This window comes from Aquimarina aquimarini (genome assembly GCF_900299535.1).
Lineage (GTDB): Bacteria > Bacteroidota > Bacteroidia > Flavobacteriales > Flavobacteriaceae > Aquimarina > Aquimarina aquimarini.
Genome location: NZ_OMKE01000039.1, coordinates 1 through 57,671, shown reverse-complemented (window position 1 = coordinate 57,671; position 57,671 = coordinate 1). Strand labels below are relative to the sequence as shown.

The window sequence follows — 57,671 nt, the reverse complement described above, 5'->3', positions numbered from 1 at the left end:
TGAACAAGTACACTATTCTGATACTGGTGAAATTGAGAACATATCTATGGCAGAACAGGTAACCTTAAAAAATGACTACTACCACCCTACTTATAAATTAAAAGGTATAGATGTATGGCCAGGAGAACCTCTTTATGATCAAATTGATGATCAACAAGCAATTGCACTTAGAAAAGGTAAATATGATCTTGAAGAATCTTGGTGTGGTTGGAAAAATGTAAAACAGATTTCGTTAGAGAAAGGTAAGGATTTTGATTATGTTGTCTTAGGTATTCCTATTGATGTTTTAGGAGGTAAAGAAGGTATTTGCAAGGAAATTATTGATAAAAATGAAACATGGCGCAATATGTATCACCATGTTAAAAGTATTCCTACAATGTCTATGCAATTATGGATCAAACCTACACTAAAAGAATTAGGGATGAATCTACCGGATTGGGGATTCCCAGAAGGATCATTGCCCAATTTGGTGACCTATGCAGAGCCACAATACTCTTTTATAGATATGTCACAAGTGATGCCATATGAGGATTGGAAAGAGGATAAACCAGGCGTATTAATTTACTATACAGGATCATTTTTGGATCCAGAAGTCATACCTCCATTCTCAGATCATACGTATCCACATGAACAACTAGAGCGTATTATACGTGTTTCAGAACAATGGCTTAAAGATAAAATGGGGTGGTTTTTTCCCAATGCTACGACCTTTGAATATCCTGAAGGAATGAGATTAGATGTAATTCATGATTTTTCAAAAACTGCCAAAACTGATTATGATAGATTAAAAACACAATTTTTTAGAGCTAATGTAAACCCCACAGACAGATATACATTGTCACTTCCTGGATCAAACAAATACCGTCTTCAAGCAAATGAATCTGGTTTTGACAATCTTATCCTTACAGGAGATTGGATTAATTTTGGTGTTAATGTAGGGTATTATGAAGGTGCTATCGTTTCTGGTCTTCAGGCTGGTCAAGTAGTACGAGATAAACTTGGATTACCAAATGAAACTAAAATTTTTAGTGGAGTACAATTAAAGTAATAATATAGTTTTCTATATAAAGTTATAGATCTTTCTAAATAAGCTAAGGTCAAATTTATATAAATTTCTATATTCTTTATGTTTTCAAATATGGAAAAGCTAGCTTTTCCATATTTGATTATTTGATATCTAAAAATCAATCTAGCAACAAGACCATTCTCCTGTAGATGGATTATACATTGCTACTAATGGATAAGGACAAATAGGAGCCTTACCTCCATTAATTGCTGTTTGTTCATTTTTATTTAAAGCCGTACCTAAATTTGAAATGTTTGTTAACATAATAATTAAAGTTTTAAGATTTATTCTAAAATAATCAAATTAAACTGGAAAACAGGGAAATAATAGACAAATAATTTTAGTTATCATGAATTAAACACACTATTTAGAGTTTATATATAAACCTAATTTTAAGGTGTTTACAAAGTATAAAATCATCCAAACCTTCCTTTTTATCATGGTACATAAAATAATTGAATAGACATATTTTTTTTATTAACCACATTTCAATAGAATTTAATTTACCTACTACATATCTTATTTATTATACTACTATAGAAAACAGGATTACATCCATTTATTTCATTTCTAGATGGTATCTTTGCCTTAGTTATTACGAATTTTACATTAAACAGTCATCAGTTTCTATGCCATTTAAAAAATTACATTCCGATATACAAGAGAAGTTAGAGTTTTTAAAAATAATGACACCTACTCCTTTTCAAAGCAAGAGTATTCCTGTAATAAAAAGTGGTGCTAATGTTTTTTGTACAGCCCCAAAAAATAGCGGAAAAACAACCACACTTATACTTACAACCTTGCAAAAATTAAAATGTGAGGCAGTTGGAAATGCTCCAAGAGCTGTAGTTCTCGTAGAAAATAAAGAAAGAGCATTAGAGTTATATGATGCTTTTTTAGAATATACTAAACATAATTCGTTACGAGTATATGTAGGGTATGAACAACTACATATTGATGTACAAAAATCTGAAATATTTATGGGTATAGATATTCTTATTTCTACACCCAAAACAATGAACAAGCTATTTTTATTAAATGGTGTGAGTATTTCACAATTGAAGATATTTAGTATAGACGATGCAGAATTTCTAATTCAAAAACTAACGTATACTGCGCTTATTTCGATTACACAAAGTATAAAAAAATGCCAGTTTGTAATATACTCAGAAAAAATGCATCCAAAACTAAAGCGTTTTGAGTCCTATTTTATGGAACACTCCAAAATAATCTCTATATAAAAGCATCAATGATTTAATCTTGATTAGGTTTTATATCATTTTTTAGAGTTATAATCTTCTAATAATAGCCTACCATTTACTGAATTTTAAAATTCAAGCATAAGTATACTTGATAAACTTGTATAATAACAAAAAATAAAACTTATGATTATACCTAAACTACATTATATCTCTCAAGGAAACTCTACAAAAGAACATCTGGAGAATATACAAAAAGCATGTACATCTGGGGCAGAATTGGTACAACTACGTTTAAAAAGTGTTTCAGAAAAAAAACTTTTAAAGTTTGCCAAAGAAGCTAGAGAAATCACATCTCATTTTCAAACCAGATTAATTATTAATGAGCACTATAAAATAGCAAAAGAAGTTAAAGCAGATGGTGTACATCTAGAAGAAATAGCCTCATGCCCTACCAAAACCAGACAACATTTATATACTTGGCAAATTATTGGCGGAACAGCAAATACTTTACAAGATTGCAAAACATTGATTGATAAAGAAGTTGATTATATAAGTTTAGGTCCTTATACATCAACAACAACCGCAGACAGTTTGTACCCAGTTTTAGGTTTAAATGGGTATACTGAAATTACAAAAACCTTAAAAACAAAAACACCAATTATAGGCATTGGCAACATAAAAGTTGATGATGTTACAGATATATTAGAAACAGGTATTTCCGGGGTTGCTGTGTCCCAAGAAATTACCAGAAATTTTAATATTATCAGAACATTTAACCAATTACTAAATGCTTCCTCAACAGAAGAGCAACGTTATACATTTAAATAAAACTGGAATAATTTTAAAAGCATTATATATAAGTCTATAGAATAGTTATCCTTACTTTTTTCTTTTTTAATCGAGAGTTATTTAATTTCTCCACCAATTCTTTAGCAATAGTAAGAGGAACAGCCACAAATGCACAATCTGATTTTAGCTCAATAGTTCCTAATTGATCTTTATTAACACCACCTTGCTTAAAAAACAAACCAGCTATATCGCCTTTAGAAATTTTATCTTTTCGCCCACCAGAAATAAATAAAGTTTCCCAAAACTGTGGTTTAAAAAGGGCCTTCTTAGAAATATTTATGCCTTCAACATTTTTAATAAATTCAGGTAATAATTCATTTTCCCATTTTAATACATAAGCAGTTCCTTTGGCATTAACTCTGGCTGTTCTACCATTTCTATGAATAAATTCTTCTTCATGTAGCGGTAATTCATAATGAATAATATATTTCATTTCTGGAATATCTATGCCTCTGGCAGCTAAATCTGTAGCAATTAGTACTTGACATGTTCCGTTTCTAAATTTAATTAAAGCACGTTCTCTATCTTTTTGCTCCATACCACCAGAAAAACAAGTATGCCCAATGTTATTCTGCGCTAAAAAAGTACTTACTTGGTTGATACTATTTCTTAAATTACAGAAAACAATTCCTGGTTCATTGCCTATATATTGTATCAAATCCAACAAAGTTTTCAATTTGTTTTTATCTTGAGAAACTACTGTTTTAATAGCTAGTTTTGATACTTTATTTTCTTTTAAAAAATTAATGGTATGAGGTGTGTCTAATCTAACAAAGCTAGGAATAGCAACACTCTGAGTAGCAGAAGTTAGAATACGCTTGTTTATGTTTGGTAACTGACTTATGATACCTTTCATCTCATACTCAAAACCGATTTCTAAAGACTTATCAAATTCATCTAATATGAGTGTTTTAATACTAGCTTTAGAAAAACGATCATTATCAAAATGATCTAATATTCTACCAGGTGTTCCTATTAAAATAGCAGGCGTGTGTTTAAGTTCAATTTTGTCTTTAGACATGGGCCTACCACCATAAACTGCATTTATCTTATAACCAGACCCCATAGAACGAAAAACTTGTTCTATTTGAATTGCAAGCTCTCTTGATGGCACTAGTATTAATGCTTGGATATCTTTGGATTCAGAGTTTAAAACTTTTAATAGGGGTAATAAAAAAGCTAATGTTTTTCCTGTTCCTGTTGGTGATAATATGATGGTGTTTGTTGATCTCTCAATCACTGAAACAGCTTCTTCTTGCATAGGATTCAAGGCGTCAATATTTAATTTCATCAAAATATCCAGTTGATTCTTACTACTATTTGCCATAATGATTATTTCTTTTTATACTCTTTAGATAGCTTAGATTTTAAATAACTGGAATGAATTGTACAAACTATATAGACTCCGAAAACCTTACTAGATATGAATTCCTACGATTTTTATTATAAAATCTTTGCAGCAAAGATAACTACACTTTGTTTACAAAAACGGATAAAATATTAATTATGGTTTAGATTTTTAAAAAACAAGAAATGATTAATAAAAAAGAGAGATCACCTGTATAAGACGATCTCTCTTTTTCCAGAAAAAGCATGATTTTATACTATTTCATGATAGGTATTATTTCTTTTTTAAAAGACCTGCTATAAACAGAATTACAGAAGCCCCAATAACGCCTCTTAAAAGATCTCCTAAGATACCTCCCAACAAATGAATTCCTAAAGTTCTAAATAACCATCCTCCTAGCAACCCACCAATGATTCCTAAAATTATATTAATCAAAAGGCCAAACCCTCCACCTTTCATTAATTTTCCTGCTAGCCATCCTGCAACAGCTCCAATTAAAATAGAATACAATAATCCACCCATAATATATGTTTTTTAGTTTACCATCTAAAGGTAATAAATAATCTATTCACCAAAATACAATCACTTATTGCTTACTGTATTTTAAATATCCCTCCAGTGTACCATATACTTTATTGATATAAAACTAGACTTTTATCTTGATTTTTCTTCAACAAAAAAGAGTACCAATGGATGCATTGGAGCGTTTAGTAGCGTTTCTTCTATTATGTTTGTATTAATATTTAATCAAAAAAAATGGATACGATAAAAAGTCAAAAATTATGGAAACCTCTTTTAATTTTTATAATTCTACTAATTACTATTTTATTAACACGAGAATATTTCTCTCATAAATTGATAGAGAACGGAATAACTCTTTATCAAACACATATCTATTTAGGTATTATTGCCAATGTGGTATTAATTATAATATCTTATTTTTTTATGCGTAAAAATAAACTTTTATCAATTGCAGGGGTAAAAGGTAAAAAACTAAGAAAATTCACTCTTTTAATATTCCCTTTAATCTATCTAGTATTATTAAATATACTTCTTTTGGAAGAGATTAATACAAGTCATCTTCCTTTACTTCTTATATATTGCATATCTATAGGTTTTGCAGAAGAATTTAGTATTAGAGGGAGTATTCAATCATATTTAATTAAGTATTTAGGGACTAGTAATAAAAGTGTAATCTGGTCTATATTTGCTTCGTCAATTTTCTTTGGGTTATTACACCTATTCAAATTTGATAAAGGTTTGTATGGTGAATTATCTCAGGTTTTTTTCGCCGCATTTATAGGAATAATGTTTGGTGTTTTATTGGTTATTACTAAAAGTATTTACCCTTTAATTATTATCCATACTCTTATAGATTTTACGGGAAAACTTGATACAGCAGGATACGCAGTTAAAAAACATATCAGTGAACCAACATCATTAGAGAATAGTATACTTATAATTTTATTAGTATTACCATGTTTGATCTACGCATTATTTATAATAAGAAAAAGAAATCTCACTAAGGTATAATAGCATAATTGTTATACAGAATGATAGTCTAAAAATACTTTTTCATCAGTAAAAAAGGATATTTTTATTAATGTAATACATCAGTTATTTTGTACACACTTTTTTAGAGCAATAAAAAATCCGAAGTCTTTTTAAAGAACTCCGGATTTTATGTTACTAATATATTTTGACTATAACTTTCTTCTCTTTTTTTCTTGAGAAAGTAAATTAAGTTCTCTGCTAGTTTGTCCTGCTACCGATGTATTTTCTTCGGCTCTACGAATCAAATATGGCATTACATCACGTACAGGTCCAAAGGGTAAATATTTTGCTACATTATATCCTGCTTCTGCAACATTAAAACTAATATGATCACTCATACCGTATAATTGACCAAACCAAACTCTAAAATCATTTTTGTCAATAGTAAGCTCGTTCATTAATTTCATTGCCAAGTAGCTACTATGCTCATTATGAGTCCCTATAAAGACAGAGATATCATCTATATTATTCAAAATATAGTGCATTGTAGTATCAAAATTTTGATCAGTATGTTCTTTATCTTTGCAAATAGGAGTTGGATATCCTTTTTCTTTTGCTCGATCATTTTCTTTTTCCATATAAGCGCCACGAACGATCTTTACACCTATTTTAAAGTCATATACTTTAGCTTCTTCATGTAGTTTCTTTAAATAATCAAGGCGATCATGTCTGTATAGTTGTAATGTGTTATATACAATAGCTTTTTCTTTATTGTATTTACGCATCATCCTAGCGACTAAATCATCTGCAGCATCTTGCATCCAACTTTCTTCACCATCAATCAATAAAGCTACATCGCAATCATAGGCTTTTTTGCATACCATATCAAATCGCTCCTCAATACGTTGCCATTCTGCCTCCTCTTCTGCTGTCATTGGAGTACCTTCTGTTTTCTTTTGCCAGATCAAAAAACGACCAAACCCTGTAGGTTTAAAAACACCAAATGGCATAGCATCTTTTTGATCTGCAAATTCCAAAAGTTTCATGGTTTTATCCAATACAGCATCAAACTGTGCTTCTTCTTCTTTGCCTTCTACAGAATAATCTAATACAGACGCTACTCGTTTTGTATACATCTTATCAACAACAGACAAGCAGTCTTCTTCACTAACTCCTCCGCAAAAATGATCAAAAACAGTGGCTCTAATTAGTCCTTGAACAGGCAAATGTGCTTTTATTGCAAAATTAGTAACCGCAGTTCCTATTCGAACCAAAGGTTCATTAGAAATCATTTTAAACAGAAAGTAAGCCCTCTCTAACTCAGAGTCACTTTTCAAAGCGAACGCTGTTTCTGTATTATCAAACAAGTCGTTTTGTTTCATCAAGAATTAATTTTAAGAATCTTTAATTTAAAAGATGTATTCATACTAATAAAATCAATTTATATGAATACAATTACACTTATTTTAAGATTTGTGCAAATATAGAACTTGCTAGTTTATTTTATTATAAATTCTGCTTAATTTCGCCTCTTATAATTTTATACCATATGAAGCCCATAGTTTCAAAAGATTCAATCGTATATTTTGGACAAGAATGTTATACTGCTTTAAATACATATTTAGCAGAAGCTAATCATTCAAAAATATGTATTCTCGTTGATAATAATACCCATGAATACTGTTTATCATTATTGATGAGTAAAATTGAAAAAGAATATGATATAGAGGTTATAGAAATTGAAAGTGGAGAAATTCATAAAAATATTGAAACCTGTAGCGGAGTATGGAATGTGCTATCAGAATTGGGAATGGACAGAAAGAGTCTAATAATCAATCTAGGAGGAGGTGTAGTCACAGATTTAGGAGGTTTTATAGCATGTACCTATAAAAGAGGGATTAGTTATATCAATATTCCTACATCATTACTGGCTATGGTAGATGCTTCTGTAGGCGGAAAAACAGGTGTAGATTTAGGAAACCTAAAAAATATGGTAGGTGTTATCAGTGAATCTGAAATGGTTCTGGTTGATACAGAATATCTTTCTACACTCCCTACAAATCAAATGTGTAGTGGTTTTGCAGAAATGTTGAAACATGGATTAATTCAAGATAAATCATATTGGGATAAAATAAGTGATCTTTCTCAATTAACCTTAGAAGATTTGGACCTAATGATTTATGACTCTGTAGTAATCAAAAATAAAATTGTTACAGAAGACCCTACCGAACAAAATATTAGAAAATATTTGAATTTTGGACATACATTAGGGCATGCAATAGAATCATTCTATCTCACGCATCCTGAAAAACCTACATTATTGCATGGAGAAGCTATTGCAATAGGAATGATTATGGAAGCATATATTTCTGCAGAACTATTATCACTTACCAAAAATGAATTACAAAATATTAGTGAGGTTATTCTCGCTACATTTCCTAAAATAGATATAAACCCTGCAGATTATCATAGTATTGTATCTTTGCTTATACACGATAAAAAGAACGAAAAAGGAAACATTTATTTTGTGTTACTTTCTACGATTGGAGAAGCTAAATACAATTGTATTGTTTCTGATGAATTAATACTTCAATCTTTTGGGTATTATGCCTCATTATAAACAAATGGCGTGCGTAAAAAATGTTTTTTATTCTTTATAATCTAAGGAAAAAACTTCTTCTTTAAATAAATATTTAATTTATAGTAACTTAGCTGAAGTAAAAAATATAAATATCTCTCTTGAAAAGAAAATTCTTAAAGCTTCTAAAAATACTTATAATAAGCGTATGTACAATTATTAGTATCACTGGAGCTACCTTATACTTCTCACTACATGAAAAGCTTCCTGAAGGAAAAACAGGCATAGAAGCAGATAATTTTGCTTTAAAAATTCAAAAGGCAGTAAAACACAATCAATATGTAAAGACGGAGTATTTACAGTGGACTTTTAGAAAGAAGAATCATTATTTATGGGATAAAAAAAACAATACCGTAATTGTTGAATTTGATGCTCATAAAATATATTTAGATCTTAAGAATCCTAAAAACAATAAAATTATAAGCGCTAAAAAATCTTCTAGAAAAATTATAAAAAAAGCAATCAACAGTTTTTATAATGATTCTTTTTGGATAGTAGCTCCACACAAGCTTTTTGACCAAGGAACAATTCGTAAATTAGTCACATTAGAAAATAACAATAAAGCTTTACTAGTTACATATTCTTCTGGTGGGAAAACACCAGGAGATTCATATCTATGGAAGGTAGATAGCAATTATCTACCTATAAGCTATAAAATGTGGGTTTCAATTATTCCAATAGGAGGTCTTGAGGCAACTTGGGAAAATTGGAGTAGTACAGAAAGTGGTGCATATTTGGCGCAACAGCATAGATTATTAGGCTTTGGGATTCCTATTACTAATCTAAAAGCATGGAGTAATCCCATAAATAAAAAGGGTGAAGCTTACACTCCACCCTCATTATAGCCCAATAACATTTATTATTTTATAGATATCTTTTTGGTAGTTGTTCTCTTGGCATTTGATACCTGAACAAAATACATTCCTCGAGATAAGACACTTACATCTATTGTATGCTGTGCTTTTCCTCCTGGCGAAGTATGTAATTCTATTTCTTTAAGTGTTCTACCATTTACATCCTTAATCGATAACTTAGAAGCACCATAGAATAAATTCTTTATTTCTACCGTAAGAATATCATGTACAGGATTAGGATATGCAGATACATCAAGTTCTTTTGTACTTTGACCATTCATTGGAGGAGGAATATTTTGAGAACGTGCTGCTCCACAAGCGCCCAAATTATTCCATCTAGTACCAGTCCATTCATATAAATTACCTTCAAAAGTTACTCGATCACCAGCAGAATATGTTACAGAAGCAGACCACGCAGCTATTCCTGTACATGGATCAGAAGGAGCACTAGGGCATGGTCCAAGATTATTCCATCTAGTACCAGTCCATTCATATAAGCTACCACGATACGTAACTCTATCTCCAGGAGAGTATGTTACAGAAGCAGACCAAGGTCTCACACCCTCACATGAAGTTCCGCCACCACCAGAGCAATTGCCTGTAGATGTATACTCATTTTGGTTACACTGAATAGCAAAACTATCAACAGAGCTGTTTGTAGTATTTTTTGCTTCCCAGTTAGTTCCTACGGTAGTAGATACTTGTCTGGTTTGACCAGAGTTGATAGAGAATTGCGAAGCATTATTTCTAAAATACTGCAATGTACAATTTGTATTGTTTCTAAAAGTTACTGTAACAGCATCACCATTAGAACAGCCACCGCCTCCACAAGTACCAACACAACTAGAGGAACTAATAAAATTACGCATTACATTTGCTGGTTGAGAACCAAAGCCTTTGGTAAAATTAATTCCAACATTTGTAAGGTGACAATAACTCATTATAGTACCTCCACCAGAAGGTATTGCAGGTTTAGCGCAACCTCCTTCTGTTGTATAACAACCATCTATAGCCGTATTATTACCATTCCACCTACAAGCATGCGTATGATGAGAACCAAAATTATGCCCCAATTCATGAGCAACTACCCCTACAGTCCATGAATAGGTAGGAACATTACTATAGTTTTTATTAATACCAGATACCCCATATTTACGTGACCCACATAATGCACTTAACCAAGCTACTCCACCAGAAAAATTATAGGTTACAAAATGACCAAGATCTCCATTAAAGCTATTTTGGTTTCTATATGCTCTATAACTATCTAGTGTATTACTAAATGGTTTCGAGGAAGTCCAAGTTTTCATTCCTGAAAGCTTGATCGTTATATTTTCATTAGAATACAATGTAGCCACCTGATTAAATACTGATTGAATAAAATTTGAAGCTCCTTGACTCCCTCCCTTATCTTGAACAATATCTGTATCGATATCAAAGAATATTTCAGGACATTTTGCAGCCGCTTTATTACTTGTATTACCAAATAATTGCTCTTCTGTATATTCCTTCATACCCTCTTCTCCTTCTAACCTACATGCAAATTCATTGAGATAGCTAATGTCTTCATCTTGATATGCAATATGTGCTTTACTATGATCCAATTGACCTATAACAAGGTTACCATGTCCTCCTTCTACACTAACAACACCAGATACTTCATTGCCTGATAAACTTATTGCAGCAATAGAATTAGGGTTTCCTTTTACCACACCTCTATAATGAGAAATCGTTTTATCAGGAACTACTTTTTTTCCAGAAGGCATTTCTATAACCTCAAAATTCTCTGTGGTAATATCTACTTTAACCAACTCAAGAACAATAGTTGATTTTTGTCCTGGAATTTCTAAATTCATCGCTTCAGGAACATTTGATTTGAATGAGGCAAACTTTTGTGTATTCAAAGAGAATATAGTATACTCTTTTACTTCTTTAGGAATTTGAACATTTGCTTTTTGCTTAGTAGTTAGGTTAAACAAGTTAATGTCTTGAAAAGTAATTCCTTGAGATTTTTTTTGAGCCACAATCTGACTTGGTTTATGCGGCTGTTGAGCATGCATAAAATTAATTACCAAAAAAAAGGTAATTGCAATTTTGAATATGTTATTCATCGTAATTAGTTTTTGTTTTGAAGAATTTCTATATCGATTAGTTTGGGCTATTTAAGTTTCTAATCAGAAAAACTTCAAAGAGTTTGTGAATTACTAATTTACTAATTTTAAGAACTCCTTAATAAAAGCTTCCAAAAACATAATTAAATTAAATTATATGCATTATTTTTGTTAATTTATTGAAAAATAAATATTATAAAAATGGTTTTCCGTAAAAAAAATGATAAAAATGATCATTATTAATTTTACTCTATTTAGTTGATTAGCTATTTTACAATCATAAGCATCTGTATTATAGTCTTTTGTTTTATTTATTAATGCATTTAATAAATAAACTTCCTATCAAAACTTAATGCTTTTTTATGAAAGAAAAATAGTACACGTTTTAACACAACAAACTATCATAACTACCTGTTTTAAAGCAACTTAGTTGCAAAAACAAGTTTTTTATATTGTAGTTCACATTCTTCATTTGTACTATAAAATAGTGAATGGATAAAACCCAACCGAAACTCATTTTACAAACCGCGCACAAATACCTACATTTGCAATCTTGGTTAAAATTTTATGGTCACATCAGAAGAAAATATTGAAGTTTTAGGAGCACGTGTTCATAATTTGAAAAATATTGATGTCACAATACCTCGCGAAAAACTAGTGGTTATCACAGGGTTATCTGGATCTGGTAAATCATCTTTGGCATTTGACACAATATATGCAGAAGGTCAACGACGATACATAGAAACTTTTTCTGCGTATGCAAGACAATTTCTAGGAGGATTAGAAAGACCTGATGTAGATAAGATAGACGGGCTTTCTCCTGTAATTGCAATAGAACAAAAAACTACCAGCAAGAGTCCTCGTAGTACAGTAGGAACGATTACAGAAATTTATGACTTTCTCAGGTTATTATTCTCTAGAGGAAGTGATGCCTATAGCTATAATACAGGAGAAAAAATGGTCAGCTATAGTGATGAGCAGATTAAAAACCTGATTTTAAAAGACTTTTTAGGTAAGAGAATAAATATACTAGCTCCTGTAGTAAGATCAAGAAAAGGACACTACAGAGAACTTTTTGAGCAAATTGCAAAACAAGGTTTTGTAAAAGTTCGTGCTGACGGAGAAATCAAAGATATTACTAAAGGAATGAAGCTTGATCGATACAAAACTCATGATATTGAGATTGTAATTGATAGACTAGCTGTAAATGAAGAGCAGGAAAACTCTAAGCGCCTCATGGAAACCATTAATACAGCAATGTATCATGGTGATGACGTATTGATGATAATCGAGCAAGAATCTCAAGAGGTACGTTTCTTTAGTCGTAACTTGATGTGCCCTTCTAGTGGGATATCTTATCCCAATCCAGAGCCTAATAACTTCTCTTTTAATTCTCCAAAAGGAGCATGCCCTAAATGTAATGGGATTGGCAACCTTTATGAGGTAAACTTAAAAAAGATTATCCCTGATGATTCAAAATCTATCAAAAATGGCGGATTAGCTCCGCAAGGACCTCAAAAAAACAACTGGATATTTAAACAGTTAGAACTCATAGCACAACGATACAACTTTAAACTAAGCGACCCCATAAAAAAAATTCCAAAAGAAGCTATGCAAATTATTCTTTATGGAGGGAAAGAAAAGTTTACAGTTAACAGCAAAAGCCTTGGAGTTAAAAGAGATTATAAAATTGATTTTGAAGGAATAGCTACTTTTATAGAGAATACGTATACCAACAATGATTCTACCTCATTAAAACGATGGGCAAAAGATTTTATGGATAACGTGCAATGCCAATCTTGTGAAGGCTCAAGATTACGCAAAGAATCTTTGTATTTTAAAGTAAATAATAAAAATATAGCAGAATTAGCTGCAATGGATATCATTGAACTCTCTAAGTGGTTCAAGGTACTACCTAAGCATTTAAGTGATAAACAAAATCAGATTTCAGGAGAGATCTTAAAAGAAATTAATGCAAGGCTTCAGTTCTTAATAGATGTAGGGCTTACTTACTTATCGTTGAATCGAAGCAGTAAATCCCTTTCTGGTGGTGAAGCACAACGTATTCGCTTGGCAACTCAAATTGGTTCGCAATTAGTTGGTGTACTGTATATTCTTGATGAACCTAGTATTGGGTTGCATCAAAGAGATAATGAAAAATTAATCAATTCACTTATTCAATTACGTGATATAGGTAACTCTGTAATTGTAGTCGAGCATGATAAAGATATGATAGAAAAGGCTGATCATGTGATAGACATAGGGCCTTTGGCAGGAAAACATGGAGGAGAAATAATTAGTGAAGGGCCTCCAGAAAAATTACACCAGCATGATACACTTACAGCAGCATATTTAAGTGGAAAAAAACAAATTGAAATTCCGTCTAAACGTAGAAAAGGAAACGGAAAAACAATTTCATTAAAAGGAGCTACTGGAAATAATCTAAAAAATGTTTCTATAGACATTCCTTTAGGAAAAATGATAGCAGTAACAGGAGTCTCAGGTAGTGGTAAATCTACTCTTATCAACGAAACCCTCTACCCTATTCTCAATGCTTATTATTTTAATGGAGTAAAAAAACCAATGCCTTATAAAAGTATCAAAGGGCTAGAACATGCAGATAAGGTTATTGATATAAACCAATCCCCGATTGGTAGAACACCAAGATCCAATCCTGCTACTTATACTGGTGTATTCTCAGAGATACGAAGCCTATTTGCCAAAACCCCCGAAGCAATGATTCGTGGGTATAAACCAGGGCGATTTAGTTTTAATGTAGCCGGTGGAAGATGTGAGACCTGTAAAGGAGGAGGTTTGCGAGTAATAGAAATGAATTTTCTACCAGATGTATATGTAGAATGTGAAACCTGCCAAGGAAAACGATTTAATAGAGAGACACTAGAAATACGATACAAAGGAAAATCAATCTCTGATGTACTTGAAATGACAATCGATGAATCCTGTTTATTTTTTGAACATATTCCAAAAATTTCAAGAAAACTAAAAACAATACAAAGTGTTGGTCTTGGATATATAACATTAGGACAGCAATCAACCACATTATCAGGAGGAGAAGCACAACGTATAAAACTAGCAACAGAATTATCTAAAAGAGATACGGGAAATACATTTTATATCCTTGACGAACCAACTACAGGTTTGCACTTTGAAGATATTCGTGTTCTCATGGAAGTATTAAATAAATTAGTAGATAAAGGAAATACTGTTTTGATTATTGAGCATAATCTAGATGTAGTCAAAATGGCAGATCATATTATTGATATTGGTTACGAAGGTGGTAAAAACGGAGGAAAAGTTGTTGCCATTGGTACACCAGAACAAATTGTAAAAGATAAAAAAAGTTATACAGCTAAATTCTTAAAGAAAGAATTAGGCATATAATATAGATCAACAAACACAAAATTTATGAGAAAGGAACAACACCACAAAGGCTGGAACGAAATAAAAACAAACGATTCATGGGCAATCTTCAAAATCATGGGAGAGTTTGTCAACGGGTTTGAAAAGATGAGTAAAATTGGGCCTTGTGTATCTATTTTTGGATCAGCTCGTACAAAAACAGACGATAAATACTATCAACTAGCTGTAGATGTTGCTCAAGAAATTGTAAATCATGGATATGGTGTCATTACTGGCGGTGGACCTGGTATTATGGAAGCAGGTAATAAAGGAGCGCATCTGGCAGGAGGAACCTCTGTTGGTCTTAATATAGACCTCCCTTTTGAACAACATGATAATCCTTATATTGATAATGATAAAAGTCTTGACTTTGATTATTTCTTTGTGCGTAAAGTAATGTTTGTAAAATACTCTCAAGGATTTGTGGTAATGCCAGGAGGATTTGGAACTTTGGATGAGTTATTTGAAGCAATAACATTAATACAAACCAAGAAAATAGCAAAATTTCCAATAATACTTGTAAGTACAGAGTTCTGGGGAGGACTTATTGATTGGGTAAAAAGTACATTATTAGAGAAGTTTGGAAATATAAGCCCTAAAGACATGGATTTAATTCATGTAGTAGACACTCCTGAAGAAGTATTGCAAATTTTGGATAAATTCTATGGAGAATACAATTTAAGTCCTAATTTCTAAAATATTTTACCATAAAACCAGTTATTAATATCTGAAAAAATCACACTGAGGGTAACATATCCCCCCATTATTGTATCTATTGAAAAAGGCTTTAATCAAACATAAAATTTGAATACTGTAAAAATATATAGTTTTGTAATTATTTTTTTTGTGCTGACCTCCTTGTCAGCACAGCACGATATAAATATTAATGCATCTCTAGATATTCAAAAAAAGGTACTAACAATAACGCAGGAAATTACCTATAAAAACTCATCAAAAGATACACTCTCAAAATTATATTTTCACGATTGGGCGAATAGTTTTTCAGATAAAACAACCCCATTAGGTAAAAGATTTGCAGAAGACTTTATAAAACGGTTTTATTTTGCAAAAGACGAAGAGCGAGGGGCCACTATAATTACAAAGGTAACCAATGCAAAACTTGAATCATTACATTGGGGGAGGCATAATGGTATACAAGATATTTTATGGATCACTCCTACTTCACCAATTTACCCAGGAGAGAGTGAAACACTTCTTTTAAAATATCAAATTAAAATTCCTAGTGAGAAATTTACTCGCTATGGATATCATCAAAACGGAAACTTTAGTTTAAAATATTGGTACCTACAACCTGCAGTATACAATGCCAAATGGAATATTTATAGTCATAAAAATCTAAATGATTTATACGCTCCGTTAGCTAATTACAAAATTAATTTTACGTTACCTTTTTCTTATGAGGTTGCTAGCGAATTAAAGCAAGAAACCACCTTTTTATCAGAAGATGAAATTAGCAAAACAATACTACTTACAGGCAATAATAGAAATCATGTTAATTTATATCTAGAAAAAACGTCTTCTTTTTATACTTCAAAATCTGGAAATATTGACCTTATAAGCAATATAGATGGTGATGACCTTATCCCTGAAATGAAATCTGTGGCAACCGATAGAATATTAAAATTTTTACAAAAAAAATTAGGGCCATATCCATTTGACAAAATATTAGTTTCAGAAAATGATTACAAAAACAATCCCGTATACGGATTAAACCAATTACCTGATATCTTAAGGCCTTTTCCTGATGGTTTTCAATATGAAATTAAACAACTAAAAACAATAACAGAAAAATATCTTGAGAAAACACTACTCATAAACCCTAGATATGATACTTGGATAAAAGATGCTATACATATATATCTAATGATGTCATATACTGAACAGTATTATCCCGAAATGAAAATTATCGGTAAACTCAGTAAGGTAATTGGTATACGATGGTTTCACATCGCAGACCTTAAGTTTAATGATCAATATTTTCTTGGCTATAAAAATATGGCTCGATTATTTCTAGATCAGCCATTATCTGCTCCACAAGACGCACTAGTTAAATTCAATAAAAATATTGCTAATGCTTATAAATCAGGAGTTGGGTTTAAATACTTAGAAGATTATTTAGGTGACGATAATATTGTAGATCAAAGTATTAAAGATTTTTATGCTCAAAACTTATTAAAACACACTAGCTCCAAAGAATACCAAAAGAATCTTACTTCTTTATCTCCAAAAGATGTAACATGGTTTTTTGAAGATTTTATATCTTCTAATAAAAAAATTGATTTTAAAATAAAGTCTGTAAAAAAAGAAAAAGACTCTATAGAAGTAACTATCAAGAATAATGGCAATAATAATATGCCTATATCATTATATGGTCTAAGAAAAAAAGATGTAGTTTCAAAAACATGGGTACTTGGAGTAAATGGAACAAAAAAAGTAAAAATAGCTAATGAAAATATTAGCAAATTAGTATTAGATTACGATCAGAATATTCCAGAAATAAACAGACGTAATAATTACCGGAATTTGAAATGGATTTTTAATAAGCCAATTCAATTTAGGATTTTACAAGATATTGAAGACCCTAGATACAGTCAGGTGTTTTTTATTCCTGAATTTGAGTTTAATGTATACGATGGTTTTACACTGGCTTCAAAATTTTACAATAAATCTTTTATCAAAAAAAATATTGAATACTCCATATCTCCTGCATATGGGTTTAAATCAAATAAATTACTGGGATCTGCGGCTATATTTCATAGAAAACAGCTATCAGAGCATGGTTTATATCAAATACGATATGGTGTAAATGGTAGTATGTTTAGTTATGCACCTGATTTATTATTTAAAAGACTTTCTTCTTCTTTAAGTTTTTATTTCAGACCTAAAGATTTAAGATCAAATGAAAAACAACGATTGTTATTAAGAAATATTAATGTTTTTAGAGATAAAGACAAAGAAAATCCCGTAACTACACCAGATTATAATGTCTTTAATGCAAGATACAGTTATTCTGATTTTAATCTGATTAGTTTTCTAGGGTATACTATAGATTATCAATTATCTAAAAATTTCAGTAAGTTTTCAACTACTATAAACTACAGGAAATTATTTCTTAATAATCGACAATTAAATCTTCGTTTTTTTGCAGGTTCTTTCCTCTTTAATGACACAGGTAAAGATGGTGATTTTTTTAGCTTTGCTCTAGACAGACCTACAGATTATCTCTTTGACTACAGCTACCTTGGCCGTAGTGAAGAAAAAGGTCTAGTAAGCCAACAAATTATATTGGCAGAAGGAGGTTTTAAGTCAAAACTTAAATACCCTTTTGCAAATCAATGGATTACAACTATAAATGCAAACACCAATATTTGGAATTGGATATACGCATACGGTGATGTTGGTTTTGTAAAAAATAAAGGGGTCTCTCCTAAATTCGTATATGATGCGGGAATACGATTGAGTTTGGTAGCTGATTATTTTGAACTGTTCTTACCCGTTGTTTCAAACAAAGGTTGGGAAATCTCACAACCTAATTATGAGGAACAAATTAGATTCATAATTACATTAAGTCCACAGACATTAATAGGGCTTTTTACAAGAGAATGGTATTAATTATTATGAAATTGAAAAAAAACAAATGTGAAAATTTTGAACATTTGTTAATCAATACCGAAAAATCAACCCAAAAACGATGATTTGTTAACGAAATATGGTTTTATTTGAATTATGTTCAAAAAATTTAAGAAGCTCTTCCTTGCAAATGGCTAGTATTTTAACTAAATTTGCAAACCAATAAAAAATTCGTTCACATGCAGCCTGAAACCATTACTTCATCCAATATTTCATTCGAAGAGTACAGAAATCAAATTATCAGAGATTACAAAATCGCTTTGGTGAGTAGAGAATGTAGTATGTTGGGTAGACGTGAAGTATTGACAGGTAAATCCAAATTCGGGATTTTTGGAGGAGGAAAAGAATTGCCTCAACTTGCAATGGCTAGGGTTTTTAAAAACGGAGATTTTAGATCTGGATACTATAGGGATCAAACCTTTATGATGGCTATTGATAAATATAATGTCAATCAGTTCTTTGCTGGTCTATACGCACATACAGATATAAATAAAGAGCCATTTGCTGCAGGAAGACAAATGGGAGGCCATTTTTCTACTCATAGTCTTAATGAGGATGGGACTTGGAAAAAGCTAACTGAGCAAAAAAATTCAAGCTCAGATATCTCCCCTACTGCAGGGCAAATGCCACGATTATTAGGATTAGCACAAGCATCAAAAGTATATCGTAACGAGAAAAGTGTTGCTGACTATACTAATTTCTCAATCAAAGGAGATGAAGTTGCTTGGGGAACTATAGGAAATGCAAGTACTAGTGAAGGTTTATTCTGGGAAACTATAAATGCTGGTGGTGTTTTACAAGTACCAATGGTAGTAAGTGTATGGGATGATGAGTATGGTATTTCTGTACATGCAGAACATCAAACAACCAAAGAAGATATTTCTCTTATTTTAGAAGGATTCAGACGAGATGAAAATCATGAAGGCTATGAGATATTCAAAGTAAATGGTTGGGATTACCCTGCATTAATCGATACCTATGAAAAAGCTGATAAATTAGCTCGTGAACAACATATTCCTGTTATTATTCATGTAAAAGAATTAACGCAACCACAAGGGCACTCAACTTCTGGTTCTCATGAACGTTATAAAAGCGAGGAGCGTTTAAATTGGGAGCGTGAATTTGATTGTAACAAGAAATTTAGAGAATGGATTGTTGATCACAATATTGCTACAGAAGAAGAGCTTATTGATTTTGAGAAAGCAGCAAAAAAAGAAGTACGAAAAGGAAAAACTGAAGCTTGGAATGCTTATATCTCTGAGATTAAAGCAGAACAAAAAGAAGCTTTAGATATTCTAAGGACTATTGAAGCTAAAAGTGAGAATAAAAACTTTATCTCTCCTTTTATAGATACTTTAGCATCAAAAGAAGAACCAATTAGAAAAGATATTCTTGAAGCTACAAGAAAAACATTACGATATATTGCTAAGGAAAACTATACAGAAAAAGTCACCCTACAGCAATGGGTTACTAATTATATAGCAACTGTTCAACCAAAATACAGTGATCACCTACATAATGAAAGTGATTCTGGAGCTATCAGCATAAAAGAAGTTGCTCCTATATATAATGACGATAGCCAAGAGGTTGATGGTAGATTAATTCTAAGAAATAATTTTGAAGAACTATTTAATAGAATTCCTGAGGCTCTTATTTTTGGAGAAGATAGTGGTAAGATTGGAGATGTAAACCAAGGTTTAGAAGGTCTACAAGAAAAATTTGGAGAAATCAGAGTTTCTGATGCAGGAATTAGAGAGGCTACCATATTGGGTCAAGGAATTGGTATGGCCATGCGTGGACTCAGACCAATTGCTGAAATTCAATATCTAGATTATATATTATACTGCATACAAGGACTAAGTGATGATCTTGCTACACTACGATATAGAACTTTTGCCAAACAGAAAGCTCCTTTAATCGTAAGAACAAGAGGCCATAGATTAGAAGGAATATGGCATTCAGGGTCACAGATGGGAGGCTTAATTCACTTATTGAGAGGGGTTCACATTTTAGTACCACGAAATATGATGAAAGCAGCAGGGTTTTACAATACATTAATGGATAGTGATGAACCTGCAGTAGTTGTAGAATGCCTTAATGGATATCGACTTAAAGAAAAAATGCCTTCTAATTTATCAGAAATTAGAACACCTCTAGGAGTTGTAGAAACTATTAAAGAAGGAACCGATATTACTTTGGTATCTTATGGTTCTACACTTAGATTGGTAGAGCAAGCTGCAAAAGAATTATTATCTGTAGGAATCAATGCAGAAGTGATTGATGTACAGTCATTACTTCCTTTTGATCTCGCACATGACATAGTAAAAAGTGTTGCAAAAACCAATCGATTATTGATTATAGATGAAGATGTTCCAGGAGGTGCCACAGGGTATATTCTACATAAATTAATTGATGAACAAAATATATACAAACATTTAGATAGCAAACCTCAAACTTTGAGTGCGCAACCACATAGACCAGCTTTTGGAACAGATGGAGATTATTTTAGTAAACCATCTACAGAAGATATCTTTGAAAATGTGTACACAATTATGAATGAGGTTGATCCCGCAAAGTTCCCTCAATTAAGATAATAAAGAAATATTATTGATAATTTTCGATTTTTAAGCGTTTGCCATCTTTGTAAGAAATTACAAAGATGCGCTTATCAAATCCTGAATTAATTAGTGTTTTTCTAAAATTTTGTGCCTCAGCCAATGTTTCAAAAATACCTAAACTCATTTTAAAATAAGAAGTATCATTATAAATAAGTGTGTTTGTGTATTTATCTGATATAGAAGGAATTTTTTTATTACTAAAAGCTTTAAACTGCACAGAGTATACCGTATCTTTATTGATCAAGCTTCTATAAAAATAGAGATCTTTTATTTCCTTGATATTATTTTTTTCTTGTTTTAACGACGCTATTTCCTTTTTCAAAGAAGAAATCCTTAAACTACTATCACTATAAGCAATTGTATTTGACTTAGAAGTTTTTAACGAGTGATTAGGTCGAATGATAAGAAAAATAACTAATAAAAGAAGTGCTAACGAAAATGCACCTAATACCCAAATAGCTTTTTTACTCTCTTTTAGACTGTTGGATTCTAGAACAAGTAAATCTTCAAGCTTCTTCTGTTTGGTTTCAGCTTTTTCTATTTGGTAATGCAAAGACAGTAAATCTTCATCTTTAATATTCATTGTGGGGGCGAATTATAAAAATTGTATACGTATCCTAAAAAACAAAGCTCAAAAAAGAGTTTTGTTAATTGTTATTTTTTGTTCAAATCTATAGATTTGAATATAATAATAATTACACAAAAAATATAATTTCCACTTACTTTTATTCCATTTAAAAGCTTATTTTAATAACTATCTTTTGTGTAATTATTTTTCTTATTTATTTACCATATTAAGGTTATGGCATCCACTTAATGTCTTTAAAATCAGGTTTTCTTTTTTCTAGAAAAGCATTTCTTCCCTCCTTAGCCTCATCTGTCATATACGCCAATCTAGTAGCTTCGCCAGCAAATACTTGTTGACCAACCATACCATCATCTGTAAGATTCATTGCAAATTTCAACATTTTTATAGAAGTTGGGGATTTTTCTAGAATTTCTAATCCCCATTGATACGCAGTATCCTCTAATTCTTCATGAGGAATTACAGCATTTACCATTCCCATTTCATAAGCATCTTGTGCAGAATAATTTCTTCCTAAAAAGAAAATTTCACGTGCCTTTTTCTGCCCTACCATCTTTGCCAAATATGCAGACCCATATCCACCATCAAAACTAGTAACATCTGCATCTGTTTGCTTAAATATCGCATGTTCTTTACTTGCCAATGTAAGATCACAAACCACATGTAGGCTATGCCCACCTCCTACTGCCCAACCTGGTACTACAGCAATCACAACTTTTGGCATAAATCTTATAAGCCTTTGAACTTCTAAAATATTTAATCGATGTCTACCATCATCACCTACATAACCTTGATGTCCTCTTGCATTTTGATCTCCTCCACTACAAAAACTATATATACCATCCTTTGTAGATGGCCCTTCTGCAGAAAGTAAAACAACTCCTATCGATGTATCTTCTTGTACATCATAAAAAGCATCATAAAGTTCACTTGTTGTTTTGGGTCTAAAAGCATTACGTACATTTGGCCTATTAAAGGCTATTCGAGCAATACCTCCTGATTTTTTGTAGGTGATATCTTCGTATTCTTTTACAGTTTTCCAGTCTATTGAACTCATGATATAATTTTTGTGATTTCAAAAATACTATAATATATGTTCTTATAAATATTGATACTATTTTTTTTGTATTTACAACCTAAAATAAATTGGCAGAATCTATTTGATGTATCATGAAAAAGCTAAATTGATATATTCTTATATCATTATAGTTTGTTCTCTAAAAAAAGATATTTTTCTGTTCGTTTTCTCCAATACAAGCTATTTTTCCACCTTTTTTCAATAGCATAATGTGTTATTAGTTTTTTTTCATATTCAGAAAATGCTTTTCCTACTATATAATGATAAACATCTAGTGAGTATTCTTTTCCTAAGAACAAATCTGCCAAAGCATGCCCAGCGTAATACCCAGAAGCCAAAGCAGAAGTAATACCGTATGATGATATTGGGTCATATGAATAAGCTGCATCTCCAACCGCAATCCATTTTTTTCCATATGGCTTCTCTAAACAACTGGTATTTGCAGGAATTATTGATATTTCTTTCTCATTAAAAGATATTCCTTTTATTATTTTTGATAAATGTATAGTTGTATCTAATTCTTGTTCTAAAAAAATAGCTGTTTTAACCTTTACAGGTAAAAGTTCTTTTATTGTAAAAAACATCATCACAACCTCATTATCCAATGTTGGAGCCACATACCACCAACCATTAGATGTTGCTTCTATAAAAATTTGTTTTTCGATTGCTTTAGATAATTTCATCCTATAAACCAGCGCAAACTGCTCATCTAATTTATTTTTTAAAACCCCCAAACGACTACATACAGAAGCTTTTCTTCCTGTTGCATCTATAATGTACTCCCCCTCTATCTGTAATATCTTATCGTTTTTTTGAATTTTAATTTTTAAGTTATTAGTTTGATTTCTAACACTTTTTAAACGGTAGCCAAAAAATGTAGTTGCTTCACTATTTTTAACCAAATCTTGCATCTGTGTTTCAAAAAATAACCTATTTAATAAGTATCCATGACCATGTAATTCACTTATAAAATTCTTTTGTTCTAATCTATCATTACCCCAACAGCTTTTATTCCCAAAATACGGTATATGTTGCTTACTAGTAAGCAGGTGATCAATTCCTAATTGTTTAAACAATGGTTTTGCGTTTGGTGGAATAGCTTCTCCATATTTGCAAAGTGGTGTTGATCTAGCTTCTACAATGCAGTGCTTGATTCCTCTAAAACAAAGTGTTAAAGAGGTGGCTAGCCCTGAAGGGCCACCACCAACAATAACAATAGGAAATTTATAACTATCTCTCTCCACGACCAAATGTTCTTCTTTTTCTTTCTCGTGAAGGTGCATCACTTTTTAATAGCGCAAGATTTTCTATAGTATCATACTCTGTCGTTTCATCCTCTGCGTTTTCAGCATAAAGGACTTGTCTAAATGTTGGGTCTTCCCCACTAAAATGTCTGCCCGTTTCTTTCCATATTTTATCTGGTAAAAACTCATTCTCATTATTTTGATTTACAGGAGCTATAATTCCAAGTTCATGCCACTCATTAATCATTAAATTAATCTTTTTTGTATAATCTGACCCAAAATCTCTTAACCAATCCTGTCTATTATCAAAATGTTTCAATCGTTGAGCAATATTTAGGCTATGTACTCCCATACGCTCAAAACCATCTTCACTCAATACTTGATTAGGTACTCGTGCTGCCCAAAATGAAGGCAACGGTAGATATGTTGATGTATCATAGCCAGACAAGCAACTTGCTTCATCTGTTTGCCATGGCACCCCTAACCACCTAGTCAAAGAACCAGGGCCGCTATTTGATAAAGGGCCGTTTTCACCTAAAGCAATAACAGTAGATAAAAGTGGTCCAAAATCTAATTCTGGTAATTTCCCTTCTTCTACAACTCGCAATCTATATGGTGATTCCCACATAATTTTTATTCGCATTGGCCAAGTAAGTTCAATTCCTGGATGAAAAGGTCCTCCTAAACATTCTTCTAATGGAGCTTGATTAAGTGCATTAATTTGTTCTTCTACAGTCAATTGATTAAAAGGTTTTTGTACAATAGGTTCTCCTATAGTAAAATCACCTTCTGCCCATTTTTTTAATCTAGAATACTGCGTTCTTGTTATGGGTAAATCTACAAGAGCAATTTCTTCATACTCTCCAAAACCATCTCCATAAAAGGGAGGTATTTTTGTAGGTGTATATTCATCAGAATCTGGATCTCTAAACCAGTTAAACACTCTCTGTCTCTCTTGTTTATTAGAGTCAGAAGAGTCTGATAGCTTGCTAACTAATTCTGAGTTTGTAAAATCCGATGGAGAGTTTTTACCAAATAACATAAAGAATCCTAGATTAACCCATTGTGTATTGGTCATTCTCTCTAGCATTGGATAGATGTCTCTCCAGAATTCTATACCTTGAGCAGAGGGATTAGGATAATTCATTTCTCGTATAAATAAATCTTGAACGACATCATTCATTGTTACTACACCATACAATCCAGGACCAAAATCAGGAGGAGTTACTGCAACCATTGCAGGCTTAGCTTCAAATTCTTGTCCATTAATGGTTACTTTAGCCCTAATAACACCATCACAAGTGTCATCATGCCATCCCTCATTATTTGCAAATGTAATAGCTTCTTTATTATCTTTTGATGCTGAGTCTCCATCCCCACCAAAAAATAATAAGCGCCCTTCTTCATCGGTACGAATTTCACCTAGAGGCACTTCTTTACTATAAAATTTACCAGAATCAAATCGATATGCATCTCCCTCCTTATTTTTTCCTGAAATAGTTCTTACTCCTGGATCAATTATTAATTGTTCACGATCTGTTTCTGTTTTATTTCGAAGCTCAGAAGGTATAGCCCATCCTTCTAGATCCAATGCATTGTTAAATTGATACCAAGCAGATTTTATATTGGCTACATGCACTCGCCACTCTATAGTAGTAGAATTTGAGAGTTTTACCTCGTGAAGAACTTTTCCTTCTTTATTAAATGCATATACCCTAAATCGAGCTACTTGTTTTTTTACTCTACCTTCTGAATCCTTAAAACCTCCCGTAGGTTCAACAGGAACTCCAGGGATATCAGAGGATAAAAAATACTCTTGAGAATTTCCTATTCGGGATATACCAATAGGAGGATAAATAGCAATGCTATTAATTTCATCGTTTTTCATATGATTTAAGTTGGTTATTACTACGTATTTATTCTAAAATACGTTAGATGTGTTATTTATTGCTTCTATCAAATTTAGACTTAAAAAATTCGCTATCAAAAATAAAAACTGTTGTTTTAGAACAATATCATTCGTATTTTATATATAGTAGATGAATGATTATTTTACTCTAATAGATATTAAATACTATTGTTTTTTAATGATTATATAATATATTTATCTCTATGAAAATTTATATATCATTATGTAGCATTTGCATAAGTCTATTTTCTTTTGGGCAAGAACCTTCTTTACAATCAATCGTTATAGAATGGCAAGAATTGGGCGCTCCACTATTATTGCATGAGGAAGAAATAAAAGGAAAAAACTATCAACTTACAGAAGTAGATTTAAATATTGATTTAAGACAACAATATTTAAGAAAGAAAGATAACTCTATGTTTATGATGGTGAAAAAAAAGCCTAAAGGAGGAACTTTGAAACATAATATAACACAGATTCCAAAGTCTAAAACTTCTAGTTTTAGAGTATCTGGTCGTGCATATAATTCAAATAGAACTACGAGATACAACAGCAGTGGTTTAAAAAATACGGCATATAGAGACGCTCGATTGTTTTATCGAAGCTACCTGTACTCAGGTACTAATTTTGAAAATTAAAAAACTCGATCATCTGAATATATTCAAACAATCGAGTTCATTTATTTTAGAAACACAAGAATTTTGTTTAATGCATTAAAATGAAATCTATTACTTCCCTACAGGAATTCTTTCATCGATGTATTGTAATGGCATATCTCCTGATAGGTCAAACATATCAAGAATATCCTTAAGAGTCTCTTCTTCTTCAAGTTGCTCCTCTACAAACCACATTAAAAAGTTTTCTGACCCAAAATCGTTAACTTTTCTACACTTTGCTACGATTTTATAAATAGACTGACTAATGGTTATTTCATGTCCTAATGCTGTTTCAAAAACTTCTCTAAGAGAAGAGAACTCATGTGCAAGGTCTGAAACTACTGGAGAATATGCAGATCCACCTGTATCATTGATGAACTTAAAAATTTTCATCATATGTTCTCTTTCTTCTTCTGCTTGTTTGTAAAAAAAAGAAGCACTATTTACAAGTGTTCTTTGATCACACCATGAGGCCATAGCCAAATATAGTGATGATGCTCTTTGTTCTTTTGCAATTTGCTCGTTAAGCATATCCATGACTTCTAGATTAATGCTTATTTCTTGTCTTGTTAGGTTTTCCATTTCTTTATAATTTTTTATAAAAGTATAGAAAATACAGCTGCAAAACAGGGTTGGCATTTAATTTATAGTAAGTCTAAATCTAATAACAATGCTTAGGACACAAGTTCTGCATTAAGTTCTATCATGGTAAATGTACCTTTTATAAAATCTATAAAATCCAACACCATAAGCGTATCTAATAAAATAAGATGCTGATTATCACATAAAGTAAGCAATACAGTATCGTTATATTTATTGAGTAGATTATCTATATATTCTATAGAAGACATTTGCTTTGCTTTGTATCGCAAGCTTAATAATTGACAAAAAGAAACCTTTACCGTCTTATGACCAAAATCAATATAGTAACATCGCTCTGTAGTCGATTGATATGATGTATAATATGTAGAAGAAAAAATAAGATCCATAGCTTCGCGGTGGCTAAATTAATCATTATTTAGACTTAATACAAATAAAATGATAGTCAATTTTTCCTTTGTTATCTACATAAAGACACCTAAAATAGTATTATAGCAAAAAAAACATAGATAGAAGCCTTACAATCAAAACAATAAATAACAATAGTAGAATTAAAACCATGTATATACGTAGCTTACTGTTATTGTTTATGTCTAATCAATAAGTCTAATCCCATCTTTTTCGATAGTAATTTTTCTTGCTTTATATAAAGTACCTATGGCTTTTTTAAAACTTTTTTTACTTAATTGAAATACCTCTTTAATGTCATCAGGATTTGATTTATCATTGAGATCAATAAAACCACCACTAGCACGTAATTCTTTCAATATAAGATCTGCATTAGGCTCTATACTACGATATCCATGTCGTTGTAAAGTAAGATCAATTTTACCATCAGGCCTAACTTTCTTAATGTACCCTGTAAGTTCATCTCCTGGTGTTACCTTCTGAAAAATTTCATCTGCATATACCAATCCAAGGTGTTTTTGATTCACAATCATATTCCATCCTTGTGGAGAAGGATGAGAAGCAATAAGGTGTACTTCGTCATAGGACGATAATAAAACCAATGAATTATCTAAAAATGAATTGGTTTTACTTGATGCTACCAATCGGTTTGTTTCTTCATCTAAATACACATAAACGAGATACCAACTCCCTACTCTCATCTTAGAAGCTTGTTCTTTAAAAGGAACAAAAAGATCTTTCTCTAGTCCCCAATCTATAAAAGCTCCTACAGGAGATACACTTGTACATTTTAAATAAGCAAATGATTTTACTGTTGCAAAAGGTTCTAGAGTAGTCGCTACAACACGCTCATGACTATCCAAGTACACAAATACTTTGATTTTATCACCTATTTCGAATTCTTCGGGTACATATTTATTAGGAAGTAAAACCTCATTCCCTTCTTCATCTCCTAAGAAAATACCAGGTTCTCTGTCTCTTAATATTTCTAATGTATTATAAACTCCTAATGCAAGCATACCTTTATTTTTGCGCAAAGATAATTTTTTAATCTTCTAGAGTATTCAAAATTAAATAAAAAAAGGTGTAGCTTATCGCTACACCTTTTTTTTGTGTTATAATAATCGGGGATTCTAGTTATAAATAGACTCTTTCCCGAAATGTTTTGCTAATAAGTAATATACTACGGCTCTGTATTTATTACGGTTAGACTTACCATAAGTTTCCATCACAGAAGCAATAGCTTCATCTAATTTTGGACCATCAGATAATCCTAATTTTTTGATTAAGAAATTTTTCTTTACTGTTTCTAATTCGCTTGGATCACTACCGGATACTGTAGCGGCATCTGCATTATAGATAGCAGGTCCACAGCCGATTGTAACTTTGGTTAGAAGATCCATATCAGGCGTTTGACCTATTTTATCCTTAATGTCAGCAGCGTACTTTGTAATTAATTCGTCTCTTTTACTCATAAGATGATAATGTTTTAGGTTTTTAGTTTTCTTTTAATTAATTCTCTAACTCAAATATAGATCAATAATTAATGAATAATAAATAGTTTAAGTATATAAAAACGTGGTTTTTAGACAAAAGACCTAAAATAGCCGACTAAAGAACCATCATTTTCTTCTCGAGGAGTAAAAATCTCTAATAATTGAGGTTTATTATCTGTGGCATAGATTTTTTGAGTTTCTTTTACGACTTCCTCAAGAGTGTATGCCGTAGAATATTCAAATCCATACATTTCACTCAGGTGTACAGCTGTAAGCTGATGCGTAGTTTCAAAATATGTAGCAAAATTAGTACTATTTTCTTTACCTGGTAAAATCCTGAATATCCCTCCTCCTCCATTATTGATCACAATAATTTTAAAATTAGAAGGTATATATTCATTCCATAACCCATTGCTATCATAAAAAAAACTCAGATCTCCTGTAAGTAAAGTAGTAGGAATTCTAGAAGCCATAGCTGCTCCAATTGCAGTAGAGGTACTACCATCTATACCACTGGTACCTCGGTTACAAAACACTTTGAAGGTAGGGTTTAGTGTAAACAATTGTGCATAACGAACTGTCGAACTGTTGCTTAACTGTATCATTTGTCCGTCTGGAATACCTTTAAAAACAGCTTCAAATGCTTTGAGGTCAGTAAATAAAACTTGATCAAGGTAAGTAGTATGTTTTACTCTTCTTTGATCTCTAATAGCTAGCCAAGTTGATTTGTAATCACTTTGAGTTAACATTATATCTTTAAAAAATTGGGTAAAAAATATTGAAGGCTGTAGTTTAATATGCTCGGTAAGGCAAAAATAAGTATCAAACGCCTTTTTTGCATCAATATGCCAATGTAGATTGGGTTGGTACTGTCTCAAAAAGCTTTTGATTCGCTTAGAAACCACCATCCCTCCTATTGTTAATAGAATATCTGGTTGTAGTTCTATAAATTCATCCTCTGTCAAACTAGAGATTAATTGATCTATACAATTAATATGTGAATGATGGTGAATATTAGACGTTGTTTCTGTTAATACTAGAACAGATGGATCTTTAGATAAGTATTCTATCCATTTTTGATCTATCATTTCAGGAGAGTTCACCCCTATCAATATCAATTTTCGCTTTGCCTTATTCCATTCTGAAAGCATCTCAGACTGTAGATCTTCAGAAAAATGGTAATGAGAATTTTCTACAGGAATATTCTTAGGAGTCACTGTGGGGGTATCTAGCTTATCATATAATGGTTCATAAAAAGGAATATTAATATGTACTGGTCCTTTTTCTTTGATAGCCTTATTTAATGCTAGATTAATCTCTCTCTCATTATGTTTTTGAGCTTCTCTTTGCTTTTGTCTTACTTTTTGATCATTTATTGTGGTTTCTGCAACTACTTCTGAATATAAATTGGCAGCGTATAAAATATGATTTGCAAAAACATTTTTTTGACGAATTGTTTGACCATCACCAATATCAATCCTTTCTATAGGTCTATCTGCACTCAAAACGATCAGAGGAATATCACTATAAAATGCTTCTGAAATGGCAGGATAATAATTCAACAAAGCACTTCCTGAGGTACATACAAGAGCAACAGGTTGTTGTATTTGTTGTGCTATCCCTAATGCAAAAAAAGCTGCACATCTTTCGTCTACAATACTATAACAATGCATATTAGGGTGTTCACTAAAACCAATAGTTAAAGGTGCATTACGAGATCCTGGGGAAATAACAATATGGTTAATTCCTTTTGCCTCACATAATGCAACTACAGATTGAGCTAAAGGAATTTTTGAATATAAGCGTTTCTTCATTAGAAGGGCTAAATTACAATATCATACTAAAATTCACATCAGGTTTTTAAAGAATTTAAAACAAAACCTTTTTCATCGTTTCTGTTTTTCTTACAGTCTCCTCCCACTCTTTCTCTGGATCAGAGTCTTTTGTTATCCCTCCTCCTACATATAAAACGGCTTTGTTTTTCTCTATTTCCATACATCGAAGATTTACAAATATCTCAGACATTACCTTTCCTTCCTTTTTTATATTGAGTTCTCCTAAAAAACCAGTATAATATTTACGATCATATCCTTCTTTTTTAAGAATAAAAGATTTCGCCTCATTTTTTGGAACTCCACAAACAGCAGGGGTTGGATGCAAAACATTAATTATATTCTCTATAGTTGTATCTGTATCACTCAAAATACCATTGATATCTGTACGCAGATGTAATAATGTACCAGCTTTATGTGTATATGTTCCTGAATACTCTATATTTTTAACTACTGTAGATAATTCTTTGATTACATAAGTTGTAACCATTTCCTGTTCTACCAATTCCTTAGCACCCCAATCTACATTTATTGTATCTATAAATGGTTGTGTTCCTGCCAAAGCCATTGTAGAAAAATTATGATCTTTTACTTTTATCAGAGTTTCTGGAGTGGCTCCTAACCATAAACCTATTTGAGGGTGATACCAGATATAAACAAAAGCTTTGGGATAGGTAAATAGTAGTTTTTTAAACAATTGTAGTGGATTATTCGTAATCGATGTATCTACTTCTTCTCTACGAGATAATACTACTTTTTCAAAAACACCTGCTTTTATTGCTTCTTTTCCTTGTGCTACCAGTTGTTTATGATTTTCTTTGATCGATACTGATACGATATCTTGTTCTGGTAAAAAATGAGATTTACCTACATGATCATCATGTATTTTATCAGTAGTATTTACAGTATAGGATGTACTTTTTTGTGATGGTATTAATACTTTCTTATGAATACTATCAAAAGGAGCGAAAACAAATCCTGAATCAGTCCCTCCTTTTACCTCATACAATAAACTATCTTCCTGAAGAAAAACCTGTAATGAATGCGTATTTGCTTTTTGATATGCTACAAATGGTAATTGTAGATCCAATTGTTGCTGAATCTTGGTATACACATTTTTTATCTCCATACTACTTCGTTTTAGGAAGTGCAATAGTTGTTAACTTTACTATTGATACCAAATTATCTTCTTCATCGCGTATTTTGATATCCCAAAGCTGAGTGGTACGGCCTTTGTGTAACACTTCTGCTTTTGCATAAACATATCCATCCTTTACACTCTTTACATGATTTGCAGATATTTCTATTCCTCGTATATAAAACTCCTTATTATTCATGAAAACATAAGAAGCAGCACTCCCTACACTTTCTGCTAAGGCAACCATAGCGCCACCATGTAAAACCCCATCTGGTTGATATACTCTTGAAGTTACTGGCATTTTGGCTACCAAATAAGAATCTCCTACTTCACAGAAGGAAATCTCTAAAGTTTCCATCAAAGTATTTTTACACATATTGGCACATAATTCCAATATTTCTGACTGAGTTAACTCCATAAGCTTCAAAAAAATTTGAAACAAAAATATACAATGAGTTTTAATAATTCTAACTCCTACATCTTTTGTTATCCGATCTAGTCATTTTTATTGTTACTTAACTGTGATTCTTAAAAAATCTCCTAGATTAGTTTATCTCTTTTACCTTTTTCTACAGTATGCTTCATTTATTTTTTTGATGTTCTTATTTTTTATAATAAAAAAACAAAATATCTTGCGGGTCTTTGAACAAAAATATTTTTACCAATACCTCATGAATACTACCGAAAAAGAAGTTACATATAATGCTACAAATACTTATTCTACCATAAATAACTTACAGTCTACTACAAAAACAGTTTGGTTAGTTTTTCATGGTATAGGATATTTAAGTCGTTATTTTATTAGGTTTTTTGATGGGCTAAACAAAGAAGAAAACTATATTATTGCTCCACAAGCTCCTTCAAAATATTATAAAGACAATTCGTATAAACGTGTTGGTTCTAGCTGGTTAACAAAAGAGAACACACAATCTGATACCGAGAATGTGTTACGGTATATAGATGCTCTTATAGCTTCAGAAAAAATCCCTGAGGGCACAAAATTGGTTGTACTAGGATATTCACAGGGAGTAAGTATTGCCAGTAGATGGATAGCGAGTCGCAAAATACATTGTGATGCTCTTGTTATCATATCTGGTGGGTTCCCTAAAGAATTATCTAAAGAGGATTTTACTTTTATGTCTCAAGACACAAAAGTGTCCCATATTCTTGGAGAAAAAGATCCATATTTTGAAATTGATAAAGTAGAAAACCAAATCAGAAGATTACAAGAAATACTACCTCAGATTAAGTTTATAACTCATACTGGAGGACATGAATTAGATCCAAAAACGTTGATCGATGTTTTATAAAATAGATAAAAGTAAAAGCTCCCTATCCATGACAACTTAGGGAGCTGGGTCATACTAATCACTTTTCAAAACAAAAAAATAATATTTTTAACTACAGACATCTTCTTCATCTTTTGTAATTAATATACTTACGTTGGTAGTTTCTGTTTTCATATCACAAATCACCTGTGGAATAACGATTAAAGGGTTACCTGAAACATTTAAAACTAATAAATTAGGTATGTTAGCAATTTCTACTGGTAGAGAGTTTAAATTATTGTTTTTTACATCTATTCGAAATACACTAGTCATTTGTCTGATTTCTACAGGTAATTCATTCAGATTATTATCATATAAAATAAGGCTATTTAATGATTTTAGTTTCCCTATTTCTGCTGGAATTGATGTAAGATTCTTATTATTAGTTATGGTGAGTATTTCTAATTTTTCTAAATCACCTATTTGAGTAGGTAAAGTATTCAATTTTGACCCCACAATAGTTAGTCCATTTAGTTCTGAAAGCTTACCTATGCTTTCTGGTAGTTTATAGATATTTATTGTAGATGAGATAATAAGTTCTGTTACTCTTGTTCCTGATAAAGTTACTCCTTCCCAACTGTCCATATTATCAGCATCCAAATCCCAATTCAAATAAGTAAATAATGAATTATAATCTTTGTTAAGATTATATAGTTCTTCTAAAACGGCTCTATCATTTTGTGAGGCTGTCATAGTAGTTATAATAGCTTTATATTCTTGCGTACTGCCATCTTCTGCTGTTATCGTATATATAACGACTTCATTAAAGTTTTGTGCTACACTGCTTGAAGGGGTAATACTTATTGCACTACCGATCTCTACAATTGGTACTAAGTTTGTCAAATCTGTATTATAAGGTAATGCTAGAGAAACCTCAAAGGTATTATGATCAATATTGGCATCATATATTTGGCTATCAATACTAAATTGAAATTTAGTGATTTCTTTAGTACTGCTTAAGCTTGTTATTTGAACAGTATATTCTGATTTAGTTGTAGCATCTTGAGCTGTAACGATATATTTTACATCCTCGGTAAAATCCATAGGGGTATTATTATCAGGGCTAATACTTGCTCCTTCAAAAATTTCTATAGAAGGAATTAACGCTGAAAGATCTATGGCTTCCGATATTTGGGCTTTTATAACTGAACCTTCTATAACTGTAGTAATGTTTTCAACCAAATGGGGATTATTACTTGTTAAAAAACTAAGTTTTTGAATTGCCGCTTTATCACTGCCTGTTACAAACGTAGTAATAGTATATTCTGTTTTTTCAAATCCTTCTCCGCTAAGTATATATATAGATGGTTCTCTAAAATCCTGTTCAACCATATTATTAGGCGTTATATCCACACCTTCTGATACCGATATTGAAGGAATAAGAGATTCTAGTGCAGTATTAGGAGGAAAAATAACACTAATTGTTTTTTCTGTATGATTTATCGTTGCAGAAACATCTGCAGAAAGGCTACTATTATCACTCTTCATAAATTCAAAAGAAACAATCTTAGGTATTTTATTAGTGGGATTTGAAGTATCTGAGTCATCTTCAGAACAAGAAAACAGAAGAAATAAAGGAAAAATAGCTAACACGATTTTTTTTATGCTCATTTTATTTTTTTTTTGAAAGCGCTAAAGGTTTTATCTGTATTATTTAAAGAGTATATATACTTTATGTAAGCCCATTTTATCAGATTTTTATTCCTTACTTTTTACTTATTCAATTCAGCAAAAAACCAGAGTACTACTGGTTTGACCATATAGAAATGGGAAATCTAAAAATTCTTCATTTATTAAAAAAAATCGATAATATATTCTTCTTTTTAATTGTTTAAAATGACTTAAAAGAATAATTGCTTCATATAAAACAATTTTACACTTAGTAACTTTCTTAAGTTGTAAGCAAATGTATTTAGTTTTTGCAGAAAAAAATTTGACTAATATCAAATAATCATTTAGAAGATTATTTTGTTTTCAGGACACATGTTTTTGTATATAAATACACTTATTCTCAAGTTATATAAATAACATGCAACCTAAATGACTGAAAATACCATGATTACCCTTAAATCAAGAAGAAGATTTTATATAGCTATTTCTTTTTTTATTTTTTTTAAGTAGTTTGGTAGATTATTTAGCATCAATTCTACTCCTTTACTATAAACATCTACGAGATACACTTGTTCTTCTTTCATTCCCTTTATAATCCACGCTTTTTGAGCTTTTAAGTCCCCTTTTCTCACAATCACAATATGATAATATGTAATATCAGCATTCCTATCTACTATTGTAAGTTCATTAAAATCTGAAATAGTAGGATCATTATTTATATTAGCTTGTCCAATATCAGCCCCCATGAATACATCAAAATTTGTAAACTTAAAATGAGGGTTGTTACTATCAAAACTTCGATAAAACATTCTATCTCCTTTTGTAAGTATAAATGTTTTGATTTTTTCAAATTCTGTAATACTTATTATATCTGATATATTGGTAAAGTTCTTCATGTCTGAAGTATCATTCATTTTCTGAACACTATTAGTCAAGTTACAGCTAAAAAAAAGAGAAATAAAAGTTATTATTTTAATTTTTGTTATCATTTTTCATAATAAATAATGACAGGATAGCATTTTTTCTATAACTGTCATAAGTTGATGCTCATTCAAAAAAGATCTCTAAATCATACCACCAATCATCTTTGCTCCCACCATAATAATCTTCCCAACCGTATTTCATAAATTCTTCTTTAATGTCATAATTACATTTACACTCATCATCTTCTTCAAACTCTTTATAAAAATACTCTCGAAATGGAAGTTGTGCAAAACCAGTAGGACTAAAAGAAAAAACACATTCTCTGGAAACTTTTGAGTTATATCTATTCCAAGTACCAGCAAAGACATTGTTATATTTTCTAAGTTCTCCAGAAGTAGCCCAAAAAATATTAACAGTATTATCATCATCATCACTAACTTGAAAAACGATACTTCCAATTCCTGTAAAATACCCATCTCCATTTCTATCTCCTGGTTCCTTGAGATTATATTCAAATAACATGAAATATATTTCTCTGTTTTTACTTTTAAAAAAACTCTTTATTTTAAACAAACCTTCAAGGGATCGAATATTTTTTCCTAGCTTACTAAAACCTTTTATTTGATAGGTTTCATCAGTAGATCTAATTGCTTGTAAATGAAATTCAATTCTGGTATTTTTTGGTCCAAAAACACCTACATAAGAAGACCATGGATCACCTTTAAATCTATTATAATTAGAAAAAATTGATGAAAAGTCATACTGTAAGAAGTCATTTTTATCAATTGCCACTAATTCCTCATAACTGGTGACTTGATCTTTCCATGCTGTAGCTATGATAGGGACTTGTGATCGTATTTTAATACTAACTATAAAAAAGGCGATTAATATCAAATACTTATATCTCATCTTACAAAAATAAAAACCATAAACTATTTGTTTTACACGGTTTTCAGTGAAAAACCCATTAAATATATTATATAAATACCTTAAAATCTTTATACAATAATCACTGCATAAAGATTCTGTTATATAATTAAAAATTATAGGTATAATTTAAATCTTCAAAACCCTACTCCTCAAGACTTTACAAAACTAAAAATACCTTTCTTTTATTACCTGAAAATGGTGAATCTGATGCCCAGACATTATATACCCTGCTGCTCTTGCACTCATAGGGTCACCACTTGCCTCGCCTATCCTACCTAACATATCTCCTGTAAACCTATTGAATAATGAAATTGAACTATTGCGTACAGCTTCAAAATCAAAAATGATATCCTCTTTGCTATACGTATTTGCATTAGAGTATGGCACATAATCGTTTTGTTCAAAGCCCGTAATTGGTGTTTTATCATTTCTAGCAAAACGCAATGCTCGATATGCAAATATTCTTTCGGTATCAATAATATGAACGAATACTTCTGCCAAAGTCCATTTATCCTTTGCGTATGCGTAGGTTAATTTTTCTTCAGGAATAGATTGTACAAAATCAATAAAATCTGTTTTACCTACTTCTAATCCTTTAACAATATCCTTGTGTACAACTTTATTAATGTACGTACCATAATAAGAACTAAATTCTTTTTGTTCTAGATCTGGTAAAATGATTTGTTGCATATGCCTAATTTTTGAAATTATATTAATCAAATGTATTGAGACTAATCATGATTAGTCTCAATACATTCATAAATAAATTACTTTGGAGTAAGCCCACAAAGTATTCGTTTGAAATAAACCTTTAATTTCGAAGCAAGCTTCAGAGTATTAAAATCTCACTTAGTGAGTAGACCATATTTCTACTTATGCAGAGTTACGACTTGCGTTTATATTTCCAAATAGAGAACGGGTTACCATTTTCTCATAAATTGCTAAAATTTCTGGATCAGCATTTTTGTCTTTACTCATTTCCTGAATTTTCTTTAGCGCATATTGTTGTATTGTAAGTAAAGGCAACACAATATTTTCTCTAATATCTATAGAAGCTTTTCCTGCTGGTTCATTTTGCATCAATTCAGAATATCCTGTTAATTTGAGTAACAAACGCTTAGTCAATAGATACTCATCATGAATAATATCCCAAAAAGCCCCGTATTCTTCATCTTCCTTCATATATGAGGTTAATTCAAAAAATGATTTAGTAAGACTCATCATACTATTACCTATCAATGCTCTAAAAAAAGGAGATTCTTTATACAATGTAATTATTTTATCAAATTCTCCTCTATCTTCATACGTCTTTAGAGCCGTTCCTACCCCATAAAAACCAGGTACATTTTGTTTTAATTGACTCCAACTTCCTACAAATGGGATTGCTCTTAGGTCTCCAAAATCTAAACTTTCACTTTTACTTCGTTTTGATGGTCGACTTCCTATATTTGCTTTTCCGTAATATTTTAAGGTACTCATATATTCTAAATAAGGAAGAAACTTAGGGTGGTTTTTAAAATCGACATAAGTTTGATAGCTTATATCTGCAAGTTCTTGCATAGTTTCTTTATTCTCTATAGAGAAAAGATTTCCTTCATTATTAGTCAGCTCATTTTCTACTCCAGCGCCTAATAGTTGTTCTAAATTATATTGACAGGAGTCTAATGTTCCAAAATTTGAACTAATCGTTTGCCCTTGTACGGTAAGTTGTATCTCTTCATCTTCTATCGTGGGTCCAAGAGAGGCATAAAATTGATTTGTATTCCCTCCACCTCGTGCTGGTGGTCCTCCTCTACCATCAAAAAAGATAACTTTTACATTATATTTTCTAGAAACTTCTGTCAAAGCCTCTTTTGCCTTAAAAATCCCCCAATTTGCCATCAAATATCCTCCATCCTTGGTACCATCAGAGAAACCAAGCATTATGGTCTGTTTCATACCACGACGTTTAAGATGATTCATATAAACTGAATTACTATATAATGATTCCATTACCTCATGTGCAACTAGCAAATCAGGTACAGTTTCAAAAAGAGGAATTACATCAACCGTAGGTTGCTCCCAATCACAAAGACGGATCATGGCAAAGGTTTCCATTACATTCAACACATCACCATTATTACTGATAATGTAACGGTTTGCTGCTCTTTCTCCATTATTTTGTTGAATCGTTTTAATAGCATAAATAGATTCTATGGTGGCCCTTGCAATATCTTCTGTAAAGACTGAGGGGTCAAGCTTTCCTTTTACTTTAGAAAGTACTTCTATTTGTTCATTTTCTGAAAGAGATTCATAATTGTCTGGAAAAAAACCTAATCCCAATGCATTTGTTTTTTGTACAATCTCTGTGAGTACTTTATGATGAACTCTAGAATCTTGTCTAATATCTAATGTCCCAAAATGAAAGCCAAAGATCTTCACCTTATTAATCATATCCTGCAAATCTTCAAGAAATAATGACTGGTGCTCTGCTATTAACTCTTTTTTGATCTCTAGTAGTCCACTCATCAATGTCTCTATCGATAAAGGTTCTGCTGTTTTTGCATAATAAAAATTATCATAGAGTGCGTTTTCAAGCACTGTAATTTTATCTTGAAGATTACCAAAGGTAATTCTACGTTTCAACCTTCTTATATCTCTATAATAATTTATCAAAATTGTTTTACGCAATCTCTTGGCAACTTTCAAGGTAATCTCTGTAGTTACAAAAGGATTTCCATCTCTATCTCCACCAGGCCAAAACCCAAGGTTGATCAAATCGTTTTCCAGATCCTCTCCTTCAAAAATATTTTGTTGCACATAATTATAAATAGTACTTGCTGAATGATAAAAGACATTTTCTAGATACCAAATCAAGCTTACAGCCTCATCATAAGGTGTTGGTTTTTCTTTCTTAAAAAAAGCAGTTTTACCTAACTGAGCTAGTAATTTTTTTATTCTAGATGAATCATTATCACGAATTGCTGCATCTAGGTCATGTATAATCCCTAGAACTGTTCCTGGATAAAATTGAGTGGGATGCGCTGTAAGTGTAGGGCGAATTTTAAAACGTCTTAAATAATCCTTAAGTTCTTCTAATTGTCCTTTGGCTTGAGCTTCTTCTTTTATACTTCTGAGAGTTCCTCTACCATCCATATTATTCACTACAGGAAAAGCGGCATCTTCTATAGCATCAAATAATACTACTTGCCTTTCTATATATTGAATAAATCTAAACAGTAGTTCATGTTTTTCTTTAGAAGATGGATTATCTTGATATGATGCAAAAAAATGTTCTACAATCTCTGTAGGGTTTTTATGTTGCTCATATCCTTTTTCGCATACTTCTTTAAAAAGAGGTAATAGAACACCTGTATTCGTTATGGTGTCAAAAGGTAATGTGATAAATATACTATTGTATATCTGGTACTTTGCAAGAACATTCTCATTAAAACGTTCGATTTTTGGTTTTCTAGCCATTGGTGTGGTGGTACTTGGTTTATTTGGTTAATAAATATGCTTTTTTATTATAACTCTATAAATTCCTGTATTAAACAGAATTCTTTTAAGAAAAAAACCCTTTAAGAATTTTTCTTAAAGGGTTTTTCTATATGGTAAGAGTATATCCCTTTATAAGTCCTGAAAAATAGAATGCATTAATCGTTTCTTATCATTAATACTCTCTTCTAGTGAAATCATTGTTTCTGTACGATATACTCCATCAATATCATCAAGTTTAAAGATAATATCTTTTGCATGGTTTGTATCTTTTGCTCTTACTTTACAAAAAATATTGAACTTTCCTGTAGTGATATGAGCAACAGTAACAAATGGTATTTCATTAATTCTTTCTAAAACAAATTTGGTTTGTGAAGTATTCTGAAGATAAATACCAACATATGCTATAAATGAATATCCTAATTTTTGATAGTCCAATGTTAGCGAAGATCCTTCAATAATACCTGCTTCTTCCATTTTTTTAACTCGTACATGTACTGTACCTGCAGAAATCAATAATTTCTTTGCGATATCAGTAAAAGGAGTACGTGTATTTTCTATCAACATATCCAGTATTTGGTGATCAACCTCGTCTAATTTAAACTTTGCCATAGTGTGTTTATTATTTTTCCCGATTATTTACATTGCAAATTTAGCAGAAAAATAGAGTATTCACATACTTTATTTCAACTTTTTATTGATTATACTAAGAATAATTCAGAATTTAAGTGAAATTTTAACAGCTCGGCCTCTGGAACTATCTCTACTGTAACGTTTTCGTTATATATCGTCCTTTTTTTGCCAATAATCTCCTTATGACCATAAAATTTTTGAAGATTACCAATTTCAGCAACTCTTGGTACGAATTTCACATTATTATCTATCAATATTTCTTTGTATTGAATTGCTATATCAACATTTTCTCCTTCTAAGATTACGTCTCTTATTATTATATCATAAAAACATTTTTTGTTTTCTGGAATTAAAAAATAGTCTTTATACCTTTCTCCTGTAACATCTGTATCACTGATATATTTAATAGAAGTAACCAAAGAATAAAATATATACTCTCGTGTTATTTCACGATCATAATCATCTGGGGTATGTCCTGCTTCAAAAAGAATAGTAGGTATTTCTAAACTAGCAAGAGTATCACCTACACAATTTAAATTAAAACTATCATCATAACGCCCTATTTTGTTAGGAATACATTTCTGCAATACAGAATTCATTTCTACTATAATCTCCATAGCAACCTTACGACTCTCAGTTATAGAACGATTATTATCACCTGCTGGTGATAAAAATGAGACTGTAGCAGAGTTATTACTCTCTCCTGCACCAAAAATTGTACGCTGACCATGTAAATTAAATGCATAATCTGGTTTTATTTCTGTATATAAATTAAAAAAAACAGTACTTTCTTTCTGAGTTTTCTCCTGAGCATCTCTATTTAAATCTACATTTTGATAATTAAGTCTGGTATATGCTTTTGCTCCATCAGGGCTTAATATTGGTATTATATATAATGTACATTCTTCTAAAATTTGTTCTGTTAACTTATTAGAGGAATCAGTGAGCAAGTTTAATAGATCAAAAACAGCTTTTGTAGTGGTAGACTCATTACCATGCATCTGGGACCAAAATAATAACTTCTTGGGTCCATTACCTATTGTGATAAGATGTATAGGTGCATTATTCTCTGAGAATCCAATTTTTTCAATTTTGGTTTTAGAGGATAACTGAGTTAATAAAGGTATAATATGATCTAGAGTTATATAACGTCCTGATAGAGATGTCTCTTTATAGCTTGTAAACCAATTCTGTAAAATAGTAATATCCATATTTTGTTTTATGAAGTTACGAAATTACTATAGTTTGCTGAAGATTCATAACAAAAGAAGAGTATTAATTACAGTTGTAAACACAACTAAGATTTACAAATGTAAAACAGCAACTGTTACATTTGTAAACATTAGCGTTTTAAAATCTTGTTTACATAAGTATACAACTTGTTTAGGGTTATTTTCAGATGTATACAGCTTATTAACATTTATTTAAACTAGAACATTATTTAACACTAAAAGTCTTATAATTAGTACATTAAAGCACTTTACCTATTAAAAAGCTTTAACTAAAAACCGTATGGTTTACATTTGTAAACTACTCTTTTAAAGTATTTTGTTTACTTTTGTAAAGTCTAATCTTTTTTAAATAGTTTACAATGGTAAACAACATAGATTTTGGTAACAGGATCCAAAAAATAATGAATCACTATGCAATATCTGCTTCATCTTTTGCAGATTATATGGGGGTAGGCCGCTCTTCTATCTCACATATTCTTAGTGGTAGAAATAAACCTAGCCTTGATTTTGTTATGAAAATTGTTGACGCATATTCAGATGTGGATTTACAATGGTTATTATATGGCAAGGGTACTTTTCCTAAAACTCAAAACAATCCTGTTCAAGTTTCTCCTTCTACTTCAATTCCTGAGAAAAATTCTATAGCTACCACTGCACAAGATTTATTTACGCATCCTCCTACTGAAGAAATTAAGAGCGAGGATTTGACTACACCCGAAAAAAAATTATCTAGCGCCATCTCTACAGAGCAAAAAATTGAAAAAATTGTATTTTTTTATGCAGATGGCACCTTTAGCTCCTATCAAATGAAAAAAACTTGATATTTTTCTTTCTTATATTTATTAACTTTCTAGAAATAAATTTATTTTCGTTGCTTATTTAAAGATTTTATGAAGCACATCGCTTTACTATTATTATATATTCTAGCTAGTAGTTGTTATCAACAAGAGCGGAATTGTTCTAATTTTCATACAGGGACTTTTGAATTTGAAGCTTTTCTTGATGGAGAATTGGCGAAAACGACTTTTATACGTAACGATACCATCGAGATTGATTTTTTTAAGGGAAAAAGTGATACTTCGTCTATACGATGGATTAATGAGTGTGAATATATTGTAAAAAAGTTACACCCAAAAAACATGGCAGAAAGAAAAGCGATACATATGAAAATCTTAACTACAGAAAAAAATATTTACACCTTTGAGTATGGAATGGTAGGTGATAATAACAAACAACGTGGAACTGCAAAAAAAATAAAATAATGTTAGAAATTTTTACATCAGCTGATGCTTGGGTTGCCTTATTAACACTTACTTTCTTAGAAATTGTATTGGGTATAGACAATATTATTTTTATTTCATTAGCCTCTAGCAAACTTCCTGATCAACAACAAAAAAAAGCAACAAGTATAGGGTTATTCCTTGCTATGATAATGCGTGTGGTTCTTTTATTCGGAATATCATTATTGGTAGCTATGGAAGCTCCTTTCTGGCATATTGACCTGCCTTGGATAGAAGCTGGTATAAGCGGACAGTCACTGATTTTGTTTGGTGGTGGAATTTTTCTTCTCTACAAGAGTGTACACGAAATACATGAAAAAGTAGACGAAAAAGGAGAAGAAGAAAAAGAAATACAAGCAAAAAGTTCATCTACATTATCTAATGCTATTCTACAAATTACATTGATCAATGTAGTTTTTTCTTTTGATTCTATTCTTACTGCTGTAGGTATGACCAATGGGCTAAGTGATGATCCAAATGATGCTTTGATCATAATGATTATTGCCGTGATTGTATCTGTACTTATAATGATGATATTTGCTACTCCTGTTGGTCGTTTTGTAAACAAACACCCTTCTGTACAGATCCTTGGTCTTTCTTTTTTAATACTTATAGGGTTTATGCTAATTGCAGAAGCCGCACATTTAGCTCATTTACAAATTTTTGGAAGCGAAGTTGGTGTAATTCCAAAAGGGTATTTATACTTTACTATTGCTTTTTCTTTATTTATTGAGTTTTTGAACTTTAAATTGCGAAAGAAAAGAAAAAAGAAAACTCAAGAGCAATAAATCATAGATCTGTCTATTGCATATGAGATGATATATGAATATAATACTATTATAAAACAATTGAATGAATCAAAATAAAAGATTAAAAATAGGAGAAGGAAAAATTAGTGGTTATATCTCCATTTTCTTAGCAATTATTTGCTTTGGTTCTGTTATCTGTGCATATTTTCCTGAATATCTCACCACTGCTGATTTTAGGAAGCTATACACCCCCAAATATATAAAATGGGTTCTTTTGGGATTACTCGTATTATCTTTTGGGTTTGCTTTGACAAGTTTTATTCTAAGTAAAAAAACAAAGCTTGGTTTTATGGCTATTCTTATTATTGGAGGAACTATACTCATTGGTAATGGTTTACCAGAACATCAAGATCTGGATTATAAATCTTTTACGATTGGATTAGACTGGCTTCTTCTTGATATACTAATCTCTGCGTTTATATTTATTCCAATTGAATTGTTTTTACCAAAACGAACTGATCAAACTAAGTTTCATCCAGAGTGGAGAACAGATTTGGTATATTTTATTATTGGGCATTTACTTATCCAGGTTACAGGAGTTTTGGTACAGTTACCTGCCGTGATCGCTTTTTCAGGAATAGGTTTAGAAGGGTTTCATTCTTGGGTGCAATCAATTTGGTTTATTCCTCAATTATTCTTGGCTCTATTTGTTTCTGATTTATTTCAATGGACAGGGCATTATTTTTTTCATAAACTCCCTTTTTTATGGCGTTTCCATGCAGTACATCATTCTACAAAAGATATTGACTGGCTTGCAGGATCAAGAACTCATTTTTTGGATTTGATTGTAGTACGCGCTGTTTCTTTCTTACCTATTTATGTTTTTGGGTTTAGCACATCTGTCTTTACAGTATATATAGTCATTGTCTCAATTCAAGCTGTATTAGCACATTCAAATACTCGAATTAATTTTGGTTTTTTCAAATATATATTTGTAACCCCGCAGTATCACCATTGGCACCACTCTGCTGATCCTAAAGCATATGACAAGAATTTCGCTATTCATTTTCCTTTTATAGATATGTTATTTGGCACCTATTATCCTATGGGGAATACATGGCCAGAAAGTACAGGATTGGGTGAAGCAAAATTCCCTAAAGGTTTTATACGTCAATTTATATTTCCTTTTACAAAAAATCCTTTACAAGAAAATGAAATAGAAGATCCTAGTGAACGATAACTAGAGTTTTCTCTCAAAAACAATATAATGTGCTGTCATAATAATAAATTTTGATGCATTTTTGTAATAATTAATTATTGATCAAATTTTATGAACTTAGAAAGAGAATTAAACAAACGTAGTGGATCTGTATGTGAGTTATCAGGAGATACAGAGAACTTAAAGGTGTATGAAGTTCCAAAATCACCTGGATCAGATTTAGATTCTCATATTTTAATTTCTCAAGTTTGTCTGGAACAAATAGAAAACCCTGAAAAGATAGATGCAAATCATTGGCGTTGCCTTAATGATAGCATGTGGAGTGAAGTTCCCGCTGTGCAGATAATGGCTTGGAGAATGCTAAATAGATTAAAAACAGAGGGATGGCCACAAGATTTATTAGATATGCTCTACCTTGATGAAGATATGCTGGCTTGGGCAAATGCTACGGGAGAAGGTGATGACCAAGATGATGCTATAAAACATCTTGATGCCAATGGTGTTACTCTACAAGCAGGAGATTCTGTTGTTTTAATTAAAGATTTAGATGTAAAAGGAGCTAATTTTACTGCCAAACGTGGTACAGCAGTTAGAAATATCTCATTAGTTCATGATAATGCAGAACATATTGAAGGTCGTGTAAATGGACAACATATTGTAATCCTCACAAAATATGTGAAAAAATCGTAGCTTAAATTCGAATAAATAGTAGAATACCTCTTATTCTTCGTTTATTATTCTACGTAAAGGTATCGGCATTTCTATTTTCTCATTAAGAAATCGTTTCTGTACTCTCTCTTTAAGCTTACATTTCATTTTAAACTCCTGAAAAGGCTCTGATATCCATACATAGGCTCTTACATGAATATAAGATTCATGTACATCGATCACCCTAACTTCTGGTGATTTTTTATTTTCTATATGTGCTATGAATTCTAATTGTAAAGCTTCTTCTGTAATAATTTTACGAACTACATCAATATCAGCATTTAATCCAATTTTAAAATTATTAAAACTAAGTACTTTACTGTCCTCTATTGTATGATTAAGTATAGATTCTGTACTTATAAGAGAGTTGGGTATAATTAACCTCTTATTCTCAAAAGTATTAATAACAGTATGCCGCAACGTTATATCTATCACAATACCAACACGTTCTGAATCTAACTTAATGTAATCCCCTATTCTAAAAGGCTCAAACAACACAATAAATACTCCAGCTATCAAATTAGAAATAGCTGCTTGTGCTGCAAAACCAATAATAGCAGCAAGAATACCTGCTCCAGAAAATATAAAAGTTGCTTGTCTTCTTAAAAATGGAACTGTGCCCATAATAATTACAAAAGCAATCATAAAAAGTATAAATCGAATTGAATTTTTTACAAATTTCAATTTAGTTACATTATAACTTCCTTGCTTTTGTTTTCTATTTAAAAATAATACCAGCAGCCATTTGACTACCTGAGAAATTCCCCAAGTTATCAAAAGTATAACTAACACATACAAGATGATACCTTCTATGTGTTCTACATCAATATATTTTTTAATAAACTTTGTCACTTATTAAACCATTTATCAATCAACCCATACATTTATTTAATACAATATTAGAATAATGTAGGTGAATCCCCATCGGATTCTTCTTGTGAATTATTAGATTCTGATGCAGAAATATTTTCTTCTTCTATAACCTCTATCTCTTCTGCTGGCAATGATTCTGGCTCTTCATAAGGTAATGGATCTAATAAATTAATCCGTTTTACTTTATGAGTAGTCAATTGATTTCCAATAGCTTTAAAACCTTTTATTGAGATAAATTCTTCAAGGTTTATTTCTTCATTAGGACGTTGATCTTTTCCTCTTAATTTTACAAAAACAATCTCTACTATTGGTTTAAAATCTGTAGATACAATTTCGAGAAAAGATTTTGGATGTTCGGTAATAAAAGCCTCTTCTTTTTCAGGATTTTCTATCAAAAAACGTTTTACATAATAACGTTCTTTTTCACCATCCCAATAGATAGCTGAAATTGGTTTTTTGGGATTCCATTTTTCTAGAACAATCATATCAGAATCAAAATGCAAGGTAACTTCAGGAGTAATTGTTTTCAGAATCCCTTTTTGATTAATTGTCAAAAGCCGGTCTTCTCCTCTAAATTCACCTAATAATTCTCCTCTTCCATCTACATTTATACGTCGTACAGAATCGTCAAACCATATCTTTCTAGGTTTTAGTGTTGAGACTCCTTGTTCTTTTAATTCAATTTTCTTGATATTGTATTTGGTAACAATATTTCCTTTTACCCCTCTACCTTTGATCAGTAAATCTGCAAAATCCAGATCAAATTTTAGTTTTTTGATACTTCCGGCTTGTCGCAAGAAAATAGTAATTACTTCTGCTTCTCCGTTAGGGTTTGCTGAAAAATATACTATCTTGGATTGTTTTTTACCTTGTGTTAAGTCGTATTCTTTATCACGAGTAACTCCTGTAACTGCAAAACGCTTTACATAAGAAGCTCCACCTTTACCATCTTGATAGATTATATTATAAATAGTGCGCTTGTCTTTTTTCTTAAAAATAGCAATATGAATAATATTTTTACCAATAAATGTTTTTGATCCCACCTTGGTAATCATCATTTTTCCTTCGGCTGTAAAACATATAATATCATCTATATCAGAACAATCACCAACGTATTCATTTTTTCGTAATGAAGTACCTATAAATCCTTCTTCTCTATTTACATATAATTTGGTGTTACGAATAACCACTTTGGTTGCTTCAATATCATCAAAAATTCTGATTTCTGTCTTGCGTTCTTTATCTTTTCCGTAGGTAGTTTTAAGCCTTTTAAAATAATCTATTGCAAATTCAATAAGATGCTCTAAATGATGTTTTATTTGAGCAATATCTTCTTCTAACGCTTCAATTTTTTGCTGTGCTTTATCTATATCGAATTTAGAAATACGTTTAATTCTAATTTCTGTAAGTCGTGTAATATCCTCTTCTGTTACAGCTCTTTTTAAATGTTTAACATGAGGTTTCAACCCTTTATCTATGGCTTGTATTACACCTTCCCAAGTATCTACTTCTTCTATATCACGATAAATACGATTTTCTATAAATATTCTTTCTAAAGATGCAAAATGCCATTGTTCTTGCAGTTCACTTAGTTGAATTTCTAATTCTTTCTTTAATAATTCTAGTGTATTATCAGTAGAACGACGTAACATTTCTGATACCCCAATAAAGTTAGGCTTATTGTCTTCAATAACACAACCTAAAGGAGAAATAGAGACTTCACAATTGGTAAATGCATATAAGGCATCAATTGTTTTGTCGGGAGAAATACCTGATGGCAGATGAACCAATATCTCTACTTCTGCAGCAGTATTATCTTCGATTTTTTTGATTTTTATCTTCCCCTTATCATTTGCCTTAAGCACTGAATCAATTAAAGTAGTGGTTGTAGTAGAGAAGGGTATCTCATTAATAACCAGTGTGTTTTTATCGTATTGAGAGATTTTTGCACGCACTCTTACTTTACCACCACGATTACCATCATTATAATTTGTAAAGTCTGCTATACCAGAAGTAGGAAAATCTGGTAGAATAGTAAATTTCTTTCCTTGTAAATGTTTTATAGAAGCATCAATTAATTCTAGAAAATTATGAGGAAGAATTTTTGTGCTTAACCCTACAGCAATACCTTCTGCTCCCTGAGCTAATAACAACGGGAATTTAACAGGAAGATTGATAGGTTCTTTTTTACGGCCATCATATGATAACTGCCAATCAGTAACTTTTGGATTATAAACAACATCCAATGCAAATTTAGATAAACGTGCTTCTATATACCTAGAAGCAGCTGCTCTATCACCTGTTAATATATTACCCCAGTTACCTTGCATATCAATTAGTAGTTCTTTTTGCCCTACTTGTACCATTGCATCAGAGATACTCGCATCCCCATGTGGGTGATACTGCATCGTATGTCCAACAATATTAGCTACTTTATTGTACCTACCATCATCAAGATCTTTCATAGAATGAAGGATACGTCTTTGCACTGGTTTCAAACCATCTTCAATTGCTGGTACAGCACGTTCTAGAATAACATAAGATGCGTAATCAAGAAACCAATCCTTGTACATCCCTGTAACTTTGGTAATCACTTCCTGTGGTTGGTGATCTTCGGAAGTCGAATCACTATATAATTCTTCGTTTTCTTCTGACATTTAATCCTACTATAATTTACGTTAAAATTTTGGCATAAATCTTTGGTGATCATTTCCCTTGGACTTATTTTCTTTCTCACCTTTTTCTATCTCTGAAGTATTACTTTGTATTTCTACTCTTGAGATTTCTTTATTTTTATCTTCTATTATTCTTGGTTTATCTGCATATCGATGTGAATTAAAACTTGCTCGTTTCATATCGGTAGTAATTCGTTTTGATAAATGCGGATGTGTGGATAGTTTTTCAGAAAACCAAACCCAAAAACCTCCAGTGCTTTCTAATTGTTTAGAGTATACATCTGCATTCATTTCTTTATACAAACGTTTTCCTGAAGCTAATAGTTTAATCCCATCAACAGCTCCTCTAGGACTAACGCTATATCCTGCAGCATCACAAGTATATTCGCATGCTCGCGAGTATGCTAAAGCCAAAAATGGAATAATCAAAGAAGGAAATACATACATTTTTTTATGTACATGGTTTCTTTTTATATGACAAAGTTCATGTGCAATAATAAACTCTACAACATCTTTTCTTCCGTCAAGAATTACTTCATACAGATCACTATAGATAATTAAATAATTTGATCCTACAAATTTTGTAGCCATGGCATTGAGTAATCCACCAGATTCTAAAATATAAACTTGAGGAATATTTTTTATAGATAAAATCTTGCACTGTTTTACAACAATATCATATAAATCTGAAAATTGATCTTTGGTAACATGTACACCACTTCCTTTTACATATCCAATAAAAATACCTGTACTAAATAAAACAAATAGTGCAATAAACAACACATATGGTAAAAAAAGAAGACCTGGAATGCATAACAAGATTGTAAATACAATCATCCAGTTGTAATACAGCTTTTCTTTCTTATGTATTTTAAATGTATTATTTTTTGAACTCATATATTATTTTCCTCTATCGTATCTAATTCTACTTTTAGATTATCAATAATAAATTCTTGTCGTTGGGGTGTGTTTTTACCCATATAGAATGATAATAATTCTTCTATCGATTTTTCTTTATCAAGCATTACTGGATCCAAACGAATATCATCACCAATGAAGTGCACAAATTCATCTGGAGAAATCTCACCCAATCCTTTAAATCGAGTAATCTCTGGTTTACCTGATAATTTTGCAATAGCATCTTTTCTTTCTTGCTCAGAATAACAGTAAATTGTTTCTTTTTTATTACGCACTCTAAATAAAGGAGTTTGTAATATATATAAATGCCCTTCTTTTATTACTTCTGGAAAAAATTGTAAAAAGAAGGTAATCAGTAGTAATCGTATATGCATCCCATCGACATCGGCATCGGTAGCGATTACAATATTATTATATCTTAAATCTTCAAGTGATTCTTCTATATTTAAAGCAGCTTGTAAGAGATTGAACTCTTCGTTTTCATACACTATTTTTTTACTCATATTATAGCTATTCAAAGGTTTCCCTCGTAAGCTAAAAACGGCTTGTGTATTTACATCTCTGGATTTGGTGATAGATCCACTTGCAGAATCTCCCTCAGTAATAAATAAGGTACTTTCTAAATTTCTATCCTTCTTACTATCAGTAAGATGCACCCTGCAATCTCTAAGTTTTTTGTTGTGTAAATTGGCTTTCTTTGCTCTTTCCTTAGCTAGTTTACGTATTCCAGAAAGATCTTTACGTTCTCTTTCTGCTTGTAATATTTTGCGTTGTAGGCTTTCTGCTGTATCAGAATTTTTATGTAAAAAGTTATCTAGTTTAGTTTTTACAAAATCATTAATATAGGTTCGCACTGTAGGTAGCCCATCCCCCATTTCTGTAGACCCTAATTTAGTTTTTGTCTGACTTTCAAAAACAGGTTCCATCACCTTGATACTTATAGCAGATACAATTGATTTACGAATATCACTGGCTTCATAGCTTTTGCCATAAAACTCTCGTATAGTTTTTACTACTGCTTCTCTAAATGCGGCTTGATGCGTTCCTCCTTGTGTTGTATGTTGTCCATTTACAAAAGAATGATACTCCTCACTATACTGGGTCTTACTGTGAGTAATAGCTATTTCAATATCATTCCCCGAGAGATGAATAATATCATACAATCGATCTTCAGGGGTAATGGTATCAGAAAGCAAATCTCTCAATCCATTTTCTGAGAAATACTTTTCTCCATTAAAAACTATTGTCAACCCTGGATTAAGGTAAACGTAGTTTTTAAGCATTTTTGCAACGTATTCTGCTCGGTATTTGTAATTCTTAAAGATAGTTTCATCTGGAACAAAAGATACTTTGGTACCTCTTCTTCTAGAAGTCTCTTCAAGAAGATCTTGATTAGTTAGATTTCCTTTTTCAAACTCTGCAGAGGCGGATTTACCATCTCGAGTAGATTCTACTTTAAAAAAAGTAGACAATGCATTTACTGCCTTGGTACCTACACCATTAAGACCTACCGATTTTTTAAATGCTCGAGAATCATACTTTCCTCCTGTATTCATCTTGGAAACTACATCTACTACTTTACCAAGAGGAATCCCTCGTCCATAATCTCGTACAACTACTTTATCACCTTGAATAGAGATTTCAATAGTTTTACCAGTACCCATAACATATTCATCTATCGAATTGTCAAGTACCTCTTTTAGTAATATATAAATTCCATCATCTGCAGAAGATCCATCTCCCAGTTTCCCGATATACATTCCGGGACGCATGCGTATATGCTCTTTCCAATCAAGGGATCGTATATTATCTTCGGTATATTTGGTTTCCTTACTCATAAATTTTGGGTAGAATGTTTGCTAATATAAGGTTTCACTTACTAAATTAAAATATGCTACATACAAAGTAATTAACAAATCGATCGTATATTTTGTTGATTATTTGGCTCCCAATAGCTTACATCTTTTAATCATTTCTATAAAAACAATTATCTTTTTGAACATATTTATAACTCAAAAATCAGAAAAATCTTCTTCAAAATTCAAAACAAAATCACTTATATATTTTTTATTCCTATCCTGCTCTCTAATTACAAGGTAATGCGTCCTTTTGAGTCCTTGTCTTCCAATTTTCTTCAAAACAATATCCTTAGATATTTTCAAAGATTGCAATGCCCATTTTGGCATACACATAACCCCCATGTTTGCATTAATCATTTCTAATGATACCTCGGTGAGAGGAATTGCCGAAATCTTTTGTGGCATTATTTGATTGGATTTCAGAAAATGTTCATACACTGAGACCGTTTCTAAAGGGAAAGAGTGAATTATTAGATGAATATTAGCAAAATGAGTGGGTTGTAAATAAGGTTCTTGACTCAGACTATGCTCTTTATGCATTACTGCAAAAATTTCATCCTCAAAAAGTTTTTTACTACACAAAAGATCATTTATTGGGACAGAAGTAACCAGTGCTATATCAATATCATGAGAGATTAATTTTGTAATAGGCTGATGTGTAGCTTCTAAAATCAACTCTACATCTATTTCTGGGTATAGAACTCCTATTTTTTGAATAAACTTAGGAATATTATGATAAAAAGAATAACATTCTGTGCTTATCTTGATAATTCCTTTGGATCCAGTTTTTATTTCCTCAATCGCTTCAAATCCCTTTTCAATCACAGATAGTACATTATTCGCTAATGTATATAATGCAACACCTTCTTCTGTTAGTTCCCATTTATATCGTGTCCTATGAAATACTTTAAACCCTAAACGTCCTTCTAACTCCCGTAATTGATGACTCAATGCTGATTGTGTCAAAAACAATTTTGCAGATGAATTTACAATATTACCTTCTTCTGCAATAGTTTTTATGAGTTTAAAATATTTAATATCCATACCTACAAATCTACAATAATGCTATTGTATTGTAATTGAAAACTTTTCAACTACCCTATCAAATCCTTCAATCATATAATTGTATATAGACAAAACATACTACTACTTTTATATCCAGATTACGAGGTTCTAATGTGTAATACCAGTTCTGATTTAAATTTACTCATAAGAAAAATGATGGATTTTTGACTTAGATGAAAAAGAAAATTCAAGCATAGCGGGGCTACAATCGTGTTTTATTTTGAAATATTAGACAAAAAGGCGCGGGTTTATTGAGTAAATTTAAGTTGGAAATGGTATAATTTGGATTTAATAAAACAAAATGACAGAATTATGAAAAAACAAATTGAATTTTACAAAAACAAACTTACTTTTGAAATGGATCCTTCTGACTTGTTTGATGCTCTGGAAAATAATGAAGATATTATTATAATAGATACAAGACAGTCTTTTGGGTTTGAACAAGAACATATACCTACAGCTATTAATCTACCTCATAGAGAAATGACTGAAAAAAACACAAATCATCTAGACAAAACAAAGACTTATGTTTGTTACTGTGATGGTATCGGATGTAATGCTTCTACCAAAGGTGCTTTGTATATGACAAAATTAGGATTTAAGGTAAAAGAATTAATGGGTGGAATCGAATGGTGGAAATTTGACGGATACGCAACTCAAGGTAAAAAATCATCTAAAGGCACTATGGTACAGTGTGCCTGCTAAAAAATACAGAATGACCATTAGATATGCAAAAGAAATAGATATAGAACAAATCATTGAACTATGTGAAGCACATGCTTTATATGAAAAAACTGATTTTGAAAAAGGAAACAAAAAAGAAGCTCTTTTTGAACACCTTTTTGGGGCGCAAAAATCATTACAATGTCTTGTAGTTGAGCAAAATAATAAATTACAAGGTTATGCTACATTTATGAAACAGTTTTCTACTTGGGATGCTGAATTCTATATCTATCTTGATTGTTTATATCTCAAAGACGCAACTCGAGGAAAAGGAATAGGGAAACAGATAATGTCTATTATATATAAACATGCTATTGCCGAAAAATGTAGCATCGTTCAATGGCAGACTCCCAATTTTAATACTGGTGCAATACATTTTTACAAAAAAATAGGTGCTACATCCAAATCAAAAGAAAGATTCTTTTGGTCAACATATAAAAACTAAATGAAAAATATTCTTGAAAACACATTTGATTTAGGTTTCTTTCCTACTCCACTGCATTATCTACCTAGGTTAACAAATGAATTCCCTGATTATAAAATCTATATAAAACGAGATGATCATACTGGTCTAGCAACTGGAGGCAATAAAACGAGAAAACTAGAATACTTACTCCAGGATGCTATTGATCAAGGATGCGATACTATAATAACCGCCGGAGCACAACAATCTAATCATTGTAGGCAAACAGCTGCAGCATGTGCTATTGCTGGATTAAATTGCCATCTATTACTAGGAGGAATTGAACCAAAACAATACGATGGTAATCTTTTACTTTCTAAAACTCTGGGAGCATCTATTCATTTTACTGGAGATAATAGAAAAGGAGAAGATATTCATAAAATTCAATCTGAACTATCTTCTAAAAACAAAAAATGTTATGTCATTCCATATGGTGGATCAAATAGTATTGGAGCTATGGGGTTTGTAGTTGCTATAAAAGAGTTAAAAGAACAACTTATAGCGCTAAACCAACATATTGATTACATCTTTTTTGCTTCTAGTTCTGGTGGAATGCAAGCTGGATTAACTCTTGGTATTGACCTATATGATCTCAACACCAAGCTCATGCCTATCAGTATTGATAAAGCATTTACCAAAGATCAAGTATTGGAAAAAATAATTTTTGATATTATCACAGAAGGAAAACAAAAATTGGGGATAACAAAACCCCTTCATCAAAATGATATTTCTCTTATAAAAGGATATGATAATCAAGGATATGGGGTGTTTACTGATAATGAGAAAATGGCTATTTCTACACTAGCAAAACATGAAGGTATATTATTAGATCCAGTTTATACTGGTAGGGCTTTTTATGCTATGCTAGATCATCTAAAACAAAAAAAAATACCACAATCTAATGTCTTATTCTGGCATACAGGAGGAATTCCTGCTAATTTTCATTATGCCAAAGAATCAATATAAAGATTTTAATAAATTTTATTTTATAAGTACCTTTATACACAGTAAAAGGGATACAAAACGACACTACATATGTTCACACTTGAAGAACTACATCAAGTAAAAAAACGAAAACATTTGATCAGTCTTGCTGATCAAAAAAATGTTGATATTAAAAAAATCTTACAAAAGTTACGTTATGAAGAGGAGTTACGTTCATTACAAGCAGAGCTAGTAAACCTTCAGCAATGGATTGCTAAGAAAAAACTGCGAGTAGCTGTTATTTTTGAAGGAAGAGATGCTGCTGGAAAAGGAGGTTCTATCAAACGATTTACAGAGCATCTTAACCCTCGGTCTATGCGTATTGTTGCTTTATCAAAACCTACAGAAGTAGAAAAAGGGCAATGGTATTTTAGACGATATATCAAAGAGCTCCCTAATCCTGGTGAAATTGTATTTTTTGATCGCAGTTGGTACAATCGTGCTGTAGTAGAACCTGTAATGGGATTTTGCTCTAATAAGCAATACAAAAACTTCATGGTACAAGTACCTGAGTTTGAACATATGCTCTACGAGGATGGCATTATAGTAATCAAGTTTTGGTTTTCTATATCAAAAGAGGAACAGAAAAAACGTTTTGATGCCAGATTACAAAACCCATTAAAAGTTTGGAAATTTAGCCCTGTAGATATGAAAGGGCAACAATTATGGAACAAATACACAAAATATAAGGAGCAAATGTTCTCTAAAACCCATACTACTTTTAGTCCTTGGGTGATTGTAAAAACCAATAGTAAAAAAACTGCTCGTTTAGAGAGTATGCGGTATGTATTGTCCAAGTTTGATTACACTGGTAAATCTAAAGCAAAAACTACATTACTTCCTGACCCTAATGTGATTTTAAGATACTATAGATATATTGAACAAATAGATATTTGATATGACAATTCAACAGAAAACAGAGCTTTATGATTACTCTGAAAACGACCTCACTATACTCAATTCTCCTATTGGCTTGAAGTATCTTTTTATGGATAAAAAAACAGATATTGAGAAGGCCTTAAGGATGGCTAAATATGAAATTCAGTTAAAAGAGCTTCAAACTGAACTCATTAAATTACAAAACTGGACGATCAATAACCGTAAAAAAATAGTAATTCTTTTTGAAGGTAGAGATGCAGCAGGAAAAGGTGGAGCCATTCGTCGTATCACTGCTCATATAAACCCCAGACATTTTCGTATTGTTGCCTTACCCAAACCTACTGTAGAAGAAGAGGGACAATGGTATTTTCAACGATATGTCAATCAATTACCTACTCCAGGAGAAATGGTTCTTTTTGATCGTAGTTGGTATAACCGTGCAGGCGTAGAGCCAGTTAATGGATTTTGTACAGATCATCAATACACTACGTTTATGGGTCAAGTAAATGATTTTGAAAGAATGATTCTGGAATCAGATACTCATCTCATTAAACTTTATTTTTCTATTAGTAAAGAAGAACAAGCTTCGCGCTTTAAGGATATTAAATCCAGTCCTTTAAAAAAGTGGAAAATGACCCCTGTAGACGAAAAAGCACAAGAGCTCTGGGATGAGTACACCAAGTATAAAATCAAAATGTTTGAGCAAACAAATACTAAACCATCTCCTTGGGTAATCATAGAAGCAGATCGTAAAACAGAAGCTAGAATCAAAGCCATACAATATATACTTGACACAATTCCTTATCAGGATGAAATAGAGAAATAAAAAAAGAGCCTGAAAATATTGAGGGCACTGAAAAAGCTTAACTTTTTCAGCAATGACTAGAAAAAGGCGATTAAATAAACATTGATTTTATTTAATCGCTTTTTTCATTTGAAGCCG

Annotated in this window: 50 protein-coding genes (1 of these 50 running past the window's edge); 22 read left to right on the top strand and 28 right to left on the bottom strand. The window is 31.4% G+C overall.

Features of this window, described 5'->3' with window-relative positions:
* Positions 1 to 1,048: the 3' end of an NAD(P)-binding protein gene (locus DG508_RS15875; RefSeq protein ID WP_108869087.1), read on the top strand. Its footprint begins 1,193 nt before the window's first position; only the last 1,048 of its 2,241 coding nucleotides appear in the window; the start codon falls outside the window, past its left edge; its stop codon occupies positions 1,046 to 1,048.
* A 141-nt stretch (positions 1,049 to 1,189) separates the two neighbouring features.
* Here DG508_RS15875 and DG508_RS21065 read toward each other — a convergent pair whose 3' ends face one another.
* On the bottom strand, positions 1,190 to 1,330 hold the full coding sequence (locus tag DG508_RS21065; protein ID WP_159090863.1) for a hypothetical protein: 141 nt from the start codon (positions 1,328 to 1,330) through the stop codon (positions 1,190 to 1,192).
* A 365-nt stretch (positions 1,331 to 1,695) separates the two neighbouring features.
* Here DG508_RS21065 and DG508_RS15870 point away from each other — a divergent pair, with 365 nt between their 5' ends.
* Positions 1,696 to 2,307 (top strand): DEAD/DEAH box helicase, encoded by a 612-nt coding sequence (locus DG508_RS15870; RefSeq protein WP_108869086.1) that lies wholly within the window; start codon positions 1,696 to 1,698, stop codon positions 2,305 to 2,307.
* A gap of 144 nt (positions 2,308 to 2,451) precedes the next feature.
* The gene (locus DG508_RS15865) at positions 2,452 to 3,096 is read left to right on the top strand and encodes a thiamine phosphate synthase (protein WP_108869085.1); all 645 of its coding nucleotides are present in this window, start codon (positions 2,452 to 2,454) and stop codon (positions 3,094 to 3,096) included.
* A gap of 34 nt (positions 3,097 to 3,130) precedes the next feature.
* On the opposite strand, the gene DG508_RS15860 is transcribed toward DG508_RS15865, so the two are convergent.
* Positions 3,131 to 4,444 (bottom strand): DEAD/DEAH box helicase, encoded by a 1,314-nt coding sequence (locus DG508_RS15860; protein ID WP_108869084.1) that lies wholly within the window; start codon positions 4,442 to 4,444, stop codon positions 3,131 to 3,133.
* 294 nt (positions 4,445 to 4,738) lie between these two features.
* Entirely contained in the window at positions 4,739 to 4,987 is a 249-nt protein-coding gene (locus DG508_RS15855; protein ID WP_108869083.1) for a GlsB/YeaQ/YmgE family stress response membrane protein, read from the bottom strand.
* 234 nt (positions 4,988 to 5,221) lie between these two features.
* Between DG508_RS15855 and DG508_RS15850 the strand changes: the two genes are divergently transcribed.
* Positions 5,222 to 5,998 (top strand): CPBP family intramembrane glutamic endopeptidase, encoded by a 777-nt coding sequence (locus tag DG508_RS15850; RefSeq protein ID WP_234418250.1) that lies wholly within the window; start codon positions 5,222 to 5,224, stop codon positions 5,996 to 5,998.
* A gap of 170 nt (positions 5,999 to 6,168) precedes the next feature.
* On the opposite strand, the gene DG508_RS15845 is transcribed toward DG508_RS15850, so the two are convergent.
* On the bottom strand, positions 6,169 to 7,341 hold the full coding sequence (locus DG508_RS15845; RefSeq protein ID WP_108869082.1) for a proline dehydrogenase family protein: 1,173 nt from the start codon (positions 7,339 to 7,341) through the stop codon (positions 6,169 to 6,171).
* A gap of 167 nt (positions 7,342 to 7,508) precedes the next feature.
* Here DG508_RS15845 and aroB point away from each other — a divergent pair, with 167 nt between their 5' ends.
* The gene (gene aroB / locus DG508_RS15840; protein WP_108869081.1) at positions 7,509 to 8,579 is read left to right on the top strand and encodes a 3-dehydroquinate synthase; all 1,071 of its coding nucleotides are present in this window, start codon (positions 7,509 to 7,511) and stop codon (positions 8,577 to 8,579) included.
* A 119-nt stretch (positions 8,580 to 8,698) separates the two neighbouring features.
* Positions 8,699 to 9,442 carry a hypothetical protein gene (locus DG508_RS15835; RefSeq protein WP_108869080.1) on the top strand — a complete coding sequence of 248 codons (744 nt, stop codon included), beginning with the start codon at positions 8,699 to 8,701 and terminating at the stop codon, positions 9,440 to 9,442.
* Positions 9,443 to 9,456: 14 nt separating this feature from the next.
* Here DG508_RS15835 and DG508_RS15830 read toward each other — a convergent pair whose 3' ends face one another.
* Entirely contained in the window at positions 9,457 to 11,562 is a 2,106-nt protein-coding gene (locus tag DG508_RS15830; protein ID WP_108869079.1) for a M12 family metallo-peptidase, read from the bottom strand.
* 567 nt (positions 11,563 to 12,129) lie between these two features.
* Between DG508_RS15830 and uvrA the strand changes: the two genes are divergently transcribed.
* The 4 genes from uvrA (at position 12,130) to DG508_RS15810 (ending at position 21,227) form a co-directional block, all read left to right on the top strand.
* The gene (gene uvrA, locus DG508_RS15825; RefSeq protein WP_108869078.1) at positions 12,130 to 14,964 is read left to right on the top strand and encodes an excinuclease ABC subunit UvrA; all 2,835 of its coding nucleotides are present in this window, start codon (positions 12,130 to 12,132) and stop codon (positions 14,962 to 14,964) included.
* A gap of 24 nt (positions 14,965 to 14,988) precedes the next feature.
* A complete protein-coding gene (locus DG508_RS15820) occupies positions 14,989 to 15,678 on the top strand; it encodes an LOG family protein (RefSeq protein WP_108869077.1) in 690 nt (229 codons plus the stop codon).
* 108 nt (positions 15,679 to 15,786) lie between these two features.
* Positions 15,787 to 18,615: a gluzincin family metallopeptidase gene (locus DG508_RS15815; RefSeq protein ID WP_234418249.1), complete on the top strand. Its 2,829-nt coding sequence runs from the start codon at positions 15,787 to 15,789 to the stop codon at positions 18,613 to 18,615.
* Positions 18,616 to 18,812: 197 nt separating this feature from the next.
* Positions 18,813 to 21,227 carry an alpha-ketoacid dehydrogenase subunit alpha/beta gene (locus tag DG508_RS15810; protein ID WP_108869076.1) on the top strand — a complete coding sequence of 805 codons (2,415 nt, stop codon included), beginning with the start codon at positions 18,813 to 18,815 and terminating at the stop codon, positions 21,225 to 21,227.
* 10 nt (positions 21,228 to 21,237) lie between these two features.
* Here DG508_RS15810 and DG508_RS15805 read toward each other — a convergent pair whose 3' ends face one another.
* The 4 genes from DG508_RS15805 to DG508_RS15790 form a co-directional block, all read right to left on the bottom strand.
* Positions 21,238 to 21,834, bottom strand: a complete 597-nt coding sequence (locus DG508_RS15805) for a hypothetical protein (protein ID WP_108869075.1) — start codon at positions 21,832 to 21,834, stop codon at positions 21,238 to 21,240.
* Positions 21,835 to 22,051: 217 nt separating this feature from the next.
* Complete coding sequence (locus DG508_RS15800) at positions 22,052 to 22,894, bottom strand: 1,4-dihydroxy-2-naphthoyl-CoA synthase (protein ID WP_199912798.1); 843 nt, start codon at positions 22,892 to 22,894, stop codon at positions 22,052 to 22,054.
* A 146-nt stretch (positions 22,895 to 23,040) separates the two neighbouring features.
* A complete protein-coding gene (locus DG508_RS15795; protein ID WP_234418248.1) occupies positions 23,041 to 24,198 on the bottom strand; it encodes an NAD(P)/FAD-dependent oxidoreductase in 1,158 nt (385 codons plus the stop codon).
* Positions 24,146 to 26,047: a LodA/GoxA family CTQ-dependent oxidase gene (locus DG508_RS15790; protein ID WP_108869074.1), complete on the bottom strand. Its 1,902-nt coding sequence runs from the start codon at positions 26,045 to 26,047 to the stop codon at positions 24,146 to 24,148. The genes DG508_RS15795 and DG508_RS15790 overlap by 53 nt, the downstream gene beginning before the upstream one ends.
* A gap of 224 nt (positions 26,048 to 26,271) precedes the next feature.
* Between DG508_RS15790 and DG508_RS15785 the strand changes: the two genes are divergently transcribed.
* Positions 26,272 to 26,706: a hypothetical protein gene (locus DG508_RS15785; RefSeq protein ID WP_108869073.1), complete on the top strand. Its 435-nt coding sequence runs from the start codon at positions 26,272 to 26,274 to the stop codon at positions 26,704 to 26,706.
* Positions 26,707 to 26,796: 90 nt separating this feature from the next.
* Here DG508_RS15785 and DG508_RS15780 read toward each other — a convergent pair whose 3' ends face one another.
* From DG508_RS15780 to DG508_RS15755, 7 genes are all read right to left on the bottom strand, one after another.
* The gene (locus DG508_RS15780) at positions 26,797 to 27,306 is read right to left on the bottom strand and encodes a ferritin (RefSeq protein ID WP_108869295.1); all 510 of its coding nucleotides are present in this window, start codon (positions 27,304 to 27,306) and stop codon (positions 26,797 to 26,799) included.
* A 92-nt stretch (positions 27,307 to 27,398) separates the two neighbouring features.
* A complete protein-coding gene (locus DG508_RS21060; protein ID WP_159090862.1) occupies positions 27,399 to 27,713 on the bottom strand; it encodes a hypothetical protein in 315 nt (104 codons plus the stop codon).
* 204 nt (positions 27,714 to 27,917) lie between these two features.
* Complete coding sequence (locus tag DG508_RS15775; RefSeq protein WP_108869072.1) at positions 27,918 to 28,751, bottom strand: CvfB family protein; 834 nt, start codon at positions 28,749 to 28,751, stop codon at positions 27,918 to 27,920.
* Between the two features lie 114 nt (positions 28,752 to 28,865).
* Positions 28,866 to 29,207, bottom strand: coding sequence for a DUF2853 family protein (locus DG508_RS15770; protein ID WP_103864733.1), 342 nt, complete (start codon positions 29,205 to 29,207; stop codon positions 28,866 to 28,868).
* Between the two features lie 110 nt (positions 29,208 to 29,317).
* The gene (gene menD / locus DG508_RS15765) at positions 29,318 to 31,042 is read right to left on the bottom strand and encodes a 2-succinyl-5-enolpyruvyl-6-hydroxy-3-cyclohexene-1-carboxylic-acid synthase (protein ID WP_108869071.1); all 1,725 of its coding nucleotides are present in this window, start codon (positions 31,040 to 31,042) and stop codon (positions 29,318 to 29,320) included.
* 55 nt (positions 31,043 to 31,097) lie between these two features.
* Positions 31,098 to 32,189: an isochorismate synthase gene (locus tag DG508_RS15760; RefSeq protein ID WP_108869070.1), complete on the bottom strand. Its 1,092-nt coding sequence runs from the start codon at positions 32,187 to 32,189 to the stop codon at positions 31,098 to 31,100.
* Position 32,190: 1 nt separating this feature from the next.
* Complete coding sequence (locus tag DG508_RS15755; RefSeq protein WP_416354251.1) at positions 32,191 to 32,556, bottom strand: PaaI family thioesterase; 366 nt, start codon at positions 32,554 to 32,556, stop codon at positions 32,191 to 32,193.
* A 313-nt stretch (positions 32,557 to 32,869) separates the two neighbouring features.
* Here DG508_RS15755 and DG508_RS15750 point away from each other — a divergent pair, with 313 nt between their 5' ends.
* Positions 32,870 to 33,508, top strand: coding sequence for an alpha/beta hydrolase (locus tag DG508_RS15750; RefSeq protein WP_108869068.1), 639 nt, complete (start codon positions 32,870 to 32,872; stop codon positions 33,506 to 33,508).
* 87 nt (positions 33,509 to 33,595) lie between these two features.
* Here the strand turns inward: DG508_RS15750 and DG508_RS15745 are convergent, their stop codons facing one another.
* The 7 genes from DG508_RS15745 to DG508_RS15715 all read right to left on the bottom strand — a co-directional run bounded on the left by DG508_RS15745 (position 33,596) and on the right by DG508_RS15715 (position 42,312).
* Positions 33,596 to 35,137, bottom strand: a complete 1,542-nt coding sequence (locus DG508_RS15745; protein WP_108869067.1) for a DUF5018 domain-containing protein — start codon at positions 35,135 to 35,137, stop codon at positions 33,596 to 33,598.
* Between the two features lie 473 nt (positions 35,138 to 35,610).
* Positions 35,611 to 36,051 (bottom strand): hypothetical protein, encoded by a 441-nt coding sequence (locus tag DG508_RS15740; protein ID WP_108869066.1) that lies wholly within the window; start codon positions 36,049 to 36,051, stop codon positions 35,611 to 35,613.
* A gap of 133 nt (positions 36,052 to 36,184) precedes the next feature.
* Entirely contained in the window at positions 36,185 to 36,970 is a 786-nt protein-coding gene (locus tag DG508_RS15735) for a hypothetical protein (RefSeq protein WP_108869065.1), read from the bottom strand.
* Between the two features lie 186 nt (positions 36,971 to 37,156).
* Positions 37,157 to 37,681: a DinB family protein gene (locus DG508_RS15730; RefSeq protein WP_108869064.1), complete on the bottom strand. Its 525-nt coding sequence runs from the start codon at positions 37,679 to 37,681 to the stop codon at positions 37,157 to 37,159.
* A 183-nt stretch (positions 37,682 to 37,864) separates the two neighbouring features.
* Entirely contained in the window at positions 37,865 to 40,450 is a 2,586-nt protein-coding gene (locus DG508_RS15725; protein WP_108869063.1) for a phosphoenolpyruvate carboxylase, read from the bottom strand.
* Positions 40,451 to 40,600: 150 nt separating this feature from the next.
* Complete coding sequence (locus DG508_RS15720) at positions 40,601 to 41,080, bottom strand: Lrp/AsnC family transcriptional regulator (protein ID WP_103864724.1); 480 nt, start codon at positions 41,078 to 41,080, stop codon at positions 40,601 to 40,603.
* Positions 41,081 to 41,169: 89 nt separating this feature from the next.
* Positions 41,170 to 42,312 (bottom strand): M14 family zinc carboxypeptidase, encoded by a 1,143-nt coding sequence (locus DG508_RS15715; protein ID WP_108869062.1) that lies wholly within the window; start codon positions 42,310 to 42,312, stop codon positions 41,170 to 41,172.
* Positions 42,313 to 42,692: 380 nt separating this feature from the next.
* Here DG508_RS15715 and DG508_RS15710 point away from each other — a divergent pair, with 380 nt between their 5' ends.
* The 5 genes from DG508_RS15710 (at position 42,693) to DG508_RS15690 (ending at position 46,271) form a co-directional block, all read left to right on the top strand.
* Positions 42,693 to 43,154, top strand: coding sequence for a helix-turn-helix domain-containing protein (locus DG508_RS15710; RefSeq protein ID WP_108869061.1), 462 nt, complete (start codon positions 42,693 to 42,695; stop codon positions 43,152 to 43,154).
* A 69-nt stretch (positions 43,155 to 43,223) separates the two neighbouring features.
* Positions 43,224 to 43,595 (top strand): DNA topoisomerase IV, encoded by a 372-nt coding sequence (locus DG508_RS15705; RefSeq protein ID WP_108869060.1) that lies wholly within the window; start codon positions 43,224 to 43,226, stop codon positions 43,593 to 43,595.
* Complete coding sequence (locus tag DG508_RS15700; RefSeq protein ID WP_108869059.1) at positions 43,595 to 44,401, top strand: TerC family protein; 807 nt, start codon at positions 43,595 to 43,597, stop codon at positions 44,399 to 44,401. The genes DG508_RS15705 and DG508_RS15700 overlap by 1 nt, the downstream gene beginning before the upstream one ends.
* Before the next feature lie 64 nt (positions 44,402 to 44,465).
* Entirely contained in the window at positions 44,466 to 45,602 is a 1,137-nt protein-coding gene (locus tag DG508_RS15695) for a sterol desaturase family protein (protein WP_108869058.1), read from the top strand.
* Between the two features lie 90 nt (positions 45,603 to 45,692).
* Positions 45,693 to 46,271, top strand: a complete 579-nt coding sequence (locus tag DG508_RS15690; RefSeq protein WP_108869057.1) for a PhnA domain-containing protein — start codon at positions 45,693 to 45,695, stop codon at positions 46,269 to 46,271.
* 30 nt (positions 46,272 to 46,301) lie between these two features.
* On the opposite strand, the gene DG508_RS15685 is transcribed toward DG508_RS15690, so the two are convergent.
* The 5 genes from DG508_RS15685 to DG508_RS15665 form a co-directional block, all read right to left on the bottom strand.
* A complete protein-coding gene (locus DG508_RS15685) occupies positions 46,302 to 47,141 on the bottom strand; it encodes a mechanosensitive ion channel family protein (RefSeq protein WP_108869056.1) in 840 nt (279 codons plus the stop codon).
* Between the two features lie 47 nt (positions 47,142 to 47,188).
* Complete coding sequence (locus DG508_RS15680) at positions 47,189 to 49,819, bottom strand: DNA gyrase/topoisomerase IV subunit A (protein ID WP_108869055.1); 2,631 nt, start codon at positions 49,817 to 49,819, stop codon at positions 47,189 to 47,191.
* Positions 49,820 to 49,840: 21 nt separating this feature from the next.
* Positions 49,841 to 50,734 (bottom strand): M48 family metallopeptidase, encoded by an 894-nt coding sequence (locus DG508_RS15675; protein WP_108869054.1) that lies wholly within the window; start codon positions 50,732 to 50,734, stop codon positions 49,841 to 49,843.
* Entirely contained in the window at positions 50,731 to 52,593 is a 1,863-nt protein-coding gene (locus DG508_RS15670; protein ID WP_108869053.1) for a DNA topoisomerase IV subunit B, read from the bottom strand. Before DG508_RS15670 ends, DG508_RS15675 begins: the two co-directional genes overlap by 4 nt.
* Before the next feature lie 174 nt (positions 52,594 to 52,767).
* Entirely contained in the window at positions 52,768 to 53,658 is an 891-nt protein-coding gene (locus DG508_RS15665; protein ID WP_108869052.1) for a LysR family transcriptional regulator, read from the bottom strand.
* A gap of 333 nt (positions 53,659 to 53,991) precedes the next feature.
* On the opposite strand from DG508_RS15665, the gene DG508_RS15660 reads away from it, so the two are divergent.
* The 5 genes from DG508_RS15660 (at position 53,992) to ppk2 (DG508_RS15640) (ending at position 57,554) form a co-directional block, all read left to right on the top strand.
* The gene (locus DG508_RS15660; RefSeq protein WP_108869051.1) at positions 53,992 to 54,384 is read left to right on the top strand and encodes a rhodanese-like domain-containing protein; all 393 of its coding nucleotides are present in this window, start codon (positions 53,992 to 53,994) and stop codon (positions 54,382 to 54,384) included.
* 10 nt (positions 54,385 to 54,394) lie between these two features.
* Positions 54,395 to 54,847, top strand: a complete 453-nt coding sequence (locus DG508_RS15655; RefSeq protein ID WP_108869050.1) for a GNAT family N-acetyltransferase — start codon at positions 54,395 to 54,397, stop codon at positions 54,845 to 54,847.
* Positions 54,848 to 55,831 (top strand): D-cysteine desulfhydrase family protein, encoded by a 984-nt coding sequence (locus DG508_RS15650; protein WP_108869049.1) that lies wholly within the window; start codon positions 54,848 to 54,850, stop codon positions 55,829 to 55,831.
* A 69-nt stretch (positions 55,832 to 55,900) separates the two neighbouring features.
* A complete protein-coding gene (gene ppk2 / locus DG508_RS15645; protein WP_108869048.1) occupies positions 55,901 to 56,746 on the top strand; it encodes a polyphosphate kinase 2 in 846 nt (281 codons plus the stop codon).
* 1 nt (position 56,747) lies between these two features.
* Positions 56,748 to 57,554 carry a polyphosphate kinase 2 gene (gene ppk2 / locus DG508_RS15640; protein ID WP_199912797.1) on the top strand — a complete coding sequence of 269 codons (807 nt, stop codon included), beginning with the start codon at positions 56,748 to 56,750 and terminating at the stop codon, positions 57,552 to 57,554.
* Positions 57,555 to 57,671: the final 117 nt, after the last annotated feature.

Excerpts from the sequence above, each read along its gene's own strand:
- DG508_RS21065 (WP_159090863.1), bottom strand. The coding sequence starts at position 1,330 with ATGTTAACAAACATTTCAAATTTAGGTACGGCTTTAAATAAAAATGAA.
- DG508_RS15870 (WP_108869086.1), top strand. The coding sequence starts at position 1,696 with ATGCCATTTAAAAAATTACATTCCGATATACAAGAGAAGTTAGAGTTT.
- DG508_RS15865 (WP_108869085.1), top strand. The coding sequence starts at position 2,452 with ATGATTATACCTAAACTACATTATATCTCTCAAGGAAACTCTACAAAA.
- DG508_RS15860 (WP_108869084.1), bottom strand. The coding sequence starts at position 4,444 with ATGGCAAATAGTAGTAAGAATCAACTGGATATTTTGATGAAATTAAAT.
- DG508_RS15855 (WP_108869083.1), bottom strand. The coding sequence starts at position 4,987 with ATGGGTGGATTATTGTATTCTATTTTAATTGGAGCTGTTGCAGGATGG.
- DG508_RS15850 (WP_234418250.1), top strand. The coding sequence starts at position 5,222 with ATGGATACGATAAAAAGTCAAAAATTATGGAAACCTCTTTTAATTTTT.
- DG508_RS15845 (WP_108869082.1), bottom strand. The coding sequence starts at position 7,341 with ATGAAACAAAACGACTTGTTTGATAATACAGAAACAGCGTTCGCTTTG.
- aroB (WP_108869081.1), top strand. The coding sequence starts at position 7,509 with ATGAAGCCCATAGTTTCAAAAGATTCAATCGTATATTTTGGACAAGAA.
- DG508_RS15830 (WP_108869079.1), bottom strand. The coding sequence starts at position 11,562 with ATGAATAACATATTCAAAATTGCAATTACCTTTTTTTTGGTAATTAAT.
- uvrA (WP_108869078.1), top strand. The coding sequence starts at position 12,130 with ATGGTCACATCAGAAGAAAATATTGAAGTTTTAGGAGCACGTGTTCAT.
- DG508_RS15820 (WP_108869077.1), top strand. The coding sequence starts at position 14,989 with ATGAGAAAGGAACAACACCACAAAGGCTGGAACGAAATAAAAACAAAC.
- DG508_RS15810 (WP_108869076.1), top strand. The coding sequence starts at position 18,813 with ATGCAGCCTGAAACCATTACTTCATCCAATATTTCATTCGAAGAGTAC.
- DG508_RS15805 (WP_108869075.1), bottom strand. The coding sequence starts at position 21,834 with ATGAATATTAAAGATGAAGATTTACTGTCTTTGCATTACCAAATAGAA.
- DG508_RS15800 (WP_199912798.1), bottom strand. The coding sequence starts at position 22,894 with ATGAGTTCAATAGACTGGAAAACTGTAAAAGAATACGAAGATATCACC.
- DG508_RS15795 (WP_234418248.1), bottom strand. The coding sequence starts at position 24,198 with ATGCACCTTCACGAGAAAGAAAAAGAAGAACATTTGGTCGTGGAGAGA.
- DG508_RS15790 (WP_108869074.1), bottom strand. The coding sequence starts at position 26,047 with ATGAAAAACGATGAAATTAATAGCATTGCTATTTATCCTCCTATTGGT.
- DG508_RS15785 (WP_108869073.1), top strand. The coding sequence starts at position 26,272 with ATGAAAATTTATATATCATTATGTAGCATTTGCATAAGTCTATTTTCT.
- DG508_RS15780 (WP_108869295.1), bottom strand. The coding sequence starts at position 27,306 with ATGGAAAACCTAACAAGACAAGAAATAAGCATTAATCTAGAAGTCATG.
- DG508_RS21060 (WP_159090862.1), bottom strand. The coding sequence starts at position 27,713 with ATGGATCTTATTTTTTCTTCTACATATTATACATCATATCAATCGACT.
- DG508_RS15775 (WP_108869072.1), bottom strand. The coding sequence starts at position 28,751 with ATGCTTGCATTAGGAGTTTATAATACATTAGAAATATTAAGAGACAGA.
- DG508_RS15770 (WP_103864733.1), bottom strand. The coding sequence starts at position 29,207 with ATGAGTAAAAGAGACGAATTAATTACAAAGTACGCTGCTGACATTAAG.
- menD (WP_108869071.1), bottom strand. The coding sequence starts at position 31,042 with ATGAAGAAACGCTTATATTCAAAAATTCCTTTAGCTCAATCTGTAGTT.
- DG508_RS15760 (WP_108869070.1), bottom strand. The coding sequence starts at position 32,189 with ATGGAGATAAAAAATGTGTATACCAAGATTCAGCAACAATTGGATCTA.
- DG508_RS15755 (WP_416354251.1), bottom strand. The coding sequence starts at position 32,556 with ATGGAAACTTTAGAGATTTCCTTCTGTGAAGTAGGAGATTCTTATTTG.
- DG508_RS15750 (WP_108869068.1), top strand. The coding sequence starts at position 32,870 with ATGAATACTACCGAAAAAGAAGTTACATATAATGCTACAAATACTTAT.
- DG508_RS15745 (WP_108869067.1), bottom strand. The coding sequence starts at position 35,137 with ATGAGCATAAAAAAAATCGTGTTAGCTATTTTTCCTTTATTTCTTCTG.
- DG508_RS15740 (WP_108869066.1), bottom strand. The coding sequence starts at position 36,051 with ATGAATGATACTTCAGACATGAAGAACTTTACCAATATATCAGATATA.
- DG508_RS15735 (WP_108869065.1), bottom strand. The coding sequence starts at position 36,970 with ATGAGATATAAGTATTTGATATTAATCGCCTTTTTTATAGTTAGTATT.
- DG508_RS15730 (WP_108869064.1), bottom strand. The coding sequence starts at position 37,681 with ATGCAACAAATCATTTTACCAGATCTAGAACAAAAAGAATTTAGTTCT.
- DG508_RS15725 (WP_108869063.1), bottom strand. The coding sequence starts at position 40,450 with ATGGCTAGAAAACCAAAAATCGAACGTTTTAATGAGAATGTTCTTGCA.
- DG508_RS15720 (WP_103864724.1), bottom strand. The coding sequence starts at position 41,080 with ATGGCAAAGTTTAAATTAGACGAGGTTGATCACCAAATACTGGATATG.
- DG508_RS15715 (WP_108869062.1), bottom strand. The coding sequence starts at position 42,312 with ATGGATATTACTATTTTACAGAATTGGTTTACAAGCTATAAAGAGACA.
- DG508_RS15710 (WP_108869061.1), top strand. The coding sequence starts at position 42,693 with ATGGTAAACAACATAGATTTTGGTAACAGGATCCAAAAAATAATGAAT.
- DG508_RS15705 (WP_108869060.1), top strand. The coding sequence starts at position 43,224 with ATGAAGCACATCGCTTTACTATTATTATATATTCTAGCTAGTAGTTGT.
- DG508_RS15700 (WP_108869059.1), top strand. The coding sequence starts at position 43,595 with ATGTTAGAAATTTTTACATCAGCTGATGCTTGGGTTGCCTTATTAACA.
- DG508_RS15695 (WP_108869058.1), top strand. The coding sequence starts at position 44,466 with ATGAATCAAAATAAAAGATTAAAAATAGGAGAAGGAAAAATTAGTGGT.
- DG508_RS15690 (WP_108869057.1), top strand. The coding sequence starts at position 45,693 with ATGAACTTAGAAAGAGAATTAAACAAACGTAGTGGATCTGTATGTGAG.
- DG508_RS15680 (WP_108869055.1), bottom strand. The coding sequence starts at position 49,819 with ATGTCAGAAGAAAACGAAGAATTATATAGTGATTCGACTTCCGAAGAT.
- DG508_RS15675 (WP_108869054.1), bottom strand. The coding sequence starts at position 50,734 with ATGAGTTCAAAAAATAATACATTTAAAATACATAAGAAAGAAAAGCTG.
- DG508_RS15670 (WP_108869053.1), bottom strand. The coding sequence starts at position 52,593 with ATGAGTAAGGAAACCAAATATACCGAAGATAATATACGATCCCTTGAT.
- DG508_RS15665 (WP_108869052.1), bottom strand. The coding sequence starts at position 53,658 with ATGGATATTAAATATTTTAAACTCATAAAAACTATTGCAGAAGAAGGT.
- DG508_RS15660 (WP_108869051.1), top strand. The coding sequence starts at position 53,992 with ATGAAAAAACAAATTGAATTTTACAAAAACAAACTTACTTTTGAAATG.
- DG508_RS15655 (WP_108869050.1), top strand. The coding sequence starts at position 54,395 with ATGACCATTAGATATGCAAAAGAAATAGATATAGAACAAATCATTGAA.
- DG508_RS15650 (WP_108869049.1), top strand. The coding sequence starts at position 54,848 with ATGAAAAATATTCTTGAAAACACATTTGATTTAGGTTTCTTTCCTACT.
- ppk2 (WP_108869048.1), top strand. The coding sequence starts at position 55,901 with ATGTTCACACTTGAAGAACTACATCAAGTAAAAAAACGAAAACATTTG.
- ppk2 (WP_199912797.1), top strand. The coding sequence starts at position 56,748 with ATGACAATTCAACAGAAAACAGAGCTTTATGATTACTCTGAAAACGAC.